General features: G+C 58.6%; 56 protein-coding genes, 1 tRNA gene and 1 riboswitch (1 of these 58 cut by a window edge). Of the genes, 27 read left to right on the top strand and 30 right to left on the bottom strand.

The features are described from left to right. Positions 1-76: the 3' portion of a M48 family metalloprotease gene (locus PMI30_RS01515; RefSeq protein WP_008014851.1), read on the top strand. It extends 1,358 nt beyond the left edge of the window; only the last 76 of its 1,434 coding nucleotides appear in the window; its start codon lies beyond the left edge, outside the window; the stop codon is at positions 74-76. A gap of 77 nt (positions 77-153) precedes the next feature. Here the strand turns inward: PMI30_RS01515 and PMI30_RS01520 are convergent, their stop codons facing one another. The 4 genes from PMI30_RS01520 to rpoE all read right to left on the bottom strand — a co-directional run bounded on the left by PMI30_RS01520 (position 154) and on the right by rpoE (position 4,002). Further along, on the bottom strand, positions 154-1,584 hold the full coding sequence (locus tag PMI30_RS01520; protein ID WP_008014849.1) for a DegQ family serine endoprotease: 1,431 nt from the start codon (positions 1,582-1,584) through the stop codon (positions 154-156). Positions 1,585-1,831: 247 nt separating this feature from the next. Further along, entirely contained in the window at positions 1,832-2,794 is a 963-nt protein-coding gene (locus PMI30_RS01525; protein ID WP_008014848.1) for a MucB/RseB C-terminal domain-containing protein, read from the bottom strand. 8 nt (positions 2,795-2,802) lie between these two features. After that, positions 2,803-3,390 carry a sigma-E factor negative regulatory protein gene (locus PMI30_RS01530; RefSeq protein WP_007898648.1) on the bottom strand — a complete coding sequence of 196 codons (588 nt, stop codon included), beginning with the start codon at positions 3,388-3,390 and terminating at the stop codon, positions 2,803-2,805. Positions 3,391-3,420: 30 nt separating this feature from the next. Beyond that, positions 3,421-4,002: an RNA polymerase sigma factor RpoE gene (gene rpoE, locus PMI30_RS01535; protein ID WP_003172477.1), complete on the bottom strand. Its 582-nt coding sequence runs from the start codon at positions 4,000-4,002 to the stop codon at positions 3,421-3,423. 557 nt (positions 4,003-4,559) lie between these two features. Between rpoE and nadB the strand changes: the two genes are divergently transcribed. Next, positions 4,560-6,176 carry an L-aspartate oxidase gene (gene nadB, locus PMI30_RS01540; RefSeq protein ID WP_007898626.1) on the top strand — a complete coding sequence of 539 codons (1,617 nt, stop codon included), beginning with the start codon at positions 4,560-4,562 and terminating at the stop codon, positions 6,174-6,176. Here nadB and PMI30_RS0130025 read toward each other — a convergent pair. Together PMI30_RS0130025 and PMI30_RS01545 are read right to left on the bottom strand one after the other, a co-directional pair. After that, positions 6,145-6,597 (bottom strand): protein YgfX, encoded by a 453-nt coding sequence (locus PMI30_RS0130025; RefSeq protein ID WP_032836296.1) that lies wholly within the window; start codon positions 6,595-6,597, stop codon positions 6,145-6,147. The genes nadB and PMI30_RS0130025 overlap by 32 nt on opposite strands. Beyond that, positions 6,581-6,835 (bottom strand): FAD assembly factor SdhE, encoded by a 255-nt coding sequence (locus PMI30_RS01545; RefSeq protein ID WP_007898624.1) that lies wholly within the window; start codon positions 6,833-6,835, stop codon positions 6,581-6,583. Before PMI30_RS01545 ends, PMI30_RS0130025 begins: the two co-directional genes overlap by 17 nt. 148 nt (positions 6,836-6,983) lie before the next feature. Here PMI30_RS01545 and ygfZ point away from each other — a divergent pair, with 148 nt between their 5' ends. Then, entirely contained in the window at positions 6,984-7,925 is a 942-nt protein-coding gene (gene ygfZ, locus PMI30_RS01550; protein ID WP_008014845.1) for a CAF17-like 4Fe-4S cluster assembly/insertion protein YgfZ, read from the top strand. A gap of 35 nt (positions 7,926-7,960) precedes the next feature. Beyond that, on the top strand, positions 7,961-8,782 hold the full coding sequence (locus tag PMI30_RS01555) for an HDOD domain-containing protein (protein WP_008014843.1): 822 nt from the start codon (positions 7,961-7,963) through the stop codon (positions 8,780-8,782). 135 nt (positions 8,783-8,917) lie between these two features. On the opposite strand, the gene PMI30_RS01560 is transcribed toward PMI30_RS01555, so the two are convergent. Next, a complete protein-coding gene (locus PMI30_RS01560; RefSeq protein WP_008014841.1) occupies positions 8,918-10,306 on the bottom strand; it encodes a sensor histidine kinase in 1,389 nt (462 codons plus the stop codon). After that, positions 10,299-10,970: a response regulator gene (locus tag PMI30_RS01565; RefSeq protein WP_007898613.1), complete on the bottom strand. Its 672-nt coding sequence runs from the start codon at positions 10,968-10,970 to the stop codon at positions 10,299-10,301. Before PMI30_RS01565 ends, PMI30_RS01560 begins: the two co-directional genes overlap by 8 nt. 221 nt (positions 10,971-11,191) lie before the next feature. On the opposite strand from PMI30_RS01565, the gene PMI30_RS01570 reads away from it, so the two are divergent. Genes PMI30_RS01570 through PMI30_RS01590 form a run of 5 tightly spaced genes read left to right on the top strand, consistent with a single transcriptional unit; the run spans position 11,192 to position 16,566 of the window. After that, positions 11,192-12,484, top strand: coding sequence for an OprD family porin (locus tag PMI30_RS01570; RefSeq protein ID WP_008014839.1), 1,293 nt, complete (start codon positions 11,192-11,194; stop codon positions 12,482-12,484). 38 nt (positions 12,485-12,522) lie between these two features. Continuing rightward, a complete protein-coding gene (locus tag PMI30_RS01575) occupies positions 12,523-13,500 on the top strand; it encodes a Bug family tripartite tricarboxylate transporter substrate binding protein (RefSeq protein WP_007898608.1) in 978 nt (325 codons plus the stop codon). A gap of 58 nt (positions 13,501-13,558) precedes the next feature. Beyond that, positions 13,559-14,017 (top strand): tripartite tricarboxylate transporter TctB family protein, encoded by a 459-nt coding sequence (locus tag PMI30_RS01580; RefSeq protein WP_008014837.1) that lies wholly within the window; start codon positions 13,559-13,561, stop codon positions 14,015-14,017. 1 nt (position 14,018) lies between these two features. Beyond that, on the top strand, positions 14,019-15,533 hold the full coding sequence (locus PMI30_RS01585; protein ID WP_008014835.1) for a tripartite tricarboxylate transporter permease: 1,515 nt from the start codon (positions 14,019-14,021) through the stop codon (positions 15,531-15,533). After that, complete coding sequence (locus PMI30_RS01590; RefSeq protein ID WP_008014832.1) at positions 15,526-16,566, top strand: AbrB family transcriptional regulator; 1,041 nt, start codon at positions 15,526-15,528, stop codon at positions 16,564-16,566. The genes PMI30_RS01585 and PMI30_RS01590 overlap by 8 nt, the downstream gene beginning before the upstream one ends. Positions 16,567-16,640: 74 nt before the next feature. On the opposite strand, the gene PMI30_RS01595 is transcribed toward PMI30_RS01590, so the two are convergent. Next, positions 16,641-17,093 carry a hypothetical protein gene (locus PMI30_RS01595; RefSeq protein ID WP_008014831.1) on the bottom strand — a complete coding sequence of 151 codons (453 nt, stop codon included), beginning with the start codon at positions 17,091-17,093 and terminating at the stop codon, positions 16,641-16,643. Between the two features lie 156 nt (positions 17,094-17,249). Continuing rightward, complete coding sequence (ung, locus tag PMI30_RS01600; RefSeq protein ID WP_177318864.1) at positions 17,250-17,948, bottom strand: uracil-DNA glycosylase; 699 nt, start codon at positions 17,946-17,948, stop codon at positions 17,250-17,252. 129 nt (positions 17,949-18,077) lie between these two features. Here ung and PMI30_RS01605 point away from each other — a divergent pair, with 129 nt between their 5' ends. Beyond that, entirely contained in the window at positions 18,078-19,190 is a 1,113-nt protein-coding gene (locus tag PMI30_RS01605) for an enoyl-CoA hydratase/isomerase family protein (protein ID WP_008014827.1), read from the top strand. 50 nt (positions 19,191-19,240) lie between these two features. Here the strand turns inward: PMI30_RS01605 and PMI30_RS30995 are convergent, their stop codons facing one another. Together PMI30_RS30995 and PMI30_RS01610 are read right to left on the bottom strand one after the other, a co-directional pair. Beyond that, positions 19,241-19,714 carry a hypothetical protein gene (locus PMI30_RS30995; protein ID WP_008014825.1) on the bottom strand — a complete coding sequence of 158 codons (474 nt, stop codon included), beginning with the start codon at positions 19,712-19,714 and terminating at the stop codon, positions 19,241-19,243. 213 nt (positions 19,715-19,927) lie between these two features. Beyond that, positions 19,928-20,167: a hypothetical protein gene (locus PMI30_RS01610; protein WP_008014823.1), complete on the bottom strand. Its 240-nt coding sequence runs from the start codon at positions 20,165-20,167 to the stop codon at positions 19,928-19,930. Positions 20,168-20,450: 283 nt separating this feature from the next. Then, positions 20,451-20,551, top strand: a riboswitch (guanidine-I (ykkC/yxkD leader). Between the two features lie 62 nt (positions 20,552-20,613). On the opposite strand from PMI30_RS01610, the gene PMI30_RS01615 reads away from it, so the two are divergent. The 12 genes from PMI30_RS01615 to PMI30_RS01665 all read left to right on the top strand — a co-directional run bounded on the left by PMI30_RS01615 (position 20,614) and on the right by PMI30_RS01665 (position 34,103). Further along, complete coding sequence (locus PMI30_RS01615; RefSeq protein ID WP_008014821.1) at positions 20,614-21,681, top strand: putative urea ABC transporter substrate-binding protein; 1,068 nt, start codon at positions 20,614-20,616, stop codon at positions 21,679-21,681. Between the two features lie 17 nt (positions 21,682-21,698). Continuing rightward, positions 21,699-22,514: an ABC transporter permease gene (locus PMI30_RS01620; protein WP_008014819.1), complete on the top strand. Its 816-nt coding sequence runs from the start codon at positions 21,699-21,701 to the stop codon at positions 22,512-22,514. Next, positions 22,511-23,299, top strand: a complete 789-nt coding sequence (locus PMI30_RS01625; RefSeq protein WP_008014817.1) for an ABC transporter ATP-binding protein — start codon at positions 22,511-22,513, stop codon at positions 23,297-23,299. The genes PMI30_RS01620 and PMI30_RS01625 overlap by 4 nt, the downstream gene beginning before the upstream one ends. A 12-nt stretch (positions 23,300-23,311) precedes the next feature. Beyond that, complete coding sequence (locus PMI30_RS01630; protein WP_008014815.1) at positions 23,312-24,037, top strand: urea amidolyase associated protein UAAP1; 726 nt, start codon at positions 23,312-23,314, stop codon at positions 24,035-24,037. Positions 24,038-24,048: 11 nt separating this feature from the next. Continuing rightward, entirely contained in the window at positions 24,049-24,690 is a 642-nt protein-coding gene (locus tag PMI30_RS01635) for an urea amidolyase associated protein UAAP2 (protein WP_008014814.1), read from the top strand. A 370-nt stretch (positions 24,691-25,060) separates the two neighbouring features. Further along, on the top strand, positions 25,061-28,771 hold the full coding sequence (gene uca / locus PMI30_RS01640; protein WP_008014812.1) for an urea carboxylase: 3,711 nt from the start codon (positions 25,061-25,063) through the stop codon (positions 28,769-28,771). Between the two features lie 15 nt (positions 28,772-28,786). Next, positions 28,787-30,565 (top strand): allophanate hydrolase, encoded by a 1,779-nt coding sequence (gene atzF, locus PMI30_RS01645; protein ID WP_008014810.1) that lies wholly within the window; start codon positions 28,787-28,789, stop codon positions 30,563-30,565. A gap of 92 nt (positions 30,566-30,657) precedes the next feature. Continuing rightward, a complete protein-coding gene (locus PMI30_RS01650) occupies positions 30,658-30,876 on the top strand; it encodes a cysteine-rich CWC family protein (protein ID WP_032836298.1) in 219 nt (72 codons plus the stop codon). A gap of 45 nt (positions 30,877-30,921) precedes the next feature. Next, on the top strand, positions 30,922-31,614 hold the full coding sequence (locus PMI30_RS01655) for a pseudouridine synthase (protein ID WP_008014805.1): 693 nt from the start codon (positions 30,922-30,924) through the stop codon (positions 31,612-31,614). A 314-nt stretch (positions 31,615-31,928) separates the two neighbouring features. Beyond that, positions 31,929-32,813, top strand: coding sequence for an alpha/beta fold hydrolase (locus tag PMI30_RS01660; protein WP_007898567.1), 885 nt, complete (start codon positions 31,929-31,931; stop codon positions 32,811-32,813). 161 nt (positions 32,814-32,974) lie between these two features. After that, positions 32,975-33,048 (top strand) — tRNA-Gly (locus PMI30_RS0130015). 494 nt (positions 33,049-33,542) lie between these two features. Continuing rightward, positions 33,543-34,103: a hypothetical protein gene (locus tag PMI30_RS01665; RefSeq protein ID WP_008014802.1), complete on the top strand. Its 561-nt coding sequence runs from the start codon at positions 33,543-33,545 to the stop codon at positions 34,101-34,103. Positions 34,104-34,134: 31 nt separating this feature from the next. Here PMI30_RS01665 and PMI30_RS01670 read toward each other — a convergent pair whose 3' ends face one another. The 5 genes from PMI30_RS01670 to PMI30_RS01690 are packed head-to-tail and all read right to left on the bottom strand — an operon-like array spanning position 34,135 to position 39,167. After that, entirely contained in the window at positions 34,135-34,452 is a 318-nt protein-coding gene (locus PMI30_RS01670) for a cytochrome C oxidase subunit IV family protein (protein ID WP_008014800.1), read from the bottom strand. Positions 34,453-34,465: 13 nt separating this feature from the next. Then, the gene (locus tag PMI30_RS01675) at positions 34,466-35,179 is read right to left on the bottom strand and encodes a heme-copper oxidase subunit III family protein (protein ID WP_008014797.1); all 714 of its coding nucleotides are present in this window, start codon (positions 35,177-35,179) and stop codon (positions 34,466-34,468) included. A 6-nt stretch (positions 35,180-35,185) separates the two neighbouring features. Beyond that, positions 35,186-35,878, bottom strand: a complete 693-nt coding sequence (locus tag PMI30_RS01680) for a cytochrome c oxidase subunit 3 (protein ID WP_008014796.1) — start codon at positions 35,876-35,878, stop codon at positions 35,186-35,188. Then, positions 35,875-37,650 (bottom strand): cytochrome c oxidase subunit I, encoded by a 1,776-nt coding sequence (ctaD, locus tag PMI30_RS01685; protein ID WP_008014793.1) that lies wholly within the window; start codon positions 37,648-37,650, stop codon positions 35,875-35,877. Before ctaD ends, PMI30_RS01680 begins: the two co-directional genes overlap by 4 nt. Positions 37,651-37,700: 50 nt before the next feature. Next, positions 37,701-39,167, bottom strand: a complete 1,467-nt coding sequence (locus PMI30_RS01690; RefSeq protein WP_008014791.1) for a cytochrome c oxidase subunit II — start codon at positions 39,165-39,167, stop codon at positions 37,701-37,703. Between the two features lie 377 nt (positions 39,168-39,544). On the opposite strand from PMI30_RS01690, the gene PMI30_RS31445 reads away from it, so the two are divergent. After that, positions 39,545-39,880 (top strand): hypothetical protein, encoded by a 336-nt coding sequence (locus PMI30_RS31445; protein WP_008014789.1) that lies wholly within the window; start codon positions 39,545-39,547, stop codon positions 39,878-39,880. A 105-nt stretch (positions 39,881-39,985) separates the two neighbouring features. On the opposite strand, the gene PMI30_RS01700 is transcribed toward PMI30_RS31445, so the two are convergent. The 3 genes from PMI30_RS01700 to PMI30_RS01710 all read right to left on the bottom strand — a co-directional run bounded on the left by PMI30_RS01700 (position 39,986) and on the right by PMI30_RS01710 (position 43,440). Then, entirely contained in the window at positions 39,986-42,112 is a 2,127-nt protein-coding gene (locus tag PMI30_RS01700; protein WP_008014787.1) for a TonB-dependent siderophore receptor, read from the bottom strand. A 161-nt stretch (positions 42,113-42,273) separates the two neighbouring features. After that, positions 42,274-43,044 (bottom strand): trans-aconitate 2-methyltransferase, encoded by a 771-nt coding sequence (gene tam / locus PMI30_RS01705; protein ID WP_008014786.1) that lies wholly within the window; start codon positions 43,042-43,044, stop codon positions 42,274-42,276. A gap of 66 nt (positions 43,045-43,110) precedes the next feature. After that, entirely contained in the window at positions 43,111-43,440 is a 330-nt protein-coding gene (locus PMI30_RS01710) for a YXWGXW repeat-containing protein (RefSeq protein WP_007903282.1), read from the bottom strand. Positions 43,441-43,886: 446 nt separating this feature from the next. Here PMI30_RS01710 and PMI30_RS01715 point away from each other — a divergent pair, with 446 nt between their 5' ends. Next, positions 43,887-44,390 carry an inclusion body family protein gene (locus tag PMI30_RS01715; protein ID WP_007903283.1) on the top strand — a complete coding sequence of 168 codons (504 nt, stop codon included), beginning with the start codon at positions 43,887-43,889 and terminating at the stop codon, positions 44,388-44,390. Positions 44,391-44,514: 124 nt separating this feature from the next. Beyond that, positions 44,515-45,054, top strand: coding sequence for an AidA/PixA family protein (locus tag PMI30_RS01720; RefSeq protein ID WP_008014783.1), 540 nt, complete (start codon positions 44,515-44,517; stop codon positions 45,052-45,054). Between the two features lie 286 nt (positions 45,055-45,340). On the opposite strand, the gene PMI30_RS01725 is transcribed toward PMI30_RS01720, so the two are convergent. Further along, positions 45,341-46,426 carry a type I restriction endonuclease gene (locus PMI30_RS01725; RefSeq protein ID WP_008014782.1) on the bottom strand — a complete coding sequence of 362 codons (1,086 nt, stop codon included), beginning with the start codon at positions 46,424-46,426 and terminating at the stop codon, positions 45,341-45,343. 323 nt (positions 46,427-46,749) lie between these two features. On the opposite strand from PMI30_RS01725, the gene PMI30_RS01730 reads away from it, so the two are divergent. Continuing rightward, positions 46,750-47,148: a low affinity iron permease family protein gene (locus tag PMI30_RS01730; RefSeq protein WP_008014781.1), complete on the top strand. Its 399-nt coding sequence runs from the start codon at positions 46,750-46,752 to the stop codon at positions 47,146-47,148. A 56-nt stretch (positions 47,149-47,204) separates the two neighbouring features. Here PMI30_RS01730 and PMI30_RS01735 read toward each other — a convergent pair whose 3' ends face one another. From PMI30_RS01735 to PMI30_RS01770, 9 genes are all read right to left on the bottom strand, one after another. After that, positions 47,205-47,708, bottom strand: coding sequence for a DUF4142 domain-containing protein (locus PMI30_RS01735; protein WP_008014779.1), 504 nt, complete (start codon positions 47,706-47,708; stop codon positions 47,205-47,207). Positions 47,709-47,781: 73 nt separating this feature from the next. Continuing rightward, positions 47,782-47,937, bottom strand: coding sequence for a KGG domain-containing protein (locus PMI30_RS32000; protein WP_008014777.1), 156 nt, complete (start codon positions 47,935-47,937; stop codon positions 47,782-47,784). A 116-nt stretch (positions 47,938-48,053) separates the two neighbouring features. Next, on the bottom strand, positions 48,054-49,400 hold the full coding sequence (locus PMI30_RS01740; RefSeq protein WP_008014775.1) for a sensor domain-containing protein: 1,347 nt from the start codon (positions 49,398-49,400) through the stop codon (positions 48,054-48,056). A gap of 103 nt (positions 49,401-49,503) precedes the next feature. Next, positions 49,504-50,142, bottom strand: coding sequence for a LysE family translocator (locus PMI30_RS01745; RefSeq protein WP_008014773.1), 639 nt, complete (start codon positions 50,140-50,142; stop codon positions 49,504-49,506). 64 nt (positions 50,143-50,206) lie between these two features. After that, positions 50,207-50,623: a fosfomycin resistance glutathione transferase gene (gene fos, locus PMI30_RS01750; RefSeq protein ID WP_032836297.1), complete on the bottom strand. Its 417-nt coding sequence runs from the start codon at positions 50,621-50,623 to the stop codon at positions 50,207-50,209. 212 nt (positions 50,624-50,835) lie between these two features. Next, positions 50,836-52,167, bottom strand: coding sequence for an MFS transporter (locus tag PMI30_RS01755; protein ID WP_008014768.1), 1,332 nt, complete (start codon positions 52,165-52,167; stop codon positions 50,836-50,838). A gap of 188 nt (positions 52,168-52,355) precedes the next feature. Continuing rightward, complete coding sequence (locus tag PMI30_RS01760) at positions 52,356-53,282, bottom strand: hydroxymethylglutaryl-CoA lyase (protein WP_008014766.1); 927 nt, start codon at positions 53,280-53,282, stop codon at positions 52,356-52,358. Then, positions 53,279-54,472 carry a CaiB/BaiF CoA transferase family protein gene (locus PMI30_RS01765; RefSeq protein WP_008014764.1) on the bottom strand — a complete coding sequence of 398 codons (1,194 nt, stop codon included), beginning with the start codon at positions 54,470-54,472 and terminating at the stop codon, positions 53,279-53,281. The genes PMI30_RS01760 and PMI30_RS01765 overlap by 4 nt, the downstream gene beginning before the upstream one ends. A 241-nt stretch (positions 54,473-54,713) precedes the next feature. Next, a complete protein-coding gene (locus PMI30_RS01770; RefSeq protein ID WP_008014763.1) occupies positions 54,714-55,622 on the bottom strand; it encodes a LysR family transcriptional regulator in 909 nt (302 codons plus the stop codon). Positions 55,623-55,838: 216 nt separating this feature from the next. On the opposite strand from PMI30_RS01770, the gene PMI30_RS01775 reads away from it, so the two are divergent. After that, a partial coding sequence (locus PMI30_RS01775) for an MFS transporter (protein WP_008014760.1) occupies positions 55,839-56,893 on the top strand: 1,055 nt, incomplete at its 3' end.

Genomic DNA, 56,893 nt, shown 5'->3' with positions numbered 1-56,893 from the left:
GCTGTCATCGCGGATCGACGCACGGCAACGGGAGTTGATGGAGCAGGAACGCATGGTCAAGGACATGATGGGCTGACCGCCTCAGAAACAAAAAATCCAGGCACAAAAAAACCGCCTCTTTCGAGGCGGTTTTTTATTCAGCCGACAACCGGTTTATTCAGCCAGTTTGAAGGTGATGAAGCTGGCGCGTCCTTGACGCAGAACTCGCATCGACACCGAGCGGTTCTTCGGCAGCGCCTTGGCAATGTCCGTGAACTCCTTGGAGGAGCCAATCGCCTGGTTGTTCAGGTGAGTGATCACGTCGCCCGGCTGCAAGCCGATCAGGGCAGCAGGGCCATCCTGAACTTCCTTGATAACCACGCCACCCTTGAGGTCGAGGGTTTTCTTCTGCTCTTCGGTCAACTCGGCCACGGAAACACCCAGGCGATTGCTGCTGCGCTCGACGCTGGATTTAGGCAGGGCTTCCAGCTCTTTGCCTTCCTCAGGGATAGCGCCGACGGTCAGCTCGACGTTCTTGCGTTTGCCTTCGCGGATCACTTCAAGATCGGCTTTCGAGCCAGCCTTCAGCGCGCCCACCAGGTGCGGCAGATCGGCGGACATGACGATCGGTTGACCGTTCATGCTGAGGATCACGTCGCCCACTTGCAGGCCACCCTTGGCAGCCGGACCGTCATCCTGGATCTGAGCCACCAGCGCACCGGCCGGCTTCTCGAGACCGAACGACTCGGCCAGATCCTTGTTCACTTCCTGGATGACTACGCCCAACCAGCCACGACTGACTTTACCGCCGCTTTTCAGTTGATTGGAAACGTCCATCGCCACATCGATAGGGATCGCGAACGACACGCCCATGAAGCCGCCGGAACGGGTGTATATCTGCGAGTTGATGCCGACCACTTCACCGGCCAGGTTGAACAGCGGACCACCGGAGTTGCCCGGGTTGATCGGCACGTCGGTCTGGATGAACGGCACATAATTTTCGTTCGGCAGGCTACGGCCGATGGCACTGACGATACCTTGGGTCACCGTGTGATCAAAGCCGAACGGCGAACCGATGGCCACGACCCATTGGCCGGCTTTCAGGTCCTGCGACTTGCCAAGCTTCAGAACCGGCAGGTCCTTGCCTTCGATTTTCAGCAAAGCGACGTCAGAGCGCGGATCGGTACCGATCAGCTTGGCCTTCAACTCACTGCGATCGGCGAGACGCACGAGAATCTCGTCGGCATCGGCAATCACATGGTTGTTGGTCAGGATGTAACCGTCGGACGAGATGATAAAGCCCGAGCCCAGGGATTGCGCTTCACGCTGACGATCGCCGCGGGGGGAACGTGGCTGCTGCGGCATGCCCCGTTCAAAGAACTCGCGCAGCATCGGCGGCAAGCCTTCAAGGTCTGGCATTTGCTCGCTGGACACCTTACGGTCCGGCAGCTTCTGGGTAGTACTGATGTTAACCACCGCGGGCGAGGCTTGCTCGACCAACTGCGTGAAGTCAGGCAACTCGACCGCTTGCGCAGCGACCGCCTGACCGAGCACTAGCACGGTGGCAAAAATGGAGAGATAAGACTTCAAGCGTGGTATCGACATACGGCTCCCGTTACGACGAGCATGGTTAAGCGATATGGAGCAAGGAACACCGGAAACGATACGCCGGTATTTTTGTTCCGGGAACAACAAACAAGGCCAGAGCCGAGGGGGCTCTGACCTATAAAAAATTTTCGGGATATTTGCAAATGAAAATGCTCGGCAAAACATTTCGAGACATTAATGGCGCGACAGCCATTACCGATCCCCGCTCCAACCAGCCCCTGATGGGCGAGCATGGCTGATCAGCTCACTGCTTGCTGGTAGCCGCGGCATCGTTGCGCATGGACAGCGCAATCCGTTCGGCGGTGCCAATCGGTATTTCACCGACCACGGTCACCATCATCTCGCCTTGCGGTGTAGTCAATCGCCGGGAGACAGCGACAGTTGGCCCCAGCTGGGTGCGCGTATCAGTGACTGTTGCGCCATTCAACGGCTCGAGGAATACCGAGAATCGGGCCAGACCGTCGTCGAACATCAGACTGTTGACCTGGGCTTTGGTCTCCGGGTCCTTGTGAGAGGTACTGCTGGTCAGCTCGAAACCTGGTGGTAACCAGTCCGAATGCCAGACCTGCGCAGTTTTGACGGCGGAAGCCTTGTCACTGTCGAGGGTAATGGTTTTGCAATCAGGACCTGCCTGCAAATCGCTGTCGGAAGGCACCTCGGCAGTATCCAGTCGGGTGAACTGGAACCGCTCCAGCAGTTGCCCTTTGTCATTGAGCAACAATGACTTCAACGGCAAACCGGTTTCCTTGTCCAGATGCAGCTCAAAACCGTAGCGATGCTGATCGCGAGGCTTTAACGACACGATCACTGCCGCACGCCCGGCCACACGCGACTTGCCGATGACGGCAAGGTCGTACCAATTCTTTAGCTTTTGTGGATCGAGTGCACGAGCGGTGGAGTTGGGTGAGTCCCCCAGCCCTGCTATCAGGGTGCCGCTAACGCATTGAGTATGCCCATCAATGCGTACGACTTCCTGTGCCGAGCCGTCGAGCTGGAGTAAACGCTCGCGGACCTTGCCATCCTGGACGCGATGCCAGATGTTATGGGTAGAGAAACTACCGTTACGCTCGTAGACGAAAGTACCGTGAAAGCTCTGCGTTTGCTCCGCCTGTCCCAGACGCTTCAGCCAGTCCTGGGCTTCATCGGCGTGGGCTGGAACAACAAACCAGCCACTGAGCAGAAGCGTAAGTAGAGGTATGGCGCGCATGATCCTCCTTAACGGTTTTCCAGGCTTGCTGCACGAGCGTAAGGCAGAGCGCTCTCAGTACCTTTCAATGCAGCCTGTTGAGCATGTTGGCGCAAGTAACCTGGCAGACGCTGATCGTGCCAGCCTGGTTGACCTTGCAATACGCCGTTGGCCATAGGGCCAGTGGCTTCCGAACTCTCATTGTAGCCTGCCAATACAGCGGGGCCCTTGACCTGAGGAGCGGTCAGACCCGGTTGACTGGATTGCTGGGCCAACTCGACACCGGCGATCTCGTCCTGGTTATACAGACGAACACCTGCCAGCACAGCAACGGTCACCGAAGCAGCAACTGCCAGACGACCCAGGCTGCGCCATGGACCGCGAGAGGCTTTTGCCGGTACGGCTTCGTCAGCCAGCGCAGCAGAGACTGCCGCAGCGATGTCCAGACGAGGAAGCAACAGGTCCTTGTGCATAACTGCCCGAGCGATCTGGTAACGAGCCCAGGTATCGCGGGTTTCAACATCGTCGAAGGCATTCAACACCCGACGCAATTCCAATTCGTCCGCTTCGTTATCCATCACTGCGGACAGCGATTCCTGCAGGGCTTCACGACTCATGGCGTTCCTCTCTTGGCTGTCGCCGCTGTCTCAGTTTTCCTGCAACAACGGCTGCAGGGCTTTATCGATGGCCTCCCGGGCGCGGAAAATCCGGGAGCGCACGGTACCCACCGGACACTGCATGACGCTGGCAATGTCCTCGTAACTCAGACCATCGAATTCACGTAAAGTTAAAGCCGTACGCAAATCTTCTGGCAGTTGCTGAATGGTTCGATGGACGGTGCCTTCGATCTCATCCCGCAGCAATGCACGTTCTGGCGACTCGAGATCCTTGAGGCCATGATCGCCATCGTAGAACTCTGCATCCTCGGAACTGACATCGCTATCCGGCGGCCGACGGCCGCGTGAAACCAGATAGTTTTTCGCCGTGTTGATGGCGATGCGGTAAAGCCACGTATAAAACGCGCTGTCTCCGCGAAAATTACCAAGTGCACGGTATGCCTTGATAAAGGCTTCCTGTGCGACATCCTGGGCTTCATGGGTGTCGTGCACGAACCGCACGATCAACCCGAGAATTTTGTGCTGGTATTTCAGCACTAGCAGATCGAAAGCTCGCTTGTCACCGCGTTGAACGCGCTCGACCAGCTGCTGATCCTCTTCCTGGGTTAGCATGAACACTCCTCGATAAGCTCGAAGGAGGCTTGCATTACTGAACGACCAGACTTGCAAACATAGACTCGGGCTTTTCGCAAAAGTTCTCCCCCTCCAAGCAAGTTTCCTGCGCGCTCTGATTTGGCACGCACGAAAAGCGCAGCGCGGGATAACCCGGCTGCGCGAATAATCTTGTCATCGGATTCGTCAGCAAGGACCCAACCGCAAGTCCCGCACCGAAGCCGACACTGTCCCTTGTTTCAGGCAACCGTCTATTGATCTTGGGCCTTTGGCAAAAGTTCCATATTTATAGCTGCCCGAAACCGGCATTGTGCAACTGTGAAGAGAAAAAGACTGTTAAATCCACGATACAGTTGCCTTGTCGTCGAAGCCGTCAAAAAAACTTCCGACGAAGCGCCCAGCCTTTTCCGTCACAGTAGTTTCACAATGCCATGTGAGCCCGGCTATTGTGCCGCTCCCCCCCTCTATATACTAGTGGGCTGTGTGGCTGTCTTGACTCGCCGATCCAGCTGTCTTGCGCCAACCCCGTCCCGGGTCGCTTTGAGCGGAATCCTGAAATGAGCCAACAGTTTCAACACGATGTTCTGGTAATTGGCAGCGGTGCTGCCGGCTTGAGCCTTGCGCTGACCTTGCCCGGTCATTTGCGCATCGCCGTATTGAGCAAAGGCGATCTCGCCAATGGCTCAACCTTCTGGGCCCAGGGCGGTGTCGCTGCCGTTCTGGATGACACCGACACTGTCGAATCCCATGTCGATGACACCCTCAACGCCGGCGGTGGCCTGTGCCATGAAGACGCTGTGCGCTTTACTGTCGAGCACAGCAGAGAGGCGATTCAATGGCTGATCGACCAAGGCGTGCCCTTTACCCGCGATGAACAGTCCGGCACCGAAGACGGTGGTTTCGAGTTTCACCTGACCCGCGAAGGCGGTCACAGCCATCGGCGCATCATCCACGCTGCCGATGCGACGGGCGCGGCGATCTTCAGAACCCTGCTCGATCAGGCCAAGCAGCGTCCCAACATCGAACTGCTGGAGCAGCGGGTCGCGGTCGACCTGATCACCGAAAAGCGCCTGGGCCTTGAAGGCGACCGTTGCCTCGGCGCCTATGTGCTCAATCGCGGCACCGGTGAAGTCGACACCTACGGCGCGCGTTTCGTGATCCTTGCATCGGGCGGCGCGGCAAAGGTTTACCTCTATACCAGCAACCCCGATGGAGCCTGCGGTGACGGCATCGCCATGGCCTGGCGTTCGGGCTGCCGAGTGGCGAACCTGGAGTTCAACCAGTTCCATCCCACTTGCCTTTATCACCCACAAGCCAAGAGTTTCCTGATCACCGAAGCCCTGCGCGGCGAAGGTGGCCACCTGAAGCTGCCCAATGGTGAACGCTTCATGCAGCGTTTCGACCCACGGGCCGAGCTGGCACCACGGGACATCGTTGCCCGCGCCATCGACCATGAGATGAAGCGCCTGGGTATCGACTGCGTCTATCTGGACATCAGCCACAAGCCCGAAGACTTCATCAAGACGCACTTCCCGACGGTCTATGAGCGCTGCCTGGAATTCTCCATCGATATCACCAAGCAACCGATCCCGGTGGTACCCGCAGCGCACTACACCTGCGGCGGCGTGATGGTCGATCAGCGGGGTCGCACCGACGTGCCGGGCCTGTATGCGATTGGTGAAACCAGCTTCACCGGCCTGCATGGCGCCAACCGCATGGCCAGTAACTCCCTGCTGGAATGTTTCGTTTACGCCCGTTCAGCTGCGGCGGATATTCTTGAGCAGTTGCCAGAAGTGTCGATTCCGACCGCCCTGCCCGTTTGGGATGCGAGCCAGGTCACCGATTCCGATGAAGACGTAATCATTGCGCACAACTGGGACGAACTGCGGCGATTCATGTGGGACTACGTCGGCATCGTGCGTACCAACAAGCGCTTGCAACGGGCCCAGCACCGGGTGCGTCTGTTGCTGGATGAAATCGACGAGTTCTACAGCAACTACAAGGTCAGCCGGGATTTGATCGAGCTGCGTAATCTGGCGCAAGTAGCCGAACTGATGATCCAGTCAGCCATGGAGCGCAAGGAAAGTCGCGGCCTGCATTACACCCTCGACTACCCGAACATGCTGCCGGTCGCCCTGGACACTATTCTGGTGCCGCCCACCTACGCCGACTGAACTTGAGCCGAACCCGCAGGCGTCGGTGCACATCCGCCGCCTGCGAATCCCGCGGCACACAGATCGCCCTGACCCGTCGCTCATCGCGCAGACGAAAACGCAGCACCACAATCAATGGCAACGCCAGACTGTCCGGCCGCAGCTGCACGGGCTGCCAACCCACCGCCTGATTCCACAACTGCCAGCCATCGGCATCGCGACGCAAGCCGCGAAACGCCTGCGGGTGTGTCAACAGAATCTGACGCGGCAATGCCCAAGCGCCATGAGCCAGGCAGCAAAACGCGCCAAGCAAACTGGCCCAGACCGGTAGGGAAAGAAGAAACAACGAACCCAGCGCGAACAGCTGGGCCAGAAGATAGGCCGCCAGCAAATGCCGTGAGGCATGCCAGCGGCATTCGAACGCGCTACTTGGGCTGGACACGATCCAGGATCATGCGAACCATGCGCTGAAGCTCCGGATCTTCCGATTCGGCACGTTCCATAAACCAGCCGAACATGTCCTGATCTTCGCATTCGAGCAGCCTGACATAGCATGCGCGATCAACTTCGTTGAGGTGCGGGTAAACCTCTTTCACAAACGGCACCAGCAACACGTCAAGCTCAAGCATGCCGCGGCGGCTGTGCCAGTAGAGGCGATTCAGTTCAACATCTTCGACCATGGAGCGCTCCTCAAATAGGCGGCAAGTATACAGCCCCGGGCCCGCTCGAACAGTCGGCTTTGGTCGCCCCCATCGATCCTTTGTGAACTACCCATTTCATGGGCGCCCCCTTATGATGTCCCTCGGACTCTTTACCCTGCGATGACCCATGGCCGATTCTGCTTTTTTCTGCACCCTGTCTCACGAAGGCGTTCTCGCGGTACGCGGCGCGGATGCCGGCAAATTCCTGCAAGGCCAATTGACTTGCAACCTTAATTACCTGAGTGACACCCAGGCCAGCCTTGGCGCGCGTTGCACGCAGAAAGGCCGGATGCAGTCGAGTTTCCGCATTCTGCTGGAAGGCGACGGTGTGCTCATGGCGATGGCCAGCGAGCTGCTGGAGCCGCAACTGGCGGACCTGAAAAAGTATGCGGTGTTCTCCAAATCGAAACTGACCGATGAAAGTGCCAGCTGGGTTCGCTTTGGCCTTGAGCATGGCGATGCGGCACTGGCCAGCCTGGGCCTGGAACTACCGGCAGAAACCGACAGCGTGGTGCGCAATGACGGTCTGATCGCCCTTCGCGTCTCGCCGGATCGCGCTGAACTCTGGGTTCGCGCCGATCAAGCCGACACCATCAAGGGCAAGCTGTCCGCTCTGTTGGCCGAAGGTGAATTGAATCAATGGCTGCTGGGCCAGATCCGCGCCGGGATCGGTCAGGTCATGCCGAGCACCCGCGAGCTGTTCATCCCGCAGATGCTCAACCTGCAAGCCGTCGGTGGCGTGAGTTTCAAGAAAGGTTGCTACACCGGCCAGGAAATCGTCGCGCGCATGCAATACCTCGGCAAGCTCAAGCGCCGTCTGTATCGCCTGCAGCTGGAAGCCAGCGAATTACCGGAGCCCGGTACCCAACTGTTCTCCCCGACCCACGGCAGTTCGATCGGTGAAGTGGTGCTGGCCGCCCGCGCCGAGCAAAACATTGAACTCCTGGCCGTGCTGCAAGCCGAAGCTGCAGAAGATGGCAACCTGCACCTTGGCGCACTCGAAGGTCCGGGCCTGCATCTGCTCGACCTGCCTTACCAACTGGATCGTGATCGCGAAATCCAGCGTTAACAGCAGCACTTGTCGCAATACCCTAGAGAAAAGAAATGAGCGAGCTGGCGGATAAGGTCCAACAGGATTTGGTTGAGGCCATCGATAACGATGACCTGGTTCTGCCAACGTTACCGGAAGTGGCCCTGCAGATTCGCAAGGCCGCCGAAGACCCGGAAATCAGTGTCAGCACACTGAGCAAAGTGATTGGCCGCGATACCGCGCTGTCGGCGCGCCTGATCAAAGTGGTCAACAGCCCGTTGCTGCGCGCGACCCAGGAAGTGACTGACTTGCACACGGCCATCACCCGGCTGGGCGTCAATTACAGCAGCAACCTGGCCATCGGCCTGGTGATGGAACAGATTTTCAACGCCCGTTCCGAAGTGGTGGAACAGAAAATGCGCGAAGTCTGGCGCAAAAGCCTGGAAATCGCCGGTGTCAGCTACGCGTTGTGCCGCAGCTATACGCAACTCAAGCCCGATCAGGCGGCGCTCGGCGGGCTCGTGCATCAGATCGGTGTACTGCCGATCCTGACCTACGCCGAAGATCACTATGAATTGCTGTCTGACCCGGTCAGCCTCAACCATGTGATCGACCGGATTCATCCGCTGCTCGGCGATAAATTGCTCAGGGTCTGGGAGTTTCCGGAAATGCTGGTGCAATTGCCGGGGCTGTATCTGGATTTCAAGCGGCAATCGGAGCGGGTCGACTATGTCGATCTGGTGCAAGTGGCCAGCCTGTATTGCCACAAGGACACCGATCATCCACTGGCCCGGATTGATCCATTCAGCGTACCGGCCTTCAAGAAGCTGGGGATCGATCCGGAGAACAAGGCGATGTGCAAGGATCTGGAAGAGTCGCGCTCGATGTTTTATTGATTTCTGTGGCGAGGGGGCTTGCCCCCGTTCGGCTGCGCAGCAGTCGTAAAACCTGCTAGATACGATTTACCAGACGGACTCCGGGGACCGCTTCGCGCTCCAACGGGGGCAAGCCCCCTCGCCACAGGGCTGTGTTCACTCTCCCGCGATAAAACTCACCCGCACCTTCAGCCCTGCCTGCTCGCCATCGTGCAGGCTGATCTGCGCCAGGTGGGCGCGGCAGATCTCGCCGACGATGGCCAATCCCAACCCCGATCCAGCCACCTGTTCGTTACGCCGATAAAAACGCTCGAATACCCGATCCCGTTCTTCAAGGGGAATTCCCGGGCCATCGTCTTCGACCTCCAGCACCGCTGGCGCCATGACCCGCAGGATCACATTGCCGCCCGGCGGCGTGTGGGCCAGCGCGTTGTCCACCAGGTTACTCAACAGTTCATTCAACAATGTCGGCTCGCCACGCAGCCACACCGGTTCGTCAGCTTCCAGCGCCAACGCCACGCCACGTGCATGGGCCAACGGCGCCATGGCCATGCCCAGCTCACGGGCCAGCTGACTGAGGTCGAGCAACTGCGCACCGCCCTCGGCGATTGCCCGGGCGCCATTCTCGACCCGTGCCAGCGAAAGCAGTTGATTGGCCAGGTGAGTCAGACGATCCGTGCCCTGAGCGGCGGTTTCCAGGGTGCTGCGCCAGGTTTCGGGTTCGTTCGACCGCATACCCAGTTCAAGTCGTGCCTTGAGCGCCGCTAACGGCGTACGCAATTCGTGGGCGGCGTCAGCGATGAACTGCGCCTGGCGCTCGAACTGCCCGCGCAAACGCTCGGTAAAGTGATTGAGCGCACGCACCAGCGGCCCCAACTCATGTTGCACTTCCACCAGGGGCAAGGGCCGCAAGTCATCGGGCTGACGCTCTTCCACCGCCGTGCGCAAGCGCTCCAGCGGACGCAGCGCCGCACTGACCGCAAACCACACCAGCAGCAGCGCACCGATCGCCAGCATGCCCAGACGCAACAACGTGTCGGCCATCAGGCTGCGAGCCATGCGGACCCGTGCCTCATCGGTTTCCGCCACGCGGATTTCCGCCATGCCGTTCATGTTCGGCTCGCTGACCGCTTTGAGCAGGCTGACCACTCGCACGTTCTGCCCTTGATAAGTGGCGTTATAGAAACGCGCCAGCGCCGGATAATCATCGGTGCGCGGCGTTCCCGGCGGCGGTGCCGGCAGGTTTTCATAGCCCGAGATCAGCTTCTGGTTGATGTCGTTGACCAGGTAAAAAATTCGCCCGGCACTGTCGTAGGCGAACGTATCGAGGGCCACGTAAGGCACGTTGGCGCTGAGGCTGCCATCGCGCTGGGACAGGCCGGCGGCGATGGTCCGCGCCGAGGCCAGCAAGGTGCGGTCATAAGCGGTGTCGGCGGCTTCGCGACCGTTCCAGTACGCGCTCAAACCACTGGCGAGCATCAACACCACCAACAGCAGCGCGAGGTTCCACAGCAACCGCCAACGCAGGCTGCTGAGCTTATGCATCGCGGCTTTCCAGCAGATAGCCAAGGCCGCGGAAGGTCACGATGGCTACCGGCTGACCGTCGAGTTTCTTGCGCAAGCGGTGAACGTAGATTTCGATGGCATCGGGACTGGCCTCCTCGTCCAGGCCGAAGACCTGGGCGGCCAGTTGCTCCTTGCTCATCACCCGACCGGGACGGGCGATCAGGGCCTCGAGCACCGCCTGTTCACGGGAGGTCAGGGTCAGCAATTCTTCGCCAAGGGTGAAGCGCCGGGTGTCCAGATCATAGGCCAGCACGCCACAACGCTGCTGGCGTTCACCGCCAAGCACACTGCGGCGCAGCAAGGCTTTGACCCGGGCTTCGAGCTCTGTCAGTTCGAAGGGTTTGGCCAGGTAATCGTCGGCCCCAAGGTTCAGGCCATGGACCCGATCCTTGACGTCGCTGCGGGCGGTCAGCATCAGCACCGGCAGGTTCTTGCCCCGAGCCCGCAAGCGCGCCAGCACTTCGAAGCCATCCATGCGCGGCAGGCCGACATCGAGGATCGCCACGGCGTATTCCTCGCTGCTCAAGGCCAGGTCGGCTGCCACACCGTCGTGCAGCACATCCACGGTCAGGCCGGTGCTCTTGAGCGCCTGGGCGACACTTTCGGCAAGCTGCAGGTGGTCTTCGACGAGCAGAACACGCATGGATCTTTACCTCATTCAGGGATGGTCGACGCCATTCTTTGGCGCGGAGTTTACAGCCGCATCCGTCGCTGTGAAGCCCGAAAACCGTGAAAGTCAGCTGAAAGGTTAGCGAAAGGTTGGCCGGTTAGAGTCCAGCCACGGACAGTTTCGACTGCCGTCGCTGTACGAAAAACGCCCCGAAGCGTTTTCGCCAATAAGAACAATAAACGGAGTACGTCACCATGCTGTCCATGCAGCTTCAGGCTCGCCCGCCTGCTCGTTTTTCCCGCCTCAGCCACACCGCCCTTGCCAGTGCCGCCGCCCTCGCCGGCTTTTCGCCGTTGAGCCAGGCTGCCTTCTTCGAAGACAGTACGGCAACCTTCGAAACCCGCAACATGTATTTCAACCGCGACTTTCGCGACGGTACCAGCGCCCAGCAATCCAAGCGGGACGAATGGGCCCAGGGGTTCATGCTCAATCTGCAATCGGGTTACACCGACGGCACCGTGGGGTTCGGTGTCGATGCACTGGGCATGCTCGGGGTAAAACTCGATTCGAGTCCGGATCGCACCGGCACCGGCCTGTTGCCGACCCATGACGACGGTCGCGCGGCTGACGAGTATTCCAAGCTCGGCCTGACCGGCAAAGTGAAAATCTCCGCCACGGAACTGAAAATCGGCAGCCTGATTCCGGAACTGCCGATCCTCAAACCCAACGACGGGCGCATTCTGCCGCAGACCTTTGAAGGCGGCCTGCTGACCTCCAAAGAGATCAAGAACCTGACCTTCACCGGCGGGCGTCTGGAGAAAGCCAAGGACCGCGACAGCACCGACTTCGAGGACATCGCCCTCAACAACAAGAACAGCCGCTTCGCTGGCACCGTGGCCGGCAAGCACTTTGACTTTGGCGGCGTGGACTACAAGTTCACCGACAAAATCACCGGCAGCTACCACTTCGCTCAGCTCGATGAAGTCTACAACCAGCACTTTGTCGGCGTTGTCGCGTCGCAACCGTTCGGCCCCGGCACGTTCGGCACCGATCTGCGATTGGCCATCAGTGACGACGAGGGCGCTGCCCGGGGCGGCAAGATCGACAACAAATCCCTGAACGGTCTGGTGAGCTACGCCTTGAACGGGCATAAACTCAGCGCCGGCTATCAGCACATGTCCGGTGACAGCGCTTTCCCTTACGTCGATGGCAGCGATCCGTACCTGGTCAACTTCGTGCAGATCAACGACTTTGCCGGCGCCGAAGAACGCTCCTGGCAAGCGCGTTACGACTATGACTTCTCCAAACTCGGTATTCCGGGCCTGAGCTTCATGAGCCGTTACCTGAGCGGTGACAACATCAAGCTCAAGAACGGTGATGAAGGCAAAGAGTGGGAACGCAACACCGAGATCAAATACGTCGTACAAAGTGGCGCCCTGAAAGATGTCGCCGTACGCCTGCGCAATGCCACCTACCGTTCCAACTACTCCGCCCGCGATGCCGATGAAGTGCGTCTGCTGGTGAGCTATAGCGTTGCACTTTGGTAATTCAGTACGTCCATAACAAAAATCCCAAGGAGACTTGAATGAACCTATCACTGCGTAAAGTTGCTCTGGCCGCTGGCGTCATGCTGTTCGCCGGCCAATTGATGGCCGAACCGAAACGTCCGGAATGCATCGCCCCGGCCTCGCCAGGCGGCGGTTTCGACCTGACCTGCAAACTGGCGCAAAGCGCGCTGGTGAACGAAAAACTGCTGACCAAACCGATGCGCGTGACCTACATGCCCGGCGGTGTCGGCGCGGTGGCGTACAACGCGGTGGTCGCCCAGCGTCCTGCCGATGCCGGCACGCTGGTGGCGTGGTCCAGCGGTTCGCTGCTGAACCTGGCGCAAGGCAAGTTCGGTCGTTTCGATGAAACCAACGTCCGCTGGCTGGCCGCCGTCGGCACCAGCTATGGCGCCATCGCGGTGAAAAGCGATTCGCCTTACAAGACCCTGGACGACCTGGTTCAGGCGCTGAAGAAAGATCCGAGCAAAGTGGTGATCGGTTCCGGCGGCACCGTCGGCAGCCAGGACTGGATGCAAACTGCCCTGATCGCCAAGGCGGCCGGGATCAACCCGCGCGACCTGCGTTATGTCGCCCTGGAAGGCGGTGGTGAAATCGCCACCGCCCTGCTCGGTGGCCACATCCAGGTCGGCAGCACCGACATCTCCGACTCCATGCCACACATTCAGAGCGGCGACATGCGCCTGCTGGCGGTGTTCTCCGAGAAGCGTCTGGACGAGCCGGAAATGAAGAACATTCCGACGGCTAAAGAGCAAGGCTACGACATCGTCTGGCCCGTGGTTCGCGGCTTCTATCTCGGGCCAAAAGTCAGCGACGAAGACTACGCCTGGTGGAAAGACGCCTTCGACAAACTGCTGGCCTCCGAGGACTTCGCCAAGCTGCGCGATCAGCGTGAACTGTTCCCGTTCGCCATGACCGGCCCGGAGCTGGACACCTACGTGAAGAAGCAGGTCGCGGACTACAAAGTGCTGGCCAAAGAGTTCGGCCTGATCCAGTGATCGCCTCTGTCTAGCGGCCACGACCCCGGCTCTCGGGGTCGTGGCCCAGGAGTTCCTCATGCTCATACAACGCATTTTTGCTTCGGTGCTGTTGCTGGCCTGTCTGTGCCTGATACTGATGGCCTGGCCCTATCAGGCTCCGTTTTCCTATGAACCCATCGGTCCCCGCGCCTTCCCGTTATTGATGTTGGGCCTGATGGGGCTGGGGCTGGTTTACATGGTATTTCGCCCGTCGCCGATCATCCACACGACTGACGATCCACCGATGGATCGCGAGACCCTGCACAAGATTGGCCTTTGCGTGCTGTTGTTGCTGATCTTCGCCGGTCTGTTCGAACCCTTGGGCTTCATCCTCAGCAGCCTGTTGATCGGCATTCCGATGGCGCGCCTGTACGGCGGACGCTGGGTGCCGAGCGCGGTGATCATCAGCCTGATGAGTATCGGCCTGTACCTGCTGTTCGACAAAGTCATGGACGTCCCGCTGCCTTTGGGCCTGCTTGACGTTTTGGAGAACTGATATGGATACGCTTGGTTATTTGAGTCACGGCTTCGGCGTCGCATTAACGCCATACAACCTGGTGACCGCACTCAGCGGCACACTGATCGGCACCGTGGTCGGCCTGCTGCCGGGCCTGGGGCCGATCAACGGCGTGGCGCTGTTGATCCCCATCGCGTTCGCCCTGGGCCTGCCACCGGAGTCGGCGTTGATCCTGCTGGCGGCGGTCTATCTGGGTTGCGAGTACGGCGGCCGGATCAGCTCGATCCTGCTGAACATTCCGGGGGAAGCGTCCACCGTGATGACCACCCTCGACGGCTACCCGATGGCGCGTCAAGGCATGGCGGGGGTTGCACTGTCGCTGTCGGCCTGGAGCTCGTTCATCGGCGCCTTCATCGCGACCTGCGGGATGGTGGTGTTTGCACCGATTCTGGCGAAATGGGCGATTGCCTTCGGTCCGGCGGAATACTTCGTCCTGATGGTGTTCGCGATTGTCTGCCTCGGCGGCATGGCCGGCGACCGACCACTGAAGACCTTTATCGCCGCGCTGATCGGCCTGTTCCTGTCGACCGTCGGCATTGATGCCAATAGCGGCGTCTATCGATTCACCGGTGACAACATCCACCTCACTGACGGCATTCAGTTTGTGGTGCTGGTACTGGGCCTCTTCTCCATCAGTGAAATTCTCCTGCTGCTGGAAAAAACCCACCGCGGTCAGGAAGCGTTCAAAGCCACCGGTCGCATGATGTTCAACTTCAAGGAAGCCGCCTCAGTGTTCTGGGTGAACATGCGTTGCGGTGTGCTCGGTTTCATCATGGGCGTGCTGCCCGGTGCCGGCGCGACGCTGGCCAGCGCCGTGGCCTACATGACCGAAAAACGCATCGCGGGCTCAAGCGGCAAATTCGGGCAGGGCGACAAACGTGGTCTCGCCGCCCCGGAAACCGCTATCGGCGCTGAAGCTTGCGGCGCACTGGTGCCGATGTTGACGCTGGGTGTGCCAGGTTCGGGCACGACTGCGGTGATGATCGGCGCACTGTCGCTGTACAACATCACGCCGGGCCCGCTGCTGTTCCAACAGCAACCGGACATCGTCTGGGGCCTGATCGCCTCGTTGTTTGTTGCCAACATCATGCTGGTGATCCTCAACATTCCGATGATCCGTATCTTCACCCGCATCCTCGCCGTGCCGAACTGGGCGCTGGTGCCGATGATCGCGATCATCACCGCCATCGGCGTCTTCGCGGTACATGCGACCACCTTCGACCTGTTCCTGATGATCGGTATCGGCATCTTCGGCTACATCCTGCGCAAGCTAGACTTCCCGTTGTCGCCCGTGCTGCTGGGTTTCATTCTCGGTGGGTTGATGGAACAGAATCTGCGTCGCGCCTTGTCGATCTCCAACGGTTCACTGGAAATTCTCTGGTCCAGCGGGATCACCATGGGTGTCTGGGCGTTGATCGCAGTGATGCTGCTGGTGCCGATCCTGCGTATCTGGCGCAAACGTTCGGTCGCCCGGCGCACTATCGCCGATGTCTGATCGCACCCCGTTCAAAAGCTGGTGGGGAACACCGCTGGTCGGTCTGCTGGGCGGTTACCTCGCCAGCCAGATCGGCTGGCCGCTGCCGTGGATGGTCGGCTCGTTGTTGGCGATCATCCTGGTGCGCTGCCTGACTCCCTGGCAATTGGCGGAAATCCCTGGCGGGCGCAAGTGTGGCCAGTGGATCGTCGGCATCGGCATCGGCCTGCACTTCACCCCAGTGGTGATGGAGCAGGTGTTGAGCCACTTCGGTCTGATCTTCTTCGGTGCGTTGGTCACCAGCCTGTCCGCGGTGGTCGGGGTCTGGTTGATGCGGCGTACCGGGGAAGATCGCGCCACCGCATTCTTTTCCAGCATGCCCGGCGGCTCCGGGGAGATGGTCAACCTCGGCGCGCGCAACGGCGCGGTGCTCAGCCGTGTCGCGGCGGGGCAGAGTTTGCGGGTGCTGGTGGTGGTGCTGTGTGTGCCGGCGGCCTTCAAATATCTATTGGGCGACGGTGCGCCGATCGCCCATGCCGGCAGCGTCGACTGGCGCTGGCTGGCGATTCTGTTCCCGGCGGGCGCCCTTGCCGCCTGGATCTGGCAACGTCTGCGCCAGCCCAATCCGTGGCTATTCGGACCGTTGCTGGTGAGTGCGGCGGTGAGCATTGGTTGGGACCTGCACATCGGACTGCCCAACGGCGGCAGTCAGATCGGCCAGTGGCTGATCGGCAGCGGGTTGGGGTGTCACTTCAATCGGCAGTTCTTCCGGCGGGCACCGTCCTTCATGGGCCGAACCCTGCTCGGCACGGTGTTGACCATGTTGATCGCTACCCTGGCGGCATTGGGTTTGAGCGCGCTGACTCAGCTGGATCTGCGTTCGCTGACCCTGGGCATGATGCCCGGCGGGATTGCCGAGATGAGTTTGACGGCGGAAACCCTGCAATTGTCGGTACCGTTGGTGACGGCGATGCAGGTGATGCGGTTGTTGTTTGTATTGTTTCTGGCAGAGCCGTTGTTTCGGTATTGGAACCGGGAGCCCGAACGGCCATGAGGATTTTGTTTTTAGTTAAATAAAAGAAGTGCCCCACTCTTGGAGAATTATTGCCTTGGAGCACTTCTTGAATTTCAAAACAAGATATTGAAATTACCCAAGAAGAGCTCAGCAGTCTTGCCGGCACTTCCTATACGGGCTACGAAGTGAAAATCCTCGGCCTCGAAATGAGTACCTTCAGAATTGACAGTAAGTTTGATTTTTCCACTTACAGCCCTGTACAGCTCTGAATCCTCGCCCAAGACAATACCGTACCGGGCCTCAATAACACCCGGTTTAATATCATATACTCCACTTTGAGTATCCCGCGGAATTTCGAAAGTCACCGAGGTAAAGTAATCACTTTGATCATCGTTAACCCGGCCGCCCACCTGATAATTACCTACAACGACATCGTCGATAAAATACACATCGCCTGTATCGATAGTATTTCTAGGGTCGGAAGTAGGCCAACGAGTTGTTTTCGCAAATAAATTTCCTTTAGCCTTTGGAAGGGCCATTATTTTATTGCGCTCCAGATTATTCATAACGAACTCCTGTTTAATTAATAAAACCCGATTAGAGCTTTAATAGTGCAAGCCCGTAGGGATCAATTGAACAGATGGCGCCCTATCACGTCTACTGTCAGAAGTAACAGGTATCCGGTGATATCTGACGAGCGGCTCTCTGGCTGGCGGTGATCGTTACATAACCGGCGGCAACCGCCACTCGATCGGCGTCTCGCCATTCTGTTCCAGAAACTTGTTCGCCCGGCTGAAGTGCCCACATCCGAGGAAGCCGCGATAAGCGGACAGCGGCGATGGATGGACTGAGGTCAGCACCAGATGTTTGGTGGCATCGATGAGTTTCTGCTTGCTCTGGGCATGTGCGCCCCACAGCAGGAACACCAGATGTGGCTGATGTTCGCTGACCACTTCGATAATCCGATCGGTAAAGTACTGCCAGCCCTTGCCCGCATGGGCGTTGGCATTCGCGCGTTCGACGGTCATGGTGGTGTTGAGCATCAACACGCCTTGCTCTGCCCAACTCTGCAGGTAGCCATGGTTGGGAATGTCGATGTTCAGGTCGCGCTTCAACTCTTTGTAAATGTTCACCAGCGATGGCGGCGCCGGTACGCCCGGTTGCACCGAGAAGCACAGCCCATGGGCCTGACCCGGGCCGTGGTAAGGGTCTTGACCGAGGATGACCACTTTGACCTTGTCCAGCGGCGTGGAATTGAGCGCGTTGAAAATCATCGGTCCGGGTGGATAGATCTCTTTGCCCGCCGCGCGTTCCTGTTGCAGGAATGAGCGCAACTCTGCCATGTAAGGCTGGTCGAATTCGGCACGCAGTGCCTCCTTCCAGCTCGGTTCGAGTTTGATACGGTCGTCAGCAGTCATGATTACATCCGGTAAAAACAATGGGGCGAACCCTAGGAAAGCCCATCACGCTTGTCAATTGATCTGACGCAGATCCGGCACTTTCCTATAGAGCGATCATACTGAACGCTCAAATTCCCGATCGAGGTCACGATGAATCTGCACTTCGAAGAACTCACCGGCACCGACGGCGCACGCATCGGCATTGCCAGCCTGGATGCCGAAAAGTCCCTCAACGCCCTCTCCTTGCCGATGATCAACGCCCTGCGCGATCAACTGGACGCCTGGGCCAAGGAGCCACAGATCGTTTGCGTGCTGCTGCGCGGCAATGGCGCCAAGGCTTTTTGCGCCGGCGGTGAAGTACGCAGCCTGGTGGAGGCGTGTCGCGCCCTTCCCGGTGAAGTGCCGCCCTTGGCTGCACACTTCTTTGCGGCAGAATATCGCCTCGACTTCAACCTGCACACCTACCCGAAACCGCTGATCTGTTGGGGGCATGGTTACGTGCTGGGCGGTGGCATGGGGCTGCTGCAAGGGGCGAGCATTCGGATCGTCACGCCGAGCAGCCGGTTGGCGATGCCGGAGATCGGCATCGGCTTGTACCCGGACGTCGGCGCCAGCTGGTTTCTGTCGCGGTTGCCCGGCAAGCTCGGATTGTTTCTGGGCCTGACCGGCGCCCAGATGAACGGTCGCGATGCGATCGATCTGGACCTCGCCGACCGCTTCTTGCGCGATGATCAACAGCATGAGCTGATCGAAGGTTTGCTGCAATTGAACTGGCAGGAACAGACAGCCATGCAGCTCAACAGCCTGCTCAAGGCCTTGCAGCAGGAAGCGCTCGCGCAGATGCCCGAAGCGCAGTGGTTGCCTCGACGCGAGCTGATCGACGAACTGCTGGATGTCAGCGACGTTCGTTGCGCCTGGAAGGCCATCAGTGCGCTGCGCGATCATTCCGACCCGCTGCTCGGTCGTGCCGCCAAAACCATGACTGAAGGCTCGCCCCTGACCGCTCATCTGGTGTGGGAACAGATCGTTCGCGCCCGGCACCTGTCACTGGCTCAAGTCTTTCAGATGGAATACACCATAAGCCTCAACTGCTGCCGTCATCCGGAGTTCAGCGAAGGCGTACGAGCGCGGTTGATCGACAAGGACCAGAAACCTCACTGGCACTGGCCGGATATCAACAATGTGCCGGAGGCGGCGGTGGAGGCGCATTTTCGCAAGGTATGGGAAGGTCGGCACCCTCTGGCCGATCTGTCTGAGTACTGAAATCCAGGCACAAAAAAACGGCGCTTCAAGCGCCGTTTTTTATTGAGGGGTTAGCGGCGGTGGCCTCGGCCATCGTTATCGCCACGATCGTGGCGATCGCCTCTTCCATCACGGTGATCCCTGTGGCCGCGATAGTCATCGCCCCGGCCGCCTCGGTTCCGGCCGTCCCAATCGCCCCGGTTACGACCGTCCCAACCGCCGCGGTCATGACGGTCCCATCCACGATTCTGGTAGCCGCGGTAGTCGTAATAGCGCGGTGCCGGTTGATAAACCCGCGGCTGGTGGTAGTAACGCGGCGATGGCTGGTAATACCGTGCTGGTGGTGAGTAATACCTGCGTGGGGCCGAGTAGTAACCCCCATCAGAGTAGTAAGACCCGCCACCGGAGTAATACGGCGCTGGGGACGTGTAAACCTCGGAACGGTAGTAGCTGTCTCCTCCGTCGGAATAGGGTACGCACGCACCAAGAAACAATCCCGATAGAGCAATCAGCAGAATTTGGTGGAGCTTTTTTTGACAGAGCATGGCGGCCTCCTGGACCGCGAGTGAGCCACACCAGCGACGCTGGCAGGCGACAGTCAATTGTTCACAACTGTCGAAAGATCAGACAGTGAATTCGGAATCTGGTGCGTTCCTGTAACACGTTGAAACAAGTAGCCGATGAAAGGTTCTTCATCTTTCACACAAGAAAAACGGCGCGTCCGGGAAGCCGGACGCGCCGTTGCATTCATGAGCTGATCAGCGGTGCCCGCGATAGTGTCCGCCGCCATGGTAATGACGGGGACCACTGAAATAATAGTAACGATAGCCGCCGTAAAAACGCGGGCCGCCGTAGTAGTAAGGTGAGTAGTAATAGCCGGGATAGTAATAGGGTGTCGGATAAATATCACCGCCACCTGCATAGTAGTAACAGCCGGACAGGCCCAAACCAAAAAACACGCTGAGGAATATTTGGCGGAGCTTTTTTTGACAGAACATGGAGGCCTCCTGAAAGACCTGCAACAGCAGTCGACTGACACCTGTTTTGACTTTCAAACCTGCACCGAGTGCCAGACGGTATCGGCCTTCAGATCAGCGGCCAGCCCGTCCATCTACGGTGCACGGTTGCGCGCCAACGCACCATGACAAGGCAAGGCGCAAGCCCCCTTTATCCGCCCTCTTCCCTGCATGCCCCCACCCAGAGGGTTCAAGCCGACTTGGCACGGCTCTCGCTTAACCAAAGGCGTGCAGGAGTCATCACAGGTTCGCGGCACCACAATTTGCAATGGCTGACTAGGGTTCCGGCTCGCGATCGCGAGTGGCTGGTCCGAGAGTTGGCGACCTCCAGTTGAGGTTACACGGCGGGACAAAAGCCCGGGAGACAAGCCACCGTTCGCGGTGCCGCTGCCTTCCTGTCCGCCCTTGATCAACTGGAGAACCACACCATGTCCCGACTTCGTTTACCCGCCCTGCTTGCCGCTGCTTTTGCAGCCCTCGTGAGCGTCTCGTCCCAGGCCGCACAAAAAGACCATTTCAGCGTCTGCTGGACTATTTATGCTGGCTGGATGCCTTGGGAATACGCCGGCAGCCAAGGCATCGTCGACAAATGGGCGAAAAAGTACGGCATCAAAATCGATGTGGTGCAGCTCAACGATTACGTCGAATCCATCAACCAATACACCGCCGGCCAGTTCGATGGCTGCACCATGACCAACATGGACGCGCTGACCATTCCGGCTGCCGGTGGCGTCGACAGCACGGCGCTGATCGTCAGCGACTTCTCCAACGGCAACGACGGCATCGTGCTCAAGGGCGAAGGCAAGAAAGTCGCCGACCTCAAGGGCATGGACGTCAATCTGGTTGAGCTCTCGGTGTCCCACTATCTATTGGCCCGGGCACTCGATTCGGTGGACCTCACCGAGAAAGACCTGAAAGTGGTCAACACTTCCGACGCCGACATTTCGGCCGCCTTCAACACCGATCAGGTCAACGCTGTCACCACCTGGAACCCGATGCTCTCGGACATCAAGGCCAAGCCCGGCGTGACCGAAGTCTTCAACTCCAGCCAGGTTCCCGGCGAAATCATGGACATGATGGTGGTCAACAGCGCCACCCTCAAAGACAACCCGGCCCTGGGCAAAGCCCTGACCGGCGCCTGGTTTGAAGTGGTGGCATTGATGAACGCCAAAAACGCCGCCAGCAAAGCCGCCCTCGAACACATGGCCAAAGCCTCGGGCACCGACCTGGCCGGTTTCCAGGCGCAACTCGACACCACCAAGCTGTTCGCCACCCCCCAGGAAGCCTTGGCGTTTTCCACCAGCAAGCAACTGCCCGACACCATGCGCAAGGTCGCCGAGTTCTCGTTCCAGCACGGCTTGTTGGGTGAAGGTGCCAAGGACACCAGCGCCATCGGCATGGCCTTCGCCAATGGCGTGACCAGCGGCGACAAGACCAACCTCAAGCTGCGCTTCGACCCGAGCTACGTGCAGATGGCTGCCGACTCCACGTTGTAACAACGGAGGACTAGGCCATGCGCCTGATCAATCGCCACCCGGATCGCCCGAGTCGCCTGCTGTTGGTGATCCTGCCATTCGCCCTGGTTTTGTTCGCCTACTTCATGGGCTCGGCCGATCGGCTGACGGACAACCCCAACGACAAACTGCTGCCCAGTGCCGTGCAGATGACCGACGCGGTGAAACGCCTGGCCTTCACCGCCGACACCCGCACCGGTGAATACCTGCTCTGGCAAGACAGCGCCGCCAGCCTGCGACGGCTGGCCATCGGCCTCGGCATCAGCGCATTGGCCGGGCTGTGCCTGGGCATCGCCGCCGGGACCCTGCCGCTGTTTGGCGCACCGTTGTCGCCGGTACTCACCGTGCTGTCGATGGTGCCGCCGCTGGCGATCCTGCCGATTCTGTTCATCGTGTTCGGGCTGGGGGAGTTGTCGAAAGTGATGCTGATCGTGATCGGCATCACCCCGTGCCTGGCCCGCGATCTGGAACAGCGCGCCCGGGAAATTCCCGTCGAGTTGCTGATCAAGGCGCAGACGCTTGGCGCTTCGACCTGGACCTTGATGCTGCGCGTGGTGCTGCCGCAATTGTTGCCGCGCCTGTTGATCTCGCTGCGACTGATGCTGGGTTCGGCGTGGTTGTTCCTGATCGCCGCCGAAGCCATCGCCTCCACCGATGGTCTCGGCTATCGGATTTTCCTGGTGCGCCGCTACCTGGCGATGGACGTAATCCTGCCCTACGTGGTGTGGATCACCCTGCTCGCCTGGCTGATGGACTGGGGTCTGAAACGCCTGACCCAACGGGCGTTCCCTTGGTATGAGGGGGCCCGCGCATGAGCTTCATCACGGTAAAAAACGTCTGGCAGCAATATGCCGATCAGGTGGTACTCGAGGGATTGAACCTGAACGTCAACGAGGGTGAGTTCTGCACCTTGGTCGGCGCTTCAGGTTGCGGTAAATCGACTTTCCTGCGGCTACTGCTGGGCCAGGAACGCGCTAGTCGCGGTGAGATTCTGTTGGACGGCCAGGCCCTGGCCAGCGAACCGGATGCCAGCCGCGGCGTGGTGTTCCAGCGCTACTCTGTGTTCCCGCATTTAACGGTGCTGGACAACGTCGCCCTCGGCCTCGAACTGCCGCGTTCACCGCTACTTGGGCGCTTGTTCGGCAGCGCTAAAAAAGACGCACGCGAACAAGCCTCAGTGTTGCTGCACAAAGTCGGCCTCGGTCACTCGCTGGACAAGTACCCGGCACAGCTCTCCGGCGGTATGCAACAACGGCTGGCGATTGCCCAGGCGCTGATCATGAAGCCGCGTGTGTTGCTGCTCGACGAACCCTTCGGCGCGCTCGATCCGGGCATCCGCAAGGACATGCACGGCTTGCTGCTGGAACTGTGGCGCGAGACCCAGCTGACAGTGTTCATGGTCACCCATGACCTGTCCGAAGGTTTCAGCCTCGGCACCCGTTTGCTGGTGTTCGACAAGGTCCGCCTCGACCCGCACGCCCCCGGCGCCTATGGCGCACGCATCACCTACGACATCCCTTTGAACAGCGACCGCCGCACCCATCGTGCCGCCGTCGATGCCTTGCCGGCTCAGTTGGCAGGCACGCTTCGCACCGCTTGAGAGGATTTGCACATGACTGATTCGACCCAGCTGTTCCCGCCCTTCGCCGAAGAAATGCTCCCCGGCGGCGGCCATCGTTCCTTCGTTCTGAAACGCGGCCAATTGCTGCGCCTGACCGACCTGCGCGGCGGTGCCAATGTAAGCCTGACGCTGCTCAACGCCAACGAAAAAACCGAACGCCTGAACCTGCCCGACAGCCTCAAATGCCAACACACCGCCAAGCTCACCACCGGCCATTGCCTGTATTCGGACATGGGGCGCGTGCTCGCCGCCATTACCGCCAACACCTGCGGCTGGAGCGACAGTCTCGGCGGTGTGCTCTGCGCTGAAGAAGTCGCGGAAAAATACGGCGCGGGTCGCTATCAGGAACTGCGCAACGGCTTCTTCCGCAACGGCACCGACAACCTGTTGGTGGAATTGGGCAAGTGGGGTTTGGGCCTGTCCGATCTGTTGATGACCCTCAACCTGTTCAGCCGTGTGAACGTCGATGAGGCCGGGCGTTTTCATTTCGTCGAAGGCAATTCCAGGGCCGGTGACTACATCGAGTTGTATGCGCCGATGGACACGCTGGTGGTGCTCACCGCGCTGCAACATCCGATGGATCCTTCGCCTGAATACGCGCCGAAACCATTGAAGTTGAGCTGGATGAACGCTGATGCCAGCGTCGCCGAACACTGCCGCACCTCGCGCCCGGAAAACGAGCGCGGCTTCATCAACACCGACCGTCTGTTCGCTTGAGGATCGCTGCAATGTCACTTGTTATCGCCACCGCTCAACAGCTGCCTGAAACCGCGGTGTACCGCGCCACCATCCCCGCCGGCGAACCCTGGCTGATGGAGGTCAAGGCCGGCCAGACCTTGCGCATCCTCGACCTGGAAGGCAATCAGGCCGTCGACACTCTGTTCTACAGCCTCGCCAATCCCAAGGAGCGCTATGACGTACAGCGAACGTTGCGTCGGCAGAACAGCGTCTACCTGAGCACCGGCAGCGTGCTCTATTCCAACCTCGGCAAACCGATGCTGACCATCGTCGCCGACACTTGCGGGCGTCACGACACCCTCGGCGGTGCTTGCGCACAAGAGAGCAACACCGTGCGTTATGCGCTGGAGAAACGCTACATGCACAGCTGTCGCGACAACTACCTGCGCGCGTGTGTCCACGATGGTCGGCTGGGCAAGGGAGACATCGGGCCGAACATCAACTTCTTCATGAACGTGCCGGTGACGGCCGACGGCGGGCTGACGTTCGAAGACGGGATTTCGGCGCCGGGCAAATACGTCGACCTGCGGGCCGAGATGGACGTGATCGTGTTGATCTCCAACTGCCCGCAACTGAACAACCCGTGCAACGCCTACAACCCGACACCTGCGGAGCTATTGGTATGGAACTGAAATTTTCGCGTTTGCGGCGGTGGTTGTTTGTCTTGTGTCAGGCCCGCTCCGGCCAGTGCATCAAACAGTAAAAACACCACTAAACCCTGTGGGTGCGGGCTTGTGTGGCGAGGGGGCTTGCCCCCGTTGGGGCGCGAAGCGGCCCCCGACGCCCGTCCAGACAGACCAAGTTGTCTGGATTTGCGACTGCTTCGCAGCCGAACGGGGGCAAGCCCCCTCGCCACACAAGCCCGCTCCCACAGGGGGTCAGTGGTGTTTTGAAGAAAGTTGATTCTGCCGCCTGGGACGACCTCGGCGCCTATCGAAAAACTGCGGGACGGCCCGCATCCCAGGTCGAGGCTGATGCGTTATCGCCTCCGGGGGTTATGCCATGTTCGAAAAAGTCCTCATCGCCAACCGCGGCGCCATTGCCTGCCGCATCCTGCGTACCCTGCAAGAGTTGCAGGTCAAGGGCGTCGCGGTTTACTCCGAAGCTGACGCCGCCAGCCTGCATATCCTGCAAGCCAATGAAGCCCACAGCCTGGGCGAAGGCGCTGCCGCTGGCACTTATCTGGCGGTCGAAAAAATCCTCGCCATCGCCAAAGCCACCGGCGCCACGGCGGTTCATCCCGGCTACGGTTTTCTCTCGGAAAACGCCGCATTCGCCCAAGCCTGCGAAGCGGCCGACATCGCCTTCATCGGCCCCACACCGGAGCACCTGCGGGTGTTCGGCCTCAAGCACACCGCCCGCGCCCTGGCCAAGCAACACGGCGTGCCAATGCTCGAAGGCACCGAGCTGCTCGACAGCCTCGACGCAGCGTTGATAGCAGGCGAACAAGTCGGCTACCCGGTGATGCTCAAAAGCACCGCCGGTGGTGGCGGGATCGGTATGCGCGTGTGCCGCAGCGCTGCTGAACTGAGCGAATCATTCGAAGCCGTCAAACGCCTTGGTCAGAACAATTTCAGCGACGCCGGCGTGTTCATCGAGAAGTACATCCAGCGCGCCCGACACCTGGAAGTGCAGGTGTTCGGCGATGGCCGGGGTGAGGTGATTGCCCTCGGCGTGCGCGACTGTTCGGTGCAGCGGCGCAACCAGAAAGTCCTTGAAGAAACCCCGGCGCCGAATCTGCCCGAGGGCATGGCCGAGGAACTCTGTGCAGCGGCCATCAAACTGGCCAAAGCGGTGAATTACCGCAGCGCGGGCACTGTGGAGTTCGTCTTCGACAGCGATGCCCAGCGTTTCTATTTTCTTGAAGTGAACACTCGTTTGCAGGTGGAGCACGGCGTCACCGAACAGGTGTGGGGCGTCGATCTGGTGCGCTGGATGGTGGAACTGGCGGCCGGTGATTTGCCGCCGCTGCGCGAGTTGAATCAGCGATTGAAAGCCAATGGTCATGCGATTCAGGCACGACTCTATGCCGAAGATCCGGGTCGGGATTTCCAGCCGAGTCCCGGTCTGCTCACTGCCGTCAATTTCCCGGTTGCCGATGGCCAACACTTGCGCATCGACACTTGGGTCGAGGCTGGTTGCGAGATCCCGCCGTACTTCGATCCGATGATCGCCAAGGTCATCAGCTGGGCACCGACTCGCGAAGCAGCGCGCGCCGATCTGCATCAGGCTCTGGGCGACAGCCTGCTGTACGGGGTGGAAACCAACCGCGATTACTTGCGGCAGATTCTGCTCGATACGCCCTTTGCCAGCGGCCAGCCGTGGACCCGTTGCCTGGAAAGCCTGATCTATCAAGCCAACACCTTTGAAGTGCTCAGCGCCGGCACGCAGACCAGCGTTCAGGACTATCCGGGACGCCTCGGTTACTGGGCGGTAGGCGTGCCGCCGTCGGGGCCGATGGACAGCCGGGCGCTGCGTCTGGGCAATCGCTTGCTGGGTAACGATGAAGGTGCGGCAGCGCTGGAAATCACCATGAGCGGGCCGCTGCTGCGTTTCAATTGTGAGGCGGTGGTGACCGTTACGGGGGCGGTGATTGCGTTGATGCTGAACGGTGAAGCAGTGCCGATGAATACCGCACTGTTGATTCCCGCCGGTGCCACTTTGAGCCTCGGCACCATTGGCGGTGCAGGCGCGCGCAGCTATCTGTGCCTGCGCGGTGGCGTGCAAGTGCCGGATTATCTGGGTAGCAAAAGTACCTTCACCCTCGGCCAGTTTGGTGGCCATGCCGGTCGTGCATTGCGCACTGGGGACGTATTGCATATTCCGGCCTTGAGCGACCACAGCGCCGGGCAAGACCTGGTGATCCAGCACATTACCGAGTTGCCCGCCGTGCGGCAGGTTCGGGTGATTTACGGCCCCCACGGTGCCCCGGAATATTTCACCGAAAACTACATCGGCACCTTCTTCGCCACGCAGTGGGAAGTGCACTTCAACTCCAGCCGCACCGGCGTGCGGCTGATCGGGCCGAAGCCTGAATGGGTGCGGGCCGACGGTGGCGAAGCGGGATTGCATCCGTCGAATATTCATGACAATCCGTACGCGATTGGCGCGGTGGATTTCACCGGTGACATGCCGGTGATTCTGGGACCGGATGGTCCGAGCTTGGGCGGGTTTGTCTGCCCGGTGACGGTGATCGAGGCGGACCTTTGGCAGCTGGGGCAGCTCAAGGCTGGGGACAAGGTTCAGTTTTTGCCGGTTGATCTGAAAACCGCGCGCTCTCTGGCAATACAGCCCCCTTGTGGCGAGGGGGCTTGCCCCCGTTCGGCTGCGAAGCAGTCGCCAATCGGTGAACTCGACACATCTGGTACTACGCGGTTGCAGGTATTGGGGCCGCTTCGCGACCCAACGGGGGCAAGCCCCCTCGCCACAGGTAATGTGCTCCCACAGGGGGTTGTGTCGCCTGTGGTGTTGGATTTGGGTCAGGGGGATACGCGGCTGGTTGCACGTCTGTCGGGCGACACTCATTTGTTATTGGAAATCGGTGCCCCCGAGCTGGACCTGGTCCTGCGCTTCCGAGCCCACGCGCTGATGCAGGCATTGGAAAGCAAACACCTGCATGGCGTGATCGACCTGACACCGGGCATCCGCTCGCTGCAAGTGCACTACCAACCGGAGCAACTGCCGCTGGCCGATCTGCTGGGGCTTGTCGCCGGTGAATGGGACGCCGTGTGCGCCGCCAATGACCTGCAAGTGCCCTCGCGCATCGTCCATCTGCCACTGTCCTGGGATGACCCGGCCTGTCAGTTGGCGATCGAGAAATACATGACCACCGTACGCAAGGACGCCCCCTGGTGCCCGAGCAATCTGGAGTTCATCCGCCGCATCAACGATCTGCCGAACCTCGACGAAGTGCAACGCACAGTGTTCGACGCCAGCTATCTGGTCATGGGCCTGGGCGACGTCTACCTCGGCGCACCAGTCGCCACCCCGCTCGATCCACGGCATCGCCTGGTGACTACCAAGTACAACCCGGCCCGCACCTGGACCGCGGAAAACTCGGTAGGCATCGGCGGCGCCTACCTGTGCGTGTACGGCATGGAAGGCCCCGGTGGTTATCAGTTCGTCGGCCGCACGCTGCAGATGTGGAATCGCTATCGCGAAGTCTCCGCGTTCGACGGCAAGCCGTGGCTGCTGCGCTTCTTCGATCAGATCCGCTTCTACCCGGTGAGCGCCGATGAACTGCTGCGCATTCGTCGGGATTTCCCGCTTGGACGTTTTGATCTGAACATCGAACACAGTCAGCTGAATCTGGCAGATTACCAGGCGTTTTTGGCGAAAGAAGCCCAAGGCATCGCGGCATTTCGGGATCAGCAAAAAAGCGCGTTCAACGCCGAGCGCGAACGCTGGATAGCCAGCGGCCAGGCGCATTTCGACAGCGAAGAGCTGGCTCCGGAAGTGACCGAAGATGCACTGCTGGCCGACGGTCAGCAGAGCATCGACAGCCACATCGCCGGTAACCTCTGGCAGGTTCAGGTGCAGGCTGGCAGCCGGGTCGCGGCGGGGGATGTGCTGGTGATTCTGGAGTCGATGAAGATGGAAATCCCGCTGCTCGCGCCCATGGCGGGTGTGGTGCGCGAGATTCGCGTGCAACCGGGTTCGGCGGTGCGCGCCGGGCAGCGTGTGGTGGTGCTGGAACTCGACTCAAGCCATTGAAAAAGGATTAACGCCATGAACATCAATCTGCAACTCGATGCCCTGCGCAACGCTTACCACCAAGGCCAAATCACGCCTCGGCAACTGCTGCTGAACCTGCGTGAAAAAGCCGCGGCACTGAACCCGGATTATCACCTGTTCATCCATTTGCTCAGTGTCGAGGAACTGGAACCGTATCTCGCCGCACTCGACGGTCGTGACCCAGGCAGCCTGCCGCTGTACGGCGTGCCGTTCGCGATCAAGGACAATATCGACTTGGCGGGCATTCCCACCACGGCGGCGTGTCCGGCGTTTGCCTATGTGCCGGAACGCTCGGCAACCATCGTCGAGCAACTGCTGGCGCTGGGTGCGATTCCGTTGGGCAAGACCAATCTCGATCAGTTCGCCACTGGCCTCAATGGCAGCCGCTCGCCGTATGGCGCTTGCCCGAACAGCGTGTTGACGGAGTATCCGTCGGGCGGTTCCAGCGCCGGGTCTTCACTGGCGGTGGCACTCGGCGTGGCGAGTTTTTCCCTGGGCACGGACACGGCAGGCTCTGGTCGGGTGCCGGCGGCATTGAATAATCTGGTCGGTTTGAAAGCCAGCAAAGGGCTGATCTCCACGGCCGGAGTGGTTCCAGCCTGTCGAACGCTCGATTGCGTCACGACCTTCACGGCCACGGCCCGGGAAGCCAGTCAGTTACTGGCGCTCACCGCTCATCTCGATCCACGGGACGAATACAGCCGCAGTAATCCGCTGTGGAATGACGGCTCGGCCTTCGGGACTCTGTCACCCTTCCGTTTTGGCGTGCCCCGTGCGCAGGATCTGGCATTCTTCGGCTGTCCTGAAGGCCCGTTGCTGTTCGGTGACGCCATCGACCAGCTCAAAGCCATGGGCGGCGAAGCGGTCGAACTGGATTTGTCGCCGTTTCTCGAAGCAGCGCGGTTGCTCTACGAAGGGCCGTGGGTGGCGGAGCGTTACAGCGTGGCCGGCGAGTTGATGGAGCAACATCCTCAAGCCGTGCTGCCGGTGATTCGCGCCGTATTGGCCAAGGCGCCAGCGGTGACCGGCGTGCAAACCTTCCGTGCCCAATACCGTCTGCAGGCCTTGAAAGCGCTGTGCGACAAAGCTCTGGAAGGCCTTGATTGCGTGGTCACGCCAACCATCGGTCGCCCGGTGACATTGGCGGAGCTTGCGGCAGAACCGGTGCTGCGCAACTCGGAACTGGGCTACTACACCAACTTCATGAACCTGCTCGATTACGCCGCCGTCGCCGTGCCCAGCGGGTTCATGGGCAATGGTTTGCCATGGGGCGTGACGTTGTTCGGACGGGCGTTTACCGATCAGTATCTGTTGAGCGTGGCGGATGCCTTGCAACGTCAGCAAGGCTTGGCAGCGCCTGCGCCGACCAATATTGCGCGCAATGATCGCGCACGGCTGGTGGTCTGCGGCGCGCACCTGGATGGGCTGGCGCTGAACTGGCAACTCCAGCTGCGTGGAGCCCGTTTGCTCGAAGCCACTCACAGTTCCCCCGATTATCAGCTGTATGCCCTGGCCGGTGGCCCACCCTATCGTCCTGGCATGGTCCGAGTGAAAGAAGGTGGCGCGGCGATTGCGGTGGAAGTGTGGGAGTTGCCAAGCAGCGAGTTGGGTTCGTTCCTGACCGCCATTCCGGCGCCGCTGGGGTTGGGCAAGGTACAACTGGCGGATGGGCGCTGGGAGAGCGGGTTTATCTGTGAGCCCTATGGGCTGGAGGGGGCGGTGGATATCAGTCATTTGGGCGGGTGGCGAGCGTATCTGCAAGATCGGCGTTGATTTTCAGGATCGCCGGCTTGCGCAGGAGTGCTTGCCGGCCGATCATGCGCGGTCTCGGGCCAAGCAAACTGGCTGTAATCGAATGCTCCTTCATGAATAAACCTGATCTCTGCCCGGCTTGCGGCGCCTCCAACGACTGCAGCCTGGCTGACCCGCGAACCGTCGATCGTGCCTGCTGGTGCTACGGCGTCAGCATCGATCCGGCGGTGCTCCAGGCGTTGCCCGCCGAGCTGCGCGACAAGTCCTGCCTGTGTCCGGCCTGCGCCCAGGTCGAGATGCAGTTGCAAGCAGCCGCTGAGCCGATCACGTAAGATGCGCGGCGCTCTCCCACCGAATCCTCCCACCGAACCCTAGCCATGCGCGTTGACCGCTTCCTCAGCAACCTGCCCCGCTTCAACCGTAAGCAGGTACGCCTGTTGCTGGTGGAAAAACGCGTCAGGATCGACGGAGAAGTCGTCAGCGACCCTCACGCCGAGGTACTCGAATTCAGCCGCGTGGAAGTCGACGACGCGGTGCTGCAAGCTGGCAAGCCGGCCCGCTACTTCATGCTGCACAAACCACCCGGCTGCGTCAGTGCCACCCGCGACCCGCAACACCCGACGGTGCTCGACCTGATCGACGAACCGGACAAGGAAGACCTGCACATCGCCGGTCGCCTGGACTTCAACACCACCGGCCTGATGCTGATCACCAACGATGGCACCTGGTCGCGACGCTTGACCCAACCGCAGACCAAACTGCCCAAGGTCTACTACGTCGAGACCGAGCAGGACATCACTGCCGAATACGCTATCACCTTCGCCAAAGGGCTGTATTTCGCCTTCGAAGACCTCACCACACAACCTGCCGAACTGGTCGTACTCGGGCCAAAATCCGCGCGCTTGAGCATCGTCGAGGGTCGCTATCATCAGGTTAAACGGATGTTCGGCCACTTCGACAACAAGGTGATACGCCTGCACCGCGAACGCATGGGGCCACTGGCGCTCGACGCTGTGTTGAAGCCCGGCGAATACCGGCCGTTGAGCAGCGATGAGATCCGAATGATCTAAGCAGACGACCGCTCAGCAGAAGCCGCTGAAAATTTTACGAAAGATACTTGCGCGATGACGTGACCCCTGCTTGAATCAGGACGTCGGCGCGAAACGTGACCGACGAGTCACAAAACTACTCTAAGAAACTTTTTGCCGGCAGAGAACCCTCAGGTTCCGCCTTCCCCCGGCAAACTGCCCGCTTATAACAATACCCGTCGACCAGCCAGCAATGGATCGACATGGGCCTTCAAAATTCCAGGCGTATGCCTACCTGTCACAAAGCTCGTGCAATCTGATTTGCGCGCATACCCGCTTGCCAGGAGTCTTATGACATGAGGCCAGAAATCGCTGTGCTGGATATACAGGGTCAGTATCGGGTTTACACGGAGTTCTATCGCGCAGACGCCGCAGAGAAGACCATCATTCTGGTCAACGGCTCGATGTCCACGACTGCGTCGTTTGCCCAAACCGTGAAAAACCTTTATCCGCAGTTCAATGTGGTGTGCTACGACCAGCCCTACGCGGGCAAGTCGAAGGCCCACAACCTGCATGAGAAGATGCTGACCAAGGAAATCGAAGGGCAGATCCTCCTGGAGCTGATCGACCACTTCGCCGCCGAACACGTGCTGTCGTTTTCCTTTGGTGGCGCCGCCACGCTCGTCGCCCTGGCCCAACGGCCACGGCGCATCGAAAAGGCCGTGATCAGCTCGTTCTCGCCGGTGGTCAACGAGCACATGCTCGACTACCTTGAGCGCGGCGTCGATTATCTCGGCAGCCGGGACGGTAACCGGGTCGGTGACTTGGTGAACAGCACCATCGGCAAACACCTGCCCTCGCTGTTCAAGCGTTTCAACTACCGTCACGTCAGTTCGTTGGCCGAACATGAATACGGGCAGATGCACTTTCACATCAGCGACGTGCTCAACAGTGATCGCAACTGCTATCTGAATGCGGCAAAGAAAATCAACGTGCCGGTGCTGTTCATGAACGGCGAATGGGACGAGTACACCGCCGCCGCCGATGCCAGGCTGTTCGCCGGCCACGTGCAGCACAGCACCTTCAGCACCCTTCAGGCCACCGGCCACTTTCTCGACATGGAGCACAAAGCCGCCTGCCGAGACAGCCGCAACGCACTGCTGGGCTTCCTGAAACCGGCGCAACACGAAAGCCGACCGCGCTACCACTACGTCCAGGACCAGCATGCATTGGCAATCTGAAACAGAGTCATCGCGAGCAAGCCCATTCCAGTAGGAGCGAGGCTTGCCCGCGAATGACCGCAATGCGGTCTCTGCTTTCGTTTCACCCGTGCTAAAGCCATCGCGCGCAAAGAAAAACTTCATTTTCACGCCGACATCTGGTACAAAGTCAGCCGCTCTGAGCGGGTGTCGTATAATGGCATTACTCCAGCTTCCCAAGCTGATAACGAGGGTTCGATTCCCTTCACCCGCTCCAATCGAATTTTTGTCTCACGTCGGTTTTTGACGGGAGATGCAGGTAAAGAAAAACCGGCCTCGATGGCCGGTTTTTTTGTGTCTGGGATTTGGTGGAATGGGCTCTGAGACATCCCCCAATTTTCGTCCATTATCCGCTGATCGATGAGCGCGACTACTCAAGTCCGTTAGCGTTTTTTTCAGAAAACACGGATTTATTATCAAATTTCATCAAGCGTTAGCATTTTCATAGCGTTTGGGATTCCTCTACGAATGGCTGACAGGGGAACGTCTGGATGTGGCGCTGCAATGCAGAACTCGTCGGCGCACGCCAAGCCCCAATGCTGCCCTCCAGTCCTTGACGCCTCCCGCCCCGCAAACTAGCGAATGCTATACTTCCTACGAATTGCATCAAGCGTGCAGCGTTCCCCACGTGCACAGACATCGACTGCAAATCTCAGTTAACGGCTGCAGGACAAGGGAGGTCTACAGCCAGCACGAGATGGGAGGTGTGGCATGAATCGGCACTATTACATCAGTGACAATCTCGACGATCTCGAGGCCGTTGAAAATGAACTGGAAGCCAACGGCATCAATACCGAACAAATTCATGTGCTCAGTGAACAAGTGGCTGATGTTGAAGAACATCACCTCCACGAGGTTAACTCGTTGATGAAACAGGATGTTGTTCACTCTGGCGAGATTGGTGCGTTGATCGGCGTGCCACTCGCGGCGCTGGTCCTTGGCGGCGCCTATTGGATGGGCTGGACCGAATCCGCCGCAGGCTGGGTGCCTTTTATCTTCCTGGCCATTGTTGTATTTGGCTTCTGCATCTGGGAAGGCGGCTTTTTTGGTATCCAGGTGCCGAACGCTCACTTCCGCAGTTTTAAACAGATGGTAGAAGAGGGAAAACATATCTTCTTCGTGGATGTTGAACCGAATCAGGAATCGGTATTGGACCAGGTAATCGAACACCATCCAACGCTGAAGACCGCCGGCACGGGAACTGCAGCCCCTCACTGGACAGTGGCCTGGCAGCACAAATGGCATCAGTTCAAGCGAGTGATATCAGGTTAGCCCTGAAGACTCATGGCCATCTGGAAGCTGCTTATTGGCCGAAGGAAATGACCCGGCTGAGGAAAACATAGTCCGCCTCGGTGGCCATCAGTCCGACGAGCACCAGTAAACATAACGGTGGCACCAATATGGCGTAGACCATGGCCAACCGTTCCCAGGCCATATGCATGAAGATGGAGACAATCAAACCTACCTTCAACAACATGAAAGTGATAATCAGGGACCACCGAAGGTAGCCATGGAAGTGGAAATAGTCGACAAGGTACGACAGCGTGCTGAGGACGAATAACAGCCCCCAGATTTTAAGGTACAAGCTGATTGGATGTTGCTGACCCTGAGCATGTGCCATCACCCGTGCTCCTCTACCATAAATAGAAGAATGCAAAAATAAACACCCACACCAAATCCACGAAGTGCCAGTAAAGCCCGGCTATCTCGACGTTTTGATAGTTTCCGGAGCGCTCATAATCTCCCCGCAATACTTTCATCGCCACAATGCTGAGGTAGATGGCGCCGATTGACACATGCAGTCCGTGGAAACCTGTAATCATGAAAAAGCTGGCACCAAATTGCGCCGCCCCCATGGGGTTCCCCCAAGGACGCACCCCTTCTGCGATAAGTTTGCTCCATTCAAATGCCTGCATGCCGACGAAGGTCACACCCAAGGCCGCGGTCGCCAGCATCAGCGCAGTGGTTTTCGCGCGATCACGGCGATAGGCGAAATTAACGGCCATGGCCATGGTGCCGCTGCTACTGATCAGCACAAAGGTCATGATCGCGATCAGAATAAGCGGGATCTCTCTACCGCCAATCGTCAACGCGAACACTTCACTGGGGTTCGGCCAGGCGGTGGTGATGGTCATGCGTACCGACATGTAGCCGGTTAAAAAACAGGTGAATATGAACGTATCGCTGAGCAGGAATATCCACATCATCGCCTTGCCCCAAGGGACCTGCTTGAAGGCCTCTCTATCCGAGGACCAGTCGCTGGCGATGCCCTGCCATCCCGGTGCAGGCGGTGAGTCTGGTGGATTGGATGAACTGGATTCGACTGGGGCAAGTGGGGGCGATGCCATGGCTTTTCACCTCAGGCCGCAGAATCTGGCGATCGCTTCATAGGTTTGCGGCGTGCTGGCCAGCAAAGCGAATAGTACGAACCAAAGACCCAGTAAGTAGTGCCAATAGGTGGTACAGAGTTCTACGCTGACGCGCAGTTGCGGCAACGGCACGCGACGCAGGAATTTAGCGACGATTATGCTCCAGGCTATCAGCCCGCCCAGCAGGTGGAGCCCGTGCAGGCCGGTCAACAGGTAGAAGAAACTGTTGGCCGGATTGCTGGCGACAAAGTAGCCCCAGGCCACAAACTGCTGCCAGACCCAGAGTTGCCCCACCAGAAAGGCAATGGCAAATACGCCCCCCAATGCAAAACCAATGACCGTAGCGTCCAGCCGAGCCTTCCGGGCAGCCATACGCGACCACTGCAGTGCGATGCAACTGAATACCAGAAAAGCCGAATTCAGCCATAGCTGCCAGAGGTTGGCTAACGGCGCCAAGGGGTCTGTCAGGGGGAGCCAGTCAGCCATTTGTGAGCGGGCAATAAAGGCGAAAAGGAAGAGAAAGAATAACGAACTCACCACAACCAGAAACAAGCGCAGGCCCACTCTTGCGATTTGGCCTCTATCGGCACCCTCGGGGGCCTGGATACCTTCAGGGTCGCGACTCCAACTGCCGCCGGGGTCAGCGCCGTCGGCGTTTCTCAATAGCAGCCTTTTCATGTTTTAACGTCCGCTATCTTGGTTCCGGCACTCAGTTGCCGCATCTGCTCCAGCTCCTCGGCGGAGACCGTTTGCGGAACGAAATCCTGCTCTATCCCCGGCACACTGTAGTCATAGGCCCAGCGATGCACGACCGGCAGCTTCGCCCCCCAGTTACCGTGTATCGGCGGGGTATTCGGCGTTTGCCATTCCAGACTGGCCGCACCCCAGGGATTACTGCCTGCGGGCTTGCCCTTGAATGCACTCCAGGCCAGGTTGAACAGGAACAGCAACTGGGAAACGCCGACGGTCAATGCGATCACCGTAATGAAGGCATTCAACTCTTGCGCCGACTGCGGGATGAACGCGTAGTTTTCATAGGCGTAGTAGCGGCGTGGCATGCCCTGAAAACCCAGGTAGTGCATGGGGAAGAAGATGGCGTAGGTGCCCAGAAAGGTAATCCAGAAATGCAGCTTGCCCAGGGTGTCGTTCAACATGCGCCCGGTGACTTTCGGGAACCAATGATAAATGCCGCCGAACACCACCAGTACCGGTGCGACCCCCATGACCATATGAAAATGGGCGACGACGAAATAGGTGTCCGAAAGCGGAATATCCACAATCACATTGCCGAGAAACAACCCGGTCAGCCCGCCGACCAGGAAGGTGACGATAAAGGCCAGGGCAAACAGCATCGGCACGGTCAGATGGATGTCGCCGCGCCACAGGGTCAGCACCCAGTTGTAGACTTTCAGTGCGGTCGGCACTGCGATGATCAAGGTGGTGACGGCGAAGAAAAAGCCAAAGTACGGATTCATTCCGCTGACATACATATGGTGCGCCCAGACCACAAAGCTGAGTACGCCAATCGCAATAATGGCCCACACCATCATTCGGTAGCCGAAGATATTTTTACGCGCATGCGTGCTGATCAAGTCGGAGACCAGACCAAACGCAGGGAGAGCAACGATGTAGACCTCCGGGTGGCCGAAGAACCAGAACAGGTGCTGAAACAATATCGGGCTGCCACCCTGATGATCGAGCTGCTGCCCCAGCGAGACCATCGCCGGCATAAAGAAGCTGGTGCCCAATAGCTTGTCAAACAGCATCATGACCGCACTGACAAACAACGCAGGGAAAGCCAGCAAGGCCATGATCGAGGCCATGAAGATTCCCCATACGGAGAGCGGCATGCGAAACAATGTCATGCCGTGCGTGCGCGCCTGCAACACCGTGGTGACGTAGTTCAACCCGCCCATGGTGGCCGCGACAATAAAAATCGCCAGTGAGACGAGCATCAGGACGATGCCCCACTCGACCCCCGGTGTCCCCTGAGAAATGGACTGCGGCGGATAGAGCGTCCAGCCCGAACCGGTGGGACCGCCAGGAACAAAGAAACTGGAGAGCAACACCACTACCGCTACCAGGTAGAACCAGTAACTCAGCATGTTGACGTAGGGGAAGACCATGTCGCGGGCGCCCACCATCAGCGGGATCAGATAGTTACCGAAGCCACCCAGAAACAAGGCCGTCAGCAAGTAAATGACCATGATCATGCCGTGCATGGTCATCGCCTGATAGTAAGCACTGGCGTCCATGAACTCCAAAGCGCCGGGGAAGCCAATCTGTATGCGCATCAAGCCGGACAACACCACGGCGATAACGCCCACGAATATAGCCGTCAAGGAATACTGAATGGCTATGACCTTGTGGTCCTGACTCCAGATATATTTGGTCAGGAAGCTTTTGGGCTCGTGTAGTGCTTCTGTTTCGGCTTGCTCCGCATAGGCCATCACGTCATCCTCCTGTTCGAAGTTTCGGTGCATTCCTGGCTGCTTTACGGCTACTTCCCTGGCTCCGCCTTGCTCGCATCAGCGTCGGCATTCGCTTTGGATTTGATAAATGCGATCAGTGCGTTCAACTCCTGATCACTCGGGGTAAAGGCCGGCATGACGGCGGCATAGCCTTTGACGATTTTGGCGCCGGGATTAAGAATCGAATCCTTTATATAGCCCTCATCGGCCTTGATACTCGTACCGTCGGCAAGGGTTACGGCCTCGCCATACAGGCCCTGCCAGCTGGGGCCGACGCCCTTGCTGCCATCGACACTGTGGCAGGCCAGACAGCCGAGCGACTCGGCCAGCCGCTGCCCCTGCGTCGCCACGTCGTCACCTCTGTCCATCTTTTCGCTGGCAGAAGGTTCTTGCTGCGCGGCACCCAGTGATTTGATCAGGGCGACGACAGCACCCAGTTCATCTCCAGTGAGAGTATAGGCCACCATGACTGGCGGGTAGCCCTGTACCAGGCGGGCCTTCGGATCGAGGATCGACTCTTTCAGGTAGGCCTCATCGACCAGTGCACGGGTGCCATCGGCAAACTGTTCAGTGCGGCCGTAAAGCCCCTTCCATCCCGGGCCGAGACTGCTACTGCCATCCTGGCTATGGCAGGCACCACAGCCGTATTTTTCGACCAACAAGCGACCTTTTTCCAACACGCTGTCCTGACTGGGTTTGGCAGCTGTCGTTAATGTCTGCGCAAAAGTCGGTTGGCTGTTCAGCCATTGATCGAAGGCGCCCTGCTCTTCCACGATCATCTGGCCGCGCATGTTGTAATGACCTACACCACAATATTCAGCACAAAGGATTTCATATTTCCCGGTTTTAGTCGGCGTAAACCAAAAGTACGACACCATCCCCGGCACCATGTCCATCTTGCTGCGAATTTGCGGGATATAAAAATTGTGCAGCACATCTTTAGAGCGCAGTAAAACTTTCACTGGCTGATCGAGCGGAAGGCGAACTTCATTGCTCTTTATAAGCACATCGTCCTGCCCGACAGGATCCTTGGGATCAAGGCCGAGGGGATTGGTGAAATCAACAAACTTGATATCCGATTTACCCAGCTTCCCGTCCTGGCCGGCAAAACGAAAGGCCCACTGCCACTGCTGGGCGACCACTTCGAGTTCATAAGCATTTTTCGGCACATTGATGAAATCACTGTAAACCACCAGGCCTGGCGCCAACATCGCGGCAATCCCTATAGAGGTCACGATAATCAACCATGTTTCCAGTTTTTTACTTTCTGGCTGGTAGTGCGCCCTGGCACCCTCCTTGTGACGATAACGCATCACGGCTACCGCCATAAATACGGTGATGGCGATGAAAAATATTCCGCTAATGATCAGGGTGATGAACAGGGTGGTGTCTATGGATCCCCAGTTGGAGGCTGCCGGTGTCGCATGCCAAGGCGCTAGTAGATGGAACAACACTGATGCAATAACGATTAGTATCAAGATAATTGCTATTGCCATTTTCTCTTCATCCTATTCCTGTTGTTCACTGGTTATGCAAACGCATCGCCACTGACGTCCAAGCAGGGCAGACAAGTACCATCCATTCCGACGGTAAAGTCAGCAGGAAGTATAGTGCATGGACGGAACACGTGCTTTTTCTGAAAAACCTGCTGATCAGATATTCCAATTCGAACATTAAGTTAATCGTTTAAAGCTATTCGCTACATACAACTATGGACATTCAGCGTTACGTCTCTCGGGACTAAATGGGCGTAGCGAATTGGCGCTCCCAGCTATACTCAATTCTGATGGCGATGGCAGAATCGGCCAGAAGCGGATGGCTTGAGAAGAGACAAGAGCTATAGAGTCCAGCAGTCCACGATGGAGGTTTCGTCATGAGTAACCTGACGATCGAAGGCTGGTGCAAACCCAGCGGCGCCCCAAAGTCCACCCCGGTGGGTGAGATCAGCTTTGATGTCGATGGCCCCCTCCATCTGCGTCTGGAGGAAGCTGAAGAACGCCTACAGAAGACCCATGAGCCTGAAGCCATGGTTGATGTCGACATGAGTTCAATGGATTTGGTCTTGCCAGAGGGATACGACCCCTTGTCCGACTGCCAAATGCGCGTCTACTTGCAGCACGGGCGCGGTCAGTTCCATTTGGTCGGGCATCGAGCGAGCGATGGAAGCTTGATCTATACCAACGCGGTTTTGATTGATCAGTTGCTTTAGCAGCACCCCGAAGCATCCGCTTGGAAATAAAAATGCCAGTCAGCCTGACTGGCATTCCGCTTGAAGGGGAGCGCGTGTTGCTCGCAAGGATGCCTTGAAGATCGGCTAGAGCGTGTAAGAAATACCGACCTGAACGGTTCTCGGCTCACCAGGGTAGGCATAGACATTGCCAAAGGCGCCCTCTTCATAGTCACGGTCGAACAGGTTCTTCACATCGAGATTGAGCCTGACCTTGTCATTGACCTTGTAGAAGCCGAGCAGATCGACAACGGTGTAACTGCCCATCGAAAACGCCGTATTAGCGGTCTGGCCCGCACGCTCATCGACGTACTTACCCCCCACACCCAAGCCTAGCCCTTTGAAAGTGCCATCCTGGAACTCGTAGACGTTGAGCAGGCTGAAACTGTTCTGCGGAATGTTCATCAGCCGGGTTCCCGACTGGATCACATTGTCCTTGGTGACCTCGGCATCGACATAGGCATAGCCGCCAATCACTCGCCATTCTGGAGTCAGATTGCCGGCCACGTTCAGATCAAAGCCACGGCTGCGCACCTCACCGGCCGCTACGCTGAATGTAGAGTCCACAGGATCGGTAGTGAGGACGTTGCGTTTTTCAATCTGGTATATCGCCGCGTCAACACTCAACTGGCGATCCAGGGCTTCCCATTTGATCCCCATCTCATAAGACTTGCCCTTTTCCGGGTCAAAACCTCCGCCCTGACGGCTGGCCCCCGTATTGGGTTTGAAGGAGCGCGCTGCATCGGCATACACCGCTACAGAATCGGTAAGATCGTAAATCACCCCAAGACGCGGCGTCACCGCATTGTCGCTCGCAGCCCAGCTCCTGCCACCCGGCACAAAAGTTTCGTAGTCGTGCTCAAAGCGCTCGAAACGGGCGCCCGCCAGGACTTTTAAACGCTCGGTCAACGCCACCTGATCCTGAACGAAGGCTGCGTATGTCTTGAGGTTTTCCTTGTCGTTGGTCGGGGTACGGGTCAAGGCTGGACGAGGCTGGCCGTACACCGGATTGAAGAGGTCGATCGAATAGGCGCCGACCGCTCCGCTGGAGCGCTGGATGATGGACTTGTAGTCATAATCCTCATACTCGACACCGGTCAACAGCGTGTGCTCGAAGCCGCCCGTGGAGAAATGCCCGGTGAGGTTCAGTTGAGTGTCTTTATCCGTCCACTCCAGCTTGCGGTAGCTGAAGTTACGACCCAACGTGCGCCCATCAGCGGCAACACCATTGGCTTCAATTGCGTTGCCCTGCAAGGTGCCATCGATCCATTGAAAACCACCACCCAATGTCCAGTTATCGCTTAGCAGGTGCTCGAACCGCAGCTGCGCCATGTTGTTGTCGTTGTGTAATTTGCCCGCATCTTTTTCACCGAAGAAGGTGTCACGAGACGCTGTGCCAATTTGATTCGAATAGCGCGTCAGACCGCGGTCCAGAGGGTGATTGTTGCGCATGAAGTCGCCCTCGAAAATCACCTTGGTGTCGTCGTTGGCCTGCCAGGAAAGAACCGGCGTCACACCATAACGTTCGGTTTCGACATGATCACGGAAGGTTTCCCCGCCCTCGCCCACCACATTCAGGCGATACGCCAGACGACCTTCTTCGTCGAGCGGGCCAGAGGCATCCAGCGTACCGCGCTGCATACCCTGGTCGTCGAGCTGACTCCCCAGAGTGACGGAGCGCTCAGCCAGCGGTTGCTTGGAGACCACGTTAAACGTGCCACCCGGGTCGCCTCGACCGTAGAGCATGGTCGCTGGGCCGCGCAGTACCTCCAGCCGCTCGATGGTGTTTGCGTCAGGCATGTTCGGATAACCACGGTTGATTGGAAAACCGTTGCGATAAAACTCTCCGGTGGTAAATCCACGCACCGTGAAGGTGGTCAGCCCCTGACCACCGAAGTTGTTGGCCCGTCCCACTCCGCCGGCATAATCGAGTGCGTCCTGAAGGCGAGTAGCACCGATGTCCTCTACAACATCCTTGGACACCACACTAATGGACTGTGGCGTTTCGTGAATCGCAGTGTCGGTTCGTGTCGCACTGGCCGACCGCGTTGCGTGATACCCCTTCACCGGCCCTTGTGCTGTTTCATAGTCCGTCGTACCGATGATGTCGGTCGCTTGCAACTCCAGACTGGTCTTTTCCGTAGCGGCTTGCTCTGCCCATGTAGACGGAGAAAACGCCTGGAGCACACAGATAGAAAACAGAGTACGACGCATTGATGATGAACCTTGGTGGAGAGGCCAAATGAGACGGCATACGTGCCAATAATTTGCGGCGCATGATATACCGTATCGTTAGCCTTTGATACGTATTCGCATTTGAATACTTTCACGAAACCCACCAATGGGACAATCGACCAAGCGTGTCCCTTTGTTCGTCAGCGCGTCGCCACCATGAACAACCGCGGAAACGGCAACAGTACCGAGCCATCGCTCAGCGCCGGATAGGCCTGCTCGATCGCCGTCAGATACTGCTTGAGATACTGCATCCGCTCCGCTTCATTCAGCGGCTCAAGGAAAGGCCGTAAACCGCTGCCCTTGAACCACTCGACCACGCCCGACGCGCCGGCCGCGAGTGGATGGTAGTAAGTGGTGCGCCATACATCGACGCGGGTGCAGTGGGCACGCAGCATCGAGTAGTAACCACCCGCATCCTCCATTTCCGTTCGCAGGCCTGCGGCCCTCGCCAGTTTCTCAGCCCAAGGGCCGTTCGCTGCGACCTCGCGCATCAACCTGTGCGACGGTTCGTTGAGGTTGTCGGGCATCTGAATCGCCAGGCTGCCGCCGGGCGCGAGCCTGGCCACCAATGACGGCAGCAACCGGGCGTGATCGGGCAGCCACTGCAACACGGCGTTGGCGAAAATCACGTCGAACGGGCCGGTCTCGTTCCAGGCATCAATGTCTGCAGTGTCGAAACGCAGGTGAGGCAAGCGCTTGCGAGCGGCCTCGATCATATCGGGTGAACTGTCCACCCCTCGCACCGCGGCATTGGGAAAGCGCTGCACCAGCAACTCGGTGGAATTACCCGGGCCGCAACCGATGTCGATTGCCGATTGGACGTCCACCGGGGGGATGGCAGCCAGCAAGTCACGCGCCGGGCGCGTGCGTTCATCTTCAAACGCTACGTATTGTTTGGCGGACCAACTCATATCGCTCTCCTGTCGGAGGTTGTAGCCGGAGGCAGACAACCGGTTCGCTACGATACATTGACCGCGTCAGTTAACCCACGCCCCCACCCGCCAATGCCAGCCATCGTTACGTTGCTCCCAGTGCGGATGCACATAACGATACCCCGGTCGTTCCGGGACCCAATGGCCATGAACCGCGACATAACGCCCACCTTCCCAACGCCAGTACCCTCTGGACCAGAGATAACCCGGCCGCCCCGCAGGCTCTACCTCAACCACGCGTTCCGGTGGCGGCTGCGGTGCGATGATTTCAACATATTCACGCTGCACCGGACGCCGGTCATGAACAACCCGTTCCTGCACACAACCCGCAGCGGCAACCACCACCGCCAGCAACACCATGTAACGTAACAACATGCCGCCTCCTCAGGCTTGAAAGCCAAATCGAGTGAATCAGCAAAAAAAACAGCCCCCTTTTCTAACCATGCTCCTGCCTGGCTCATGACTCTTTTAACAGGCCTTGTCTGTCTATTGCCTGAACCCGGATCACTTGACGACTGAAAAACACAGGGATCTGAATGAGCCTTTTCTTATCGCAAAATCATTGAAAGCCATAACCAAAAGGACCGTTCGTCGACCGAAGAGCAAAGCGATTTTGACAGCATAGAAATGGCATCTATAGTCCTAGTCGCGGCCTGTTGGAAGGAACCCAACCCGTCATTTCAAGGCAAGGAGCAAGGCCAGCTCGTACCCCGTGATCGAGTGGGTTCCCCAGTAGTGTGTTCGCAACGGCCGCAAGGCAAACAAGCGTTGTCGTGCCTGGTAGGTAGCCAGGTAATCACTATGTTCAAAGGAGCTTTACTATGTCTCGAGTCACGGATGTACTTGTTTCGATCGACACCGAAACCATTCTGAAAAACTACCCGAACATCAGCAAAAACCCTGCTGCGCCGACGATGATCGACGTCAATCATGTATACATGGTGACCAATCAGAACAACGTGGTGAGTGGCCAGGCCGGTGGCGAACTCAACTTGAAAGCTCAGGTAGGCGATTTGATTCGCTGGCGTGAAGCCAGCCTGTCGCTGGGCTTCGAGCAAGCAGTGATTTTCTACAAGTTCGTCGGTAACGCAGGCAACGAGTTGATCTCTACGCCCACGCCACGCAAGGCTACCGCCTCCTTTGCAGTCCCTAACACCAGCAATCCGTCGGTGCCCAGCTGCCAGAAAGTCGATAACCATTACTGGTCTTCGGAAACCCTTGCTTGCGGCAGCGTGACCTATCACTTCCAGTTTCTGATCGTGAATCGCGACTGCCAGATCATCGGCTGCTGCACGTGGGATCCGTTCATTACCATCCGTAACTGATGCTGGGCCGGGCCCCTTGGCAACGAGGGGCCTACCGGGCTCGTTGCCGCCTCGGCTGGAACAGGATGTCTCGCTTGAACCGAAGCGGTTACCGTTTTGCGTCAACATCATGAAAGGATCCATGATGACTTCCGAACCGATTAGCTCCCCTTCGGCGGGCGCCGTGATAGCCAGTAGTGTGCTTCTGATTGTCGATGCCGAATCGTTGCTTTCACGCTATCCGCAACCCAGTCTTGAATCGCAGAACCCGACGGTGATTGAAGATGGTTTCATCTTCCCCGTGACTAGTAGCACGACGACACAAAATGCTGAAAATGACAGTAAAATAACGCTGACCGCCAGCAACGGAAAGGTCTTCCATATTCGCGGCAGAACCGTCAGCCTGCTGACCGAACATACGGTGGTATTTCACGACCTGACGGTGGACGACGCCGGGGTTCTTTCGCCGCCCAAACTGATCGTTCACAGCGACCAGACAGTCCCCGCGCCCGACCCCGCCAACCCGACCCAGCCTGGCAGCCATAGCGCCGATGATCACTATTGGGAATGTTCGCAACTGAGCACGGGCGTGACAGCCTGCGAACTGAACTTCATGCTGATCAACCAGCGCTGTGAAGCGGTGGGGTACTTCAGCTGGAAGACTGAGGTGACGCTGTCGGCGTGAATGGATATGCACAAAAAAACCGGCATCAAGGGCCTGATGCCGGCCAGTTAAGTGAAGTCTCGTCAGACATAAGACCTGTGGCGAGGGGGCTTGCCCCCGTTGGACTGCGAAGCAGTCCTAAAACCTGCACTCTCGTTCTGCCAGGCACATCGCATGCATCGGGTTTGCGACTGCTTCGCAGCCGAACGGGGGCAAGCCCCCTCGCCACAGGTTCTCCACTGGCATGTCCTTTTCTTAACTGACTGGCATTAGCCTCAAGGGGCCGGTTCTTTGTATGCTGTTTAGGTCAGTCGTAGTATCCAACTGTCTTCTTCAAGTGATCCGAATAATCGTAAATCTCATCAACCGAGCCAATCGGATGCCGCGTTTCATTTTTTTCTTCGTCAAAAATCCCAATGTACTTTTGTGAACGATTGAAATGAAGGCGACAAATCGGCTTGCGATTGTTGTCATCGAGCAAGATCCCAAAATAGCTTTGCGTATCACGCTGCACTATCCGTTTGGCGTCCACAACCGAACGAACTACCGCACGGACAATGTGATAACCCTCCAATTCTTCCAGGGTCGTCAGCACTTTATCCTCTGATTCGTCACGCTGATCTGCCGGATCACTGCCGCCGGCAGGAACCGATCTCGATGCCAGCGCAGGCTGAATGGCACCACTCATAGCTGATTTGAGTCGGTCATTGATCTGATCATTGAGAAACTGCACGACTGCTTTTCTCGTCAGCTCGTGAAACTGCTCACGGACTTTCTGAGTTATGACCCCGTCGTACACTCGGGAGGCGAAGACTTTTACAAAGTCGTCATCAGGTTTGATGACCTGCGAAGCAATGACCTTTTTGATCTGACTGACGTACTTCAGCTCACCTGCAGCATTGATGATCGAATCCACGTCGAATGCAGACTTGGTGAGCTTGATCAATTCGGGGACGGAGTACTCATCGATATCCAGAAGATCGAGTTCAAGAAACGGTTTCTCATCCATCTTGTTGGGCGCATCCAGGTCGGTGAAGAATTTATAGACCTGGCCGTTAGTGAGGATAGAGATTCGAGCGCTGGTGACATGGAAATAGCGAAATAGCTGGGAGGCGTGATTGATGTGCAGCGACTCGCCTATTTTTTTGCACTCGATGAGGATCTGTACCTCTCCTTCCTTCATGATTGCGTAGTCAATTTTTTCTCCTTTTTTCGTTCCGATATCGCAAACGAATTCTGGAGTCACCTCACTCGGATCAAAGACATCGTAGCCCAGCACCGTACTGATGAAAGGCATGACGAAAGCATTCTTGGTCGCCTCCTCCGTCTGAATTGCTGCGCTTTGCAAACGAACCTTGGCGGCTAGGCTTGCTAACTTCTCAAAGAATTCCATGAGTGACCTCTTACTTGGTTTCGATCCGTGTGTTTGCATGCTGGCAAATTGACCACCATTTGATACTAGACACAAACCGGCACAAAGAAAGATTCCAACCAAAGATTCCAGACGCGGCAAGCCATAGACCCCATTCCGATGAAGAGCGCGATCGATCAACTCCCTTGGCAGTAGAAATGGTCGCGACCTTCTCGCCCCCGAGCGACGAGCACTGACAGAGGCTTCAGCACACCAGCCTTCCATCCCGCAGCCAATATTCAGCAGAATTTTCGTTATGCCCGTGCTGTCTGAAAATCAGGCGCATCCCTACGAGGAACACGGCAATGAAATTCGCAAATATTGCACAGAAACTATCCCTGTGGGCCGGCCTGCCCCGGACATTTCTGGGGGCGATCGTTCTGATCTTCCTGTGGGGTTTGAGCGGGCCGATTTTTCATTTCAACGATACCTGGCAGCTGATCATCAACACCTCGACCACCATCATCACCTTCCTGATGGTGTTCCTGATCCAGAACACCCAGAACCGCGACACGGACATTTTGCACTTGAAGATCGATGAGTTATTGCGGGTAACGAAAGAAGCGCAGAACGCGATGCTGGGGCTCGAATCGCTGGATCTCAAACAGTTGGAAGAGTTGAGAAAGAAGTATCGCCACCTTGGCGAGGGTGAAACGATTTCCCTGGACGGCACTGTCGTCCCTGAAACAAAGAATCAGGATTGAATGAATGTCGATCCATGCCCCGCGGGTGACCGGCGACGTCACCCGCGCCATTGGTGCTAGCGACTGGCTTGCAGGGCCCTGGCCATTTGCAGGTGGTTTTGCAGCTTGGGCAGGGTTTCTTCGGCGAACGCTTTGATTTGCGGCACGTCCGTGGTCTGCGCTTGTTGTTGAAGCTGCTCGATGGTCTCTTGGGTGGTTTTCACCTGACTGGCAGCGTACGCCTGATCGAACGACGCATCGTCCTTCACCTCCGGTATCAAGGCTTTGGCCTTGTCCATCACCTCTTCGCGTGGCGCGACCGGTAAATCGAGTTGCTTGGCAATTTTCGCCAGATGCTGATTGGCGGTGGTGAGGTCGTTGATCACCACGATGGTGTAATCCTTGACCTCTTTGGATTCGGTTTTCTGGTGCGCCAGGCGACTGGCTTCGATGTCGGCCATGCCTTTGGCCGACGCTTCGTTGATGAATTCCGCGGCGGACTGGGCTAAGGCACTGTTGGCAAACAGCCCCAATAAAGTGACAAAACTGGCATTGCATAAACGGGTGGCCATCCGGCTCATGGTCGCGCCCTCCTTCTTTGAAAATTCAAACGGGAGCTTACGCCCCCGTCTTTTAATAAAACCACCTTCACTACTACCGGGATTTCTGACCACCTTTGCGGCCCATGCCGCCTTTCGCGGAGTCTTTATCAACGGTCGTCGTGGTGGTTTTCCCACCTTTGCGACCGGCTTCAGACGCCTTCGTTCGATCGTGGGCACTACCCGGACTCGGATTTTTTGAAGTAGGCATGGTTTTCATCCTCTTGATGATGAGAGCAGCGAGCAGCCGCCCGCATAGAATAAGAATTTCCATCATCAAAAAGGTTTAAAAAACCTGGCAACGCTGCGACGAACGGTGACGGACTTTCAGACCCCGAGACGCAGGTGATGCTGGCGCTTTGCGGCGTACATTGCCTCATCGGCATGCCTGAACAGCTGGTTTTCTTCAGTGCCATGCTCGGGGTATCGCGCGACGCCGATGCTCGGTTGGATGTTCAGGTTGTGCCCGTCCAGGCGCAGGGGCTGAACCAGCACCTGGCGGATTTTTCCCGCCACATTCTCGGCATCTTCCGCGGCGTGGATGCTGTGCAATAACACGACAAATTCATCACCACCGATACGCGCTACGGTGTCGGTTTCGCGCACGCAGCCCTTGAGCCGATTGGCGACCGCTTGCAACAGCATGTCGCCGACCGCATGACCGAGGGTGTCGTTGACTTGCTTGAAGCGGTCGAGGTCGACGTAGAGCAACGCCATTCTACCGGAGTCTGTTCGGGCCAGCGCCAGCGAGGCTTTGAGGCGATCGCGCAGCAATTCGCGATTGGGTAACTGAGTCAATTGGTCGTACTGGGCCATGCGCTGGAGCCGGGCATGCAATTGCTTGCGCTCGATAGCGGTCGCAACCTGGGCGCAAACATACTGCAGCAGCTCTTTGTCTTGCTCGGTGTAACGCTCGCCGCCCGGTACGCTTTTAACGATCAACGCGCCAATGGTGCCGTTCTGCGAACTCAATGGCACGCCCAGCCAGCAGGGCGAATCCTGGCCCGCGACCAGTGCCGCAAACCCCGCCGGCGGATTGTCCTGATCCGGGGTCAGCAGAATCGGCAAGCCGCTGCGAATGACTTCACTGCAAAGACGCCCGGTCACAGTCCCGGGCTCGGGTTGCGGTTCACGGTCGTCGACGTGATAGGGAAAATTCAGCTGCGCGCAGTGCTCGTCATACAGCGCCACGGAGAAATTCAACGCCGGGAGCCATTCGCCGATGATCGAATGGATGCGTTTGAACAGCGCCAGCAGATCTTCCGCCGCGTGGGCCGCCTCGGAGATTGCGTACAGCGCCGCTTGTCGGGACTCGGCCTGTTTGCGCTCAGTGATGTCGTGGGCCACGGCAATGCGCAATTGATCGACTTCCGACCAGCGCGCCGACCAGAGAATGTGCGCCACCCGGCCGTCCTTGCGCAGGTAACGATTTTCAAAGTTGAGCTTGGGCTCGCCCCCCATGATTTCCCGCGCGGCGTCGAGGGTGCGCTGTCGGTCAGCGGGATGTACCAGATCGATCATCGGCTGGCCGATCAGCTCGTCGGGGGTGTAACCGAAAATGCGCTCGCAGGCCGCGCTGACAAATACGAAGCGACCTTGTTTGTCCACCGCACAGACGGCGTCCAGCAAGAGGTCGATGTAACTCGCCAGTGGCGCTGAATTTCTGGTTGCCATGGTGCAGAGAGCGTGTCCGGACAATCCAACATTGAACAACCTTCCCTGACCGGTCATACGCCCGAGCGATGACTGTGCAGCCGACGCTTCCCTGCGATCAGCCTCAAGCCTTGTTCGTCACCAGCCCCGGCAGCGCATGCACCAGGGCGTTGATGGCAAAACCGATGAACATTACCCCGCACAACCGAGTGATCGCCAGTTCATGACGCTGATACAACGTGCGTACCTGACGCGCGCCGACGATGCTTATGAGAATAGCGTAGGCCAAAAGGCCACCAACGAAGCTCAGGATGATCAACCATGGCAGCATCGACCAATGCAACAATTCTGCACGGCTGGACAGCAGCGCAGTAAAGGTCGCCACTGCCACCGGATAAGCCTTGGGGTTGGTCAGGCCGAACATGATGCCGTGCCAGAACGGCTGCCGCGCCGGGCCTTGAGGTGCTTCGGCACTGCCGCGACGAGCACGAACCGCGCGCAGGCCTAGCCAGAACAGGTAGAGCCCGCTGAGTACGCCCAACACATCGAACGCGGTGCTGCCGATTTCCCGCGCACCGACAATCGCGATCAGCGCCGTGCTGCACCAGACCACGTCGCCCAGCAAATGCCCACACAGAAACCCCGCTCCGGCCCGCCGCCCGCGCGCCGCGCCGATGCCGAACACCGCCAGCACACCCGGCCCCGGCGTGATGCCATAAATGAAGCCCGAGGCGAGAACGGCCATTAGCAGCGATGGAGTCATGGGAATTCCTGTTGAAACGCCGGATGAATGGACGCAAGTCTATCCCAGGACCCTGAGCATCGACTCACAGATCGTCGAAGAACTTCATCCCCGCATACGGCCGTTGCCGACACGCCGCCAGCCGCGACGCCAGATTCCCGACATGCGCTTCAAGCTTGTGCCCGTCCGGGTCGAGAAAATAGAACGATGCGCCTTCGCTGCGGTTGTCCCGCCATTCCCGCACGTTGGCGGATCGCAGGCGTTCGACGAACAACGGGAAGTCCGTAGCGCCGATACTGAAGGCGTAATGAGTGTAGTCAGCAGCGGGCGCGGATTCGCGTAGCGGATCGAGAGAAAGGCACAACCACAGACCAGGTAGTGAGAGATAGGCGCCGGTGTCCCAAGTGGCTTCAAGCTGAAGTTGCAGCAGATCGCGATAGAACGCCACGCTGCGGTTCAGGTCGGTGACGGCGAGGGTCAGGTGGTTGAGGCCGGTTAGCATGGGTTTCGTAACCTTGAGGCTGGTTTCGACCGGAGCGTACAACTTAAACGTCCTTGAGCGTAGAACCCCTAGGGCTTTGTTGACCGTGAGTCAGTCATCGCGAGCAGGCTCGCTCCCACATTGAATGCGTCGGGCACAGGATTTGTGTCCGACGCCACCCCCTTGTGGGAGCGAGCCTGAACGCGATGGTGTCCGGTCCAACACCGCAAATTTCAGAACTTATCGAGCGTGCGCAGCTTCTGCGGCAATCCCCACAACAGCAATGCAGCAGCGATCAGCGCGGCGACGCCGATGACGTACAGGGCCGGGGTAGTACTGCCGGTCAAATCCTTGATCCGCCCGACCATGACCGGGCTGACGATCCCACCGAACTGGCCAAGAGTATTGATCACCGCGATCCCGCCTGCGGCACCTGCACCAGCCCCGGCCAGCAGTTTCGGCGGCAGGGTCCAGAAGCTCGGGATGGACGCGATGATCCCGGCACCGAGCAAGCCCAGGGCGACAATCAGGAAGGTCGTGTGATTGGCGAAGATCCCCGCACAGAAGAACCCCACCGCTCCTACCGCGACTAAACCGGCGACAAACTTGCGCCGCTCGCCGGTGGCATCGGACAACCGCCCGATCACCACCATGCTGATGGCACCGCAGATGTAGGGGATGGCGGTCAGCAAGCCGATCATCACCGGGCTCTCGGTGCCGGCACTGCGGATCAGTTGCGGCGCCCAGAAGTTCAAGCCGTAGGACGCCACCTGAATCAGAAAGTAGATCAGCCCCAACGTCAGGAAACCCGGAATCCGCAACGCCGCCAGCAAGGAGCCGCCGCTCTTGTGCGGCTCATGGTGAGCAATACGACTGGCGAGCAGCGTCTTCTCTGACGGCGTCAGCCAATGGGCGTCTTCTATGCGGTCCTTGAGCAAGGTCAGCACCAACAAACCGAGGCCGATGCAAGGCACGCCACCGAGCAGAAACAGCCAATGCCAGCCGCGCATGTCAAGGAAGCCATCAAGGTGTTGCAGCACCAGCCCGGAGAACGGTGCGCCAACCAGCCCGGCAAACGCCGACGCGAGAAACAGCATCGAAGTGATGCGCCCGCGATAGTGCTGCGGGAACCACAGCGTCAGGTAATACAGCACACCGGGGGCGAAACCCGCTTCCATCGCACCGATCACGAAGCGCAAAGCGTAGAACTGCCATTCGCTGTTGACGAAGACCATGGCCGCCGTGGCGATACCCCAGGACATCATGATCCGGGCGATCCAGCGCCGGGCGCCGACCTTGTAGAGCATCATGTTGCTCGGTACTTCGAAGATCACGTAACCCACTACAAATAGCCCGGCGCCGAGGCCGTAAGCGGTGTCGCTCAGGCTCAGGTCAGCCTGCAACTGGAACTTGGCGAAGCTGATGTTGATGCGGTCGAAAAACGCAAACAGGTAGCAGACCATGATCAGCGGCATCAGTCGCCAGGCGACTTTGCGCACCAGGGCTTTTTCGGCGTCGTGGCTAACGGACGGGCTCGCGCCCGCCTCCAGTACATTGAGGCTCATAGTGTTTCTCCAGATGGACTTCACGAGGGAGTCCCGATTGTTTTTGTTGTCTGGCTGAGGTGTTCAGTGAACGCGCTTTTTTGTAGGAGCGAGGCTTGCCCGCGAAGGCGGTTTGTCAGCCTCCATCAATGCTCAATGGCAGACCGCTTTCGCGGGCAAGCCTCGCTCCTACAGGGTTTGTGGCAGGTTCATGACGGTGTCGGGTGCAGGTCGCAATTGCGTCCGGCCTTGGCGAGTTGCCCGGGTACTTCGTGGCACAACAACGCGGGCAACCCTCGGGACAGCTTCAGCAACAGCGGCAGATCGATGCTGGTGTGAATACCGACTTCATCGCACAGGTTGACCAGATCTTCCGTGCAGATATTGCCCGAGGCACCCGGCGCAAACGGGCAACCGCCAAGGCCGCCGAGGGCCGCATCGAAACGACGGGCACCGGCCTCGTAGGCGGCCAGGACGTTGCACAAACCGAGGCCGCGAGTGTTATGGAAATGCAGGGTCAGATCCGCTGGCGAAACCCGCTGCAAGACTCTGCGCACCAAGCGATCGACCTGACGCGGATTAGCCATGCCAGTGGTGTCGGCCAGGGTAATGCCCTGGATCCCGAGTTCCTGATACGCCTCGACGATTTGCAGCACCCGGTCCTCATCGATCCTGCCTTCGAACGGGCAACCGAAGGTCGTGGCGATGCTGCCGTTGAGCCGCACCTGGGTGCTGCGAGCGAATTCGACGATCTCGCCAAACGCCGCCAATGACGCCTCGCAGCGCATCCGCATATTCGCCAGGTTATGGGTCTGGCTGGCGGACATCACCAGGTTCAGCTCATCGGCCCCCGAATCCAGTGCTCGTTGTGCGCCTTTGAGGTTGGGGATCAATGCGACATAGATCACGCCCGGCCGTCGGGCGATGCCCTTGAACACTTGCTCGCCATCGCGCAACGCTGGAATGGCCTTGGGCGAAACGAACGAGCCTGCTTCGATGCGGCTGAACCCCGCCAGCGACAACTGATCGATCAGTGCAATCTTGTCGACGGTTTCGACCCAGGTCGGCTCGATCTGCAAGCCGTCACGCGGGGAGACTTCCTGAACGATCAGCCTCTGGGAATAATCAGTGATCATTGCACCACCCCTTCAGCTTTCAGCCGTTCGATGTCCTGGTCAGTCAGGCCCAGCCCCGCGAGGATGCCGTTGGTGTGCTGACCCAGACTCGGCCCCGACCAGTTCACGCCACCTGGGGTCTCGGACATTTTCGGTACGACGCCCGGCATCTTCACCGTGGCGCCGCCGGGCAATTCGGCGTTGAGCAGCATACCCCGCGCCTGGTAATGCGGATCGGCAACGATGTCGGCTACCGAGTAGATGCGCCCGGCCGGAACTTCGGCAGCTTCCAGTGCAGACAGCACTTCGTCGATAGGCAGGCTGCTGGTCCAGTGAGTGATGGCAGCGTCGAGCACATTACTTTTGGCGGCGCGGCCATCGTTATGCGCAAACTCCGGTGCTTCGGCCAGGTCGACCCGGCCAATCACCGTCATCAAGCGTTTATAGATCGGATCGCTGTTACCGGCGATAACCACATAGGCGCCGTCGGCAGTCAGGTAGGTATTGGAGGGCGCGATGCCCGGCAACGCCCCGCCGCTGCGCTCACGAACATGGCCCAGCATGTCGTATTCCGGCACCAGACTTTCCATCACGTTGAACACGCTTTCGGCCAACGACACATCCACCACCTGCCCGCCACCCTGCCCGGTCTTGACTCGCAGCAGCGACATCAGCGCACCGATCACCGCGTGCAGCGAAGCCAGGGAATCACCGAGACTCACGCCCACTCGGGCCGGCGGTGAACCGGGGGTGCCGGTGGTGTAGCGAATCCCGCCCATGGCCTCGCCGATGGCACCGAAACCCGGACGATCACGGTACGGGCCGGTCTGGCCATAACCGGAAATGCGCACCAATGTCAGGTTGGGATTGAGGGCATGCAACACGTCCCAGCCCAGGCCGAGTTTCTCCAGGGCACCAGGGCGCAGGTTTTCGATCAGCACATCAGCGTCGGTCGCCAGTTGCTTGACCAGCTCGATGCCTTCGGGGGATTTCAGATTCAGCGCCAGGGACTTCTTGTTTCGCGATTGCAGGTACCACCACAGCGAAGTGCCTTCGTGCAGCTTGCGCCATTTGCGCAGGGGATCGCCCTGGCCCATGGCTTCGATCTTGATCACTTCAGCGCCGAACTCGGCGAGCATGCGTGCGGCGAACGGCGCGGCGATCAGTGTGCCGATCTCGATCACTTTGATTGCACTCAAGGGGGCAGTCATCGCGGGGTACCTCTTGTTCTTGGAATATGAGCCAAGGCTAGAGGACCGAGGGGCAAGGAATCCAACCTTCAGTTGGCAACGACCGTTCGCGAAATGCGAATGCTCGGTAGAAGAATTGCTGCGACCTCAAGTCAGTCTTCGCGAGCAAGCCTCGCTCCTACAGGATTGGCGGCGGGCACACAAATCCCCTGTAGGAGCGAGGCTTGCCCGCGAAGAGGCCCACCCATCCAATAAAGAACGGTCAGGCCTGACGACGCAACTGCTCAAACAACATCCGGCTCACCGGCGACAGCCTCGCTTCATCGCGCACCACCAGTATCAACGCGCGATCCGACCAGTCATCGGTCAGCGGCACCGCGTGCAAACCCAACGCCCGGCCAAACAGTTCGTAGGCTTTTTGCGGCAGGATGCCGATGCCCATGTTGGCCTGGACCATCCGGCACATGGCGTCGAACCCCGGCACATGAATCCGCAGCCTCAGCACCTTGCCGGCCTTGCGCGCGGCCGCATGGGTGCGCATGTTGATGGAACTGGCGGCGTGCAAACCGACGTAATCGCTGTCCAGCGTGTCGGCAAAAGCCAGGGTCGAGCGACTCGCCAGCAGATGATCGGCCGGCATCAACACCATCAGTTTGTCCCGGCGATAAAGAACACTGTGCAGACCTTTGACGTCACTGTCGCTGGAGCAGATCCCGAGGTCCGCCACGCCATCGAGCACGCCCTGAATCACCCCACTGCTGGGGCGTTCTTCGAGGTCGGTCTTGACCTGCGGATGGCGTTCGGAAAAGTCTCGCAAGTCTTCAGGCAGGAACTGAATGATCGCCGACAGATTGGCAAGCATCCGCACATAACCCCGTACACCGTGGCTATGTTCGCCCAGTTCAAGGCCCATTTTTTCGACGTTGAACAGCATCTGCCGGGCATGGTGCAGCAGGGTTTCGCCGGCCGGCGTCAGGGTCATGCCCTTGGCCTGGCGCACGAACAGGCTGATGCCCAGCGCCTCCTCCAATTCCATCAAGCGCTTGCTGGCCGCCGACACCGCGATCGCTTCACGGGCGGCGGCACGGGTCAAGGTGCCTTCTTCGTGGACGGCCACGAACAATTGGAGAGTGATCAGGTCAAGGCGGCGAATCAGGCTTTTTTGCAACATGGGAGGGCTCGATGATTTCGGTTCGACTGAGTCGGCAGGATAGCCCGGTTTCGTTTCGTCCCCGCCATCCAATTGCCCAATGAACAAGACATGCCCCCCTGGAATTCGCCGCGTTGCAGGAAAAACTTCAGGTTAATATCCGCCTCTTTGTCAGTCTCAAACGAACCGAACAATACAGCCGGGACATCGGCTGCTGAAAAACTCAGGGAAGATCAAATGAAGAGCAGCACCACCCTCCTCATCACCTGCTGCACGGTTTTTCTCGCCCAATTGGGCACGAGCATTTATCTGTCGGCACTGCCGGAAATTGCCCGGGATTTAACCGCCGATGCCTCGCAGGTTTCATGGGGGCTGGCGGTGTATCTGATCGGCATGGCGCTGCCGATGCTGTTCTGGGGCAGCCTCGGTCAACGCATTGGCCGCAAACCGGTGCTGCTCGCGGCGCTCGGTATCTATGGGGTGGGTAACCTGGCCCTGCCCTTGGGCCAGACGCTGGAGTCGTTCCTGTTTTTTCGACTGATTCAGGGTGTAGGCGCCAGCGGAATTTCGGTCATGGCCCGGGTGCTGATCCGCGATAGCTTTCGTGGCGACTTGCTGGCCAAGGCGTTGTCCTGGATATCGATTTCCTTTGTGGTGGCGCTGGGTATCGGCCAATACCTGGGGTCGATTATCCAGGTGGCGCTGGGTTGGCCGATGATCTTCTATTTGTTGGGTGGCGTAAGCCTGTTGATGGCGGTGGTGGTGGCCCGACTCACGTTCCCGGTGCTGGCAGCAGAGAACACGCTGTCATCCGCCTGGACGAGCTACTGGCACATTCTGGGTCATCGGGCCTTCCTGTTGCCGGCCCTTGTCGGCGGCTTGGGGTACGGGGTGATCGTCGCATTCAACACCGCGGCGCCGTTGATTCTTCAAGGCCCCTTCAACTGGTCGGCAGTGGAATACGGATTGTTGGGTTGGCCGATCAGCGCGGCCTATTTTCTCGGGGCTGTGGCGGTCAATCGCTTTGTGCTGCGTACCGGTCAGCGCCATCTGATGACGGCAGGCGTTGGGCTGGTATTGGCCGGCAGCGCGGTCATGTTGCTGGGTAGCATCGCCGGTACGTCAATAGCGCTGCTGTTCTGGTTGCCCTATTGTTTTGCGGTGTTTGGCCAGTCGCTGAATTACCCGATCAGCCTGTCCCTGGCCAACGAAGGTTCGCCGGTCGGCGGTGCTTATGCGATGGCATTGAGCGGTTTCATTCACCAACTGATGGCCGCCATTATCGGCGGGAT

The organism is Pseudomonas sp. GM50 (assembly GCF_000282375.1).
GTDB lineage: Bacteria > Pseudomonadota > Gammaproteobacteria > Pseudomonadales > Pseudomonadaceae > Aquipseudomonas.
This window is presented reverse-complemented; position numbering and strand designations above follow the sequence as displayed.

Coding starts and splice junctions, on each gene's coding strand:
- tam (WP_008014786.1), bottom strand. CDS start 43,044: ATGAGTTGGTCCGCCAAACAATACGTAGCGTTTGAAGATGAACGCACG.
- PMI30_RS30995 (WP_008014825.1), bottom strand. CDS start 19,714: ATGCTCTGTCAAAAAAAGCTCCACCAAATTCTGCTGATTGCTCTATCG.
- PMI30_RS01615 (WP_008014821.1), top strand. CDS start 20,614: ATGTCCCGACTTCGTTTACCCGCCCTGCTTGCCGCTGCTTTTGCAGCC.
- PMI30_RS01560 (WP_008014841.1), bottom strand. CDS start 10,306: ATGCATAAGCTCAGCAGCCTGCGTTGGCGGTTGCTGTGGAACCTCGCG.
- PMI30_RS01530 (WP_007898648.1), bottom strand. CDS start 3,390: ATGAGTCGTGAAGCCCTGCAGGAATCGCTGTCCGCAGTGATGGATAAC.
- PMI30_RS01670 (WP_008014800.1), bottom strand. CDS start 34,452: ATGGCACATGCTCAGGGTCAGCAACATCCAATCAGCTTGTACCTTAAA.
- PMI30_RS01595 (WP_008014831.1), bottom strand. CDS start 17,093: ATGAATAATCTGGAGCGCAATAAAATAATGGCCCTTCCAAAGGCTAAA.
- PMI30_RS01720 (WP_008014783.1), top strand. CDS start 44,515: ATGACTTCCGAACCGATTAGCTCCCCTTCGGCGGGCGCCGTGATAGCC.
- PMI30_RS01520 (WP_008014849.1), bottom strand. CDS start 1,584: ATGTCGATACCACGCTTGAAGTCTTATCTCTCCATTTTTGCCACCGTG.
- PMI30_RS01620 (WP_008014819.1), top strand. CDS start 21,699: ATGCGCCTGATCAATCGCCACCCGGATCGCCCGAGTCGCCTGCTGTTG.
- PMI30_RS01635 (WP_008014814.1), top strand. CDS start 24,049: ATGTCACTTGTTATCGCCACCGCTCAACAGCTGCCTGAAACCGCGGTG.
- PMI30_RS01525 (WP_008014848.1), bottom strand. CDS start 2,794: ATGCGCGCCATACCTCTACTTACGCTTCTGCTCAGTGGCTGGTTTGTT.
- PMI30_RS01625 (WP_008014817.1), top strand. CDS start 22,511: ATGAGCTTCATCACGGTAAAAAACGTCTGGCAGCAATATGCCGATCAG.
- PMI30_RS01675 (WP_008014797.1), bottom strand. CDS start 35,179: ATGGCATCGCCCCCACTTGCCCCAGTCGAATCCAGTTCATCCAATCCA.
- ctaD (WP_008014793.1), bottom strand. CDS start 37,650: ATGGCCTATGCGGAGCAAGCCGAAACAGAAGCACTACACGAGCCCAAA.
- PMI30_RS01580 (WP_008014837.1), top strand. CDS start 13,559: ATGCTCATACAACGCATTTTTGCTTCGGTGCTGTTGCTGGCCTGTCTG.
- PMI30_RS01680 (WP_008014796.1), bottom strand. CDS start 35,878: ATGAAAAGGCTGCTATTGAGAAACGCCGACGGCGCTGACCCCGGCGGC.
- PMI30_RS01700 (WP_008014787.1), bottom strand. CDS start 42,112: ATGCGTCGTACTCTGTTTTCTATCTGTGTGCTCCAGGCGTTTTCTCCG.
- PMI30_RS01755 (WP_008014768.1), bottom strand. CDS start 52,167: ATGAGCCTCAATGTACTGGAGGCGGGCGCGAGCCCGTCCGTTAGCCAC.
- PMI30_RS01730 (WP_008014781.1), top strand. CDS start 46,750: ATGAAATTCGCAAATATTGCACAGAAACTATCCCTGTGGGCCGGCCTG.
- PMI30_RS01585 (WP_008014835.1), top strand. CDS start 14,019: ATGGATACGCTTGGTTATTTGAGTCACGGCTTCGGCGTCGCATTAACG.
- PMI30_RS01590 (WP_008014832.1), top strand. CDS start 15,526: ATGTCTGATCGCACCCCGTTCAAAAGCTGGTGGGGAACACCGCTGGTC.
- PMI30_RS32000 (WP_008014777.1), bottom strand. CDS start 47,937: ATGCCTACTTCAAAAAATCCGAGTCCGGGTAGTGCCCACGATCGAACG.
- uca (WP_008014812.1), top strand. CDS start 25,061: ATGTTCGAAAAAGTCCTCATCGCCAACCGCGGCGCCATTGCCTGCCGC.
- PMI30_RS01710 (WP_007903282.1), bottom strand. CDS start 43,440: ATGTTGTTACGTTACATGGTGTTGCTGGCGGTGGTGGTTGCCGCTGCG.
- PMI30_RS01760 (WP_008014766.1), bottom strand. CDS start 53,282: ATGATCACTGATTATTCCCAGAGGCTGATCGTTCAGGAAGTCTCCCCG.
- PMI30_RS01715 (WP_007903283.1), top strand. CDS start 43,887: ATGTCTCGAGTCACGGATGTACTTGTTTCGATCGACACCGAAACCATT.
- PMI30_RS01660 (WP_007898567.1), top strand. CDS start 31,929: ATGAGGCCAGAAATCGCTGTGCTGGATATACAGGGTCAGTATCGGGTT.
- PMI30_RS01610 (WP_008014823.1), bottom strand. CDS start 20,167: ATGTTCTGTCAAAAAAAGCTCCGCCAAATATTCCTCAGCGTGTTTTTT.
- PMI30_RS01740 (WP_008014775.1), bottom strand. CDS start 49,400: ATGGCAACCAGAAATTCAGCGCCACTGGCGAGTTACATCGACCTCTTG.
- nadB (WP_007898626.1), top strand. CDS start 4,560: ATGAGCCAACAGTTTCAACACGATGTTCTGGTAATTGGCAGCGGTGCT.
- PMI30_RS01655 (WP_008014805.1), top strand. CDS start 30,922: ATGCGCGTTGACCGCTTCCTCAGCAACCTGCCCCGCTTCAACCGTAAG.
- fos (WP_032836297.1), bottom strand. CDS start 50,623: ATGCTAACCGGCCTCAACCACCTGACCCTCGCCGTCACCGACCTGAAC.
- PMI30_RS01745 (WP_008014773.1), bottom strand. CDS start 50,142: ATGACTCCATCGCTGCTAATGGCCGTTCTCGCCTCGGGCTTCATTTAT.
- PMI30_RS01650 (WP_032836298.1), top strand. CDS start 30,658: ATGAATAAACCTGATCTCTGCCCGGCTTGCGGCGCCTCCAACGACTGC.
- PMI30_RS01735 (WP_008014779.1), bottom strand. CDS start 47,708: ATGAGCCGGATGGCCACCCGTTTATGCAATGCCAGTTTTGTCACTTTA.
- PMI30_RS01545 (WP_007898624.1), bottom strand. CDS start 6,835: ATGGTCGAAGATGTTGAACTGAATCGCCTCTACTGGCACAGCCGCCGC.
- PMI30_RS01690 (WP_008014791.1), bottom strand. CDS start 39,167: ATGGCAATAGCAATTATCTTGATACTAATCGTTATTGCATCAGTGTTG.
- PMI30_RS01725 (WP_008014782.1), bottom strand. CDS start 46,426: ATGGAATTCTTTGAGAAGTTAGCAAGCCTAGCCGCCAAGGTTCGTTTG.
- PMI30_RS01765 (WP_008014764.1), bottom strand. CDS start 54,472: ATGACTGCCCCCTTGAGTGCAATCAAAGTGATCGAGATCGGCACACTG.
- PMI30_RS01555 (WP_008014843.1), top strand. CDS start 7,961: ATGAGCGAGCTGGCGGATAAGGTCCAACAGGATTTGGTTGAGGCCATC.
- ygfZ (WP_008014845.1), top strand. CDS start 6,984: ATGGCCGATTCTGCTTTTTTCTGCACCCTGTCTCACGAAGGCGTTCTC.
- atzF (WP_008014810.1), top strand. CDS start 28,787: ATGAACATCAATCTGCAACTCGATGCCCTGCGCAACGCTTACCACCAA.
- rpoE (WP_003172477.1), bottom strand. CDS start 4,002: ATGCTAACCCAGGAAGAGGATCAGCAGCTGGTCGAGCGCGTTCAACGC.
- PMI30_RS01630 (WP_008014815.1), top strand. CDS start 23,312: ATGACTGATTCGACCCAGCTGTTCCCGCCCTTCGCCGAAGAAATGCTC.
- PMI30_RS01565 (WP_007898613.1), bottom strand. CDS start 10,970: ATGCGTGTTCTGCTCGTCGAAGACCACCTGCAGCTTGCCGAAAGTGTC.
- PMI30_RS01605 (WP_008014827.1), top strand. CDS start 18,078: ATGAATCTGCACTTCGAAGAACTCACCGGCACCGACGGCGCACGCATC.
- PMI30_RS31445 (WP_008014789.1), top strand. CDS start 39,545: ATGAGTAACCTGACGATCGAAGGCTGGTGCAAACCCAGCGGCGCCCCA.
- PMI30_RS01770 (WP_008014763.1), bottom strand. CDS start 55,622: ATGTTGCAAAAAAGCCTGATTCGCCGCCTTGACCTGATCACTCTCCAA.
- PMI30_RS01665 (WP_008014802.1), top strand. CDS start 33,543: ATGAATCGGCACTATTACATCAGTGACAATCTCGACGATCTCGAGGCC.
- PMI30_RS01570 (WP_008014839.1), top strand. CDS start 11,192: ATGCTGTCCATGCAGCTTCAGGCTCGCCCGCCTGCTCGTTTTTCCCGC.
- PMI30_RS01575 (WP_007898608.1), top strand. CDS start 12,523: ATGAACCTATCACTGCGTAAAGTTGCTCTGGCCGCTGGCGTCATGCTG.